The 57,671-nt window shown below is 62.7% G+C and carries 47 protein-coding genes and 3 pseudogenes (1 of these 50 only partly in view); 28 read left to right on the top strand and 22 right to left on the bottom strand.

Annotated elements, in window-relative coordinates; translation table 11 throughout:
- On the bottom strand, positions 1–665 hold the 5' end (the start) of the coding sequence (locus NCR37_RS17630) for an autotransporter domain-containing protein (RefSeq protein WP_250474134.1). Its footprint begins 2,830 nt before the window's first position; 665 of the gene's 3,495 nt are visible here — the first part of the coding sequence; its start codon is at positions 663–665; the stop codon falls past the left edge of the window.
- A 1,206-nt stretch (positions 666–1,871) separates the two neighbouring features.
- Between NCR37_RS17630 and NCR37_RS17625 the strand changes: the two genes are divergently transcribed.
- The 4 genes from NCR37_RS17625 to yjfF all read left to right on the top strand — a co-directional run bounded on the left by NCR37_RS17625 (position 1,872) and on the right by yjfF (position 6,511).
- Positions 1,872–2,807: an ABC transporter substrate-binding protein gene (locus NCR37_RS17625; protein ID WP_250474244.1), complete on the top strand. Its 936-nt coding sequence runs from the start codon at positions 1,872–1,874 to the stop codon at positions 2,805–2,807.
- A gap of 70 nt (positions 2,808–2,877) precedes the next feature.
- Complete coding sequence (locus NCR37_RS17620) at positions 2,878–4,392, top strand: sugar ABC transporter ATP-binding protein (RefSeq protein ID WP_244849500.1); 1,515 nt, start codon at positions 2,878–2,880, stop codon at positions 4,390–4,392.
- Complete coding sequence (locus NCR37_RS17615) at positions 4,389–5,426, top strand: ABC transporter permease (RefSeq protein WP_250474133.1); 1,038 nt, start codon at positions 4,389–4,391, stop codon at positions 5,424–5,426. Before NCR37_RS17620 ends, NCR37_RS17615 begins: the two co-directional genes overlap by 4 nt.
- On the top strand, positions 5,423–6,511 hold the full coding sequence (yjfF, locus tag NCR37_RS17610) for a galactofuranose ABC transporter, permease protein YjfF (RefSeq protein ID WP_250474132.1): 1,089 nt from the start codon (positions 5,423–5,425) through the stop codon (positions 6,509–6,511). Before NCR37_RS17615 ends, yjfF begins: the two co-directional genes overlap by 4 nt.
- A gap of 102 nt (positions 6,512–6,613) precedes the next feature.
- Here yjfF and andR read toward each other — a convergent pair whose 3' ends face one another.
- The gene (gene andR, locus NCR37_RS17605) at positions 6,614–7,591 is read right to left on the bottom strand and encodes an anthranilate 1,2-dioxygenase regulatory protein AndR (RefSeq protein ID WP_250474131.1); all 978 of its coding nucleotides are present in this window, start codon (positions 7,589–7,591) and stop codon (positions 6,614–6,616) included.
- 190 nt (positions 7,592–7,781) lie between these two features.
- Between andR and andAc the strand changes: the two genes are divergently transcribed.
- The 7 genes from andAc to catA are packed head-to-tail and all read left to right on the top strand — an operon-like array spanning position 7,782 to position 13,522.
- Entirely contained in the window at positions 7,782–9,053 is a 1,272-nt protein-coding gene (gene andAc, locus NCR37_RS17600; protein ID WP_250474130.1) for an anthranilate 1,2-dioxygenase large subunit AndAc, read from the top strand.
- A gap of 15 nt (positions 9,054–9,068) precedes the next feature.
- The gene (andAd, locus tag NCR37_RS17595; RefSeq protein ID WP_250474129.1) at positions 9,069–9,542 is read left to right on the top strand and encodes an anthranilate 1,2-dioxygenase small subunit AndAd; all 474 of its coding nucleotides are present in this window, start codon (positions 9,069–9,071) and stop codon (positions 9,540–9,542) included.
- A 10-nt stretch (positions 9,543–9,552) separates the two neighbouring features.
- The gene (gene andAb / locus NCR37_RS17590) at positions 9,553–9,876 is read left to right on the top strand and encodes an anthranilate 1,2-dioxygenase ferredoxin subunit AndAb (protein WP_250474128.1); all 324 of its coding nucleotides are present in this window, start codon (positions 9,553–9,555) and stop codon (positions 9,874–9,876) included.
- Positions 9,866–11,089, top strand: coding sequence for an anthranilate 1,2-dioxygenase system ferredoxin--NAD(+) reductase (gene andAa / locus NCR37_RS17585; RefSeq protein ID WP_250474127.1), 1,224 nt, complete (start codon positions 9,866–9,868; stop codon positions 11,087–11,089). The genes andAb and andAa overlap by 11 nt, the downstream gene beginning before the upstream one ends.
- Positions 11,090–11,103: 14 nt before the next feature.
- Positions 11,104–12,243 carry a muconate/chloromuconate family cycloisomerase gene (locus NCR37_RS17580; protein ID WP_284506923.1) on the top strand — a complete coding sequence of 380 codons (1,140 nt, stop codon included), beginning with the start codon at positions 11,104–11,106 and terminating at the stop codon, positions 12,241–12,243.
- 13 nt (positions 12,244–12,256) lie between these two features.
- Positions 12,257–12,547: a muconolactone Delta-isomerase gene (gene catC, locus NCR37_RS17575; RefSeq protein WP_250474126.1), complete on the top strand. Its 291-nt coding sequence runs from the start codon at positions 12,257–12,259 to the stop codon at positions 12,545–12,547.
- Positions 12,548–12,586: 39 nt separating this feature from the next.
- Entirely contained in the window at positions 12,587–13,522 is a 936-nt protein-coding gene (gene catA / locus NCR37_RS17570) for a catechol 1,2-dioxygenase (protein ID WP_250474125.1), read from the top strand.
- 39 nt (positions 13,523–13,561) lie between these two features.
- Here the strand turns inward: catA and NCR37_RS17565 are convergent, their stop codons facing one another.
- Positions 13,562–14,599 carry a LacI family DNA-binding transcriptional regulator gene (locus NCR37_RS17565; protein ID WP_250474124.1) on the bottom strand — a complete coding sequence of 346 codons (1,038 nt, stop codon included), beginning with the start codon at positions 14,597–14,599 and terminating at the stop codon, positions 13,562–13,564.
- Between the two features lie 299 nt (positions 14,600–14,898).
- Here NCR37_RS17565 and NCR37_RS17560 point away from each other — a divergent pair.
- Positions 14,899–16,202, top strand: a pseudogene (locus NCR37_RS17560) (MFS transporter).
- Between the two features lie 97 nt (positions 16,203–16,299).
- The gene (gene gudD, locus NCR37_RS17555; RefSeq protein ID WP_250474123.1) at positions 16,300–17,649 is read left to right on the top strand and encodes a glucarate dehydratase; all 1,350 of its coding nucleotides are present in this window, start codon (positions 16,300–16,302) and stop codon (positions 17,647–17,649) included.
- A 188-nt stretch (positions 17,650–17,837) separates the two neighbouring features.
- Here gudD and NCR37_RS17550 read toward each other — a convergent pair.
- The 3 genes and pseudogenes from NCR37_RS17550 to NCR37_RS17540 form a co-directional block, all read right to left on the bottom strand.
- A pseudogene (locus NCR37_RS17550) lies at positions 17,838–18,088 on the bottom strand (globin family protein); the annotation flags it as partial.
- Between the two features lie 120 nt (positions 18,089–18,208).
- Positions 18,209–20,095 (bottom strand): putative bifunctional diguanylate cyclase/phosphodiesterase, encoded by a 1,887-nt coding sequence (locus tag NCR37_RS17545; protein WP_250474122.1) that lies wholly within the window; start codon positions 20,093–20,095, stop codon positions 18,209–18,211.
- Positions 20,096–20,150: 55 nt separating this feature from the next.
- A pseudogene (locus tag NCR37_RS17540) lies at positions 20,151–21,728 on the bottom strand (methyl-accepting chemotaxis protein); the annotation flags it as partial.
- A 318-nt stretch (positions 21,729–22,046) separates the two neighbouring features.
- Between NCR37_RS17540 and NCR37_RS17535 the strand changes: the two are divergent.
- The gene (locus NCR37_RS17535; RefSeq protein WP_250474121.1) at positions 22,047–23,156 is read left to right on the top strand and encodes a GAF domain-containing protein; all 1,110 of its coding nucleotides are present in this window, start codon (positions 22,047–22,049) and stop codon (positions 23,154–23,156) included.
- Between the two features lie 12 nt (positions 23,157–23,168).
- Here the strand turns inward: NCR37_RS17535 and NCR37_RS17530 are convergent, their stop codons facing one another.
- Complete coding sequence (locus NCR37_RS17530; protein ID WP_250474120.1) at positions 23,169–23,807, bottom strand: LysE family translocator; 639 nt, start codon at positions 23,805–23,807, stop codon at positions 23,169–23,171.
- 289 nt (positions 23,808–24,096) lie between these two features.
- Between NCR37_RS17530 and NCR37_RS17525 the strand changes: the two genes are divergently transcribed.
- The 5 genes from NCR37_RS17525 to NCR37_RS17505 all read left to right on the top strand — a co-directional run bounded on the left by NCR37_RS17525 (position 24,097) and on the right by NCR37_RS17505 (position 31,233).
- Entirely contained in the window at positions 24,097–25,131 is a 1,035-nt protein-coding gene (locus NCR37_RS17525; RefSeq protein ID WP_250474119.1) for a methyltransferase, read from the top strand.
- Between the two features lie 277 nt (positions 25,132–25,408).
- Positions 25,409–27,577 carry a hybrid sensor histidine kinase/response regulator family protein gene (locus tag NCR37_RS17520; RefSeq protein ID WP_250474118.1) on the top strand — a complete coding sequence of 723 codons (2,169 nt, stop codon included), beginning with the start codon at positions 25,409–25,411 and terminating at the stop codon, positions 27,575–27,577.
- Positions 27,578–27,741: 164 nt separating this feature from the next.
- Positions 27,742–28,437: a phosphatase PAP2 family protein gene (locus NCR37_RS17515; RefSeq protein WP_250474117.1), complete on the top strand. Its 696-nt coding sequence runs from the start codon at positions 27,742–27,744 to the stop codon at positions 28,435–28,437.
- 582 nt (positions 28,438–29,019) lie between these two features.
- Positions 29,020–30,111 carry a lipopolysaccharide biosynthesis protein gene (locus tag NCR37_RS17510; RefSeq protein ID WP_250474116.1) on the top strand — a complete coding sequence of 364 codons (1,092 nt, stop codon included), beginning with the start codon at positions 29,020–29,022 and terminating at the stop codon, positions 30,109–30,111.
- Positions 30,112–30,321: 210 nt separating this feature from the next.
- Positions 30,322–31,233 carry a LysR family transcriptional regulator gene (locus NCR37_RS17505; protein WP_250474115.1) on the top strand — a complete coding sequence of 304 codons (912 nt, stop codon included), beginning with the start codon at positions 30,322–30,324 and terminating at the stop codon, positions 31,231–31,233.
- Between the two features lie 9 nt (positions 31,234–31,242).
- On the opposite strand, the gene NCR37_RS17500 is transcribed toward NCR37_RS17505, so the two are convergent.
- The 5 genes from NCR37_RS17500 to NCR37_RS17480 form a co-directional block, all read right to left on the bottom strand.
- Positions 31,243–32,547, bottom strand: a complete 1,305-nt coding sequence (locus NCR37_RS17500) for an MFS transporter (RefSeq protein ID WP_250474114.1) — start codon at positions 32,545–32,547, stop codon at positions 31,243–31,245.
- Positions 32,548–32,636: 89 nt separating this feature from the next.
- Entirely contained in the window at positions 32,637–33,446 is an 810-nt protein-coding gene (locus tag NCR37_RS17495; protein ID WP_250474113.1) for a class II aldolase/adducin family protein, read from the bottom strand.
- A 115-nt stretch (positions 33,447–33,561) separates the two neighbouring features.
- Entirely contained in the window at positions 33,562–33,897 is a 336-nt protein-coding gene (locus NCR37_RS17490) for a DUF4148 domain-containing protein (RefSeq protein ID WP_250474112.1), read from the bottom strand.
- A 28-nt stretch (positions 33,898–33,925) separates the two neighbouring features.
- Complete coding sequence (locus NCR37_RS17485) at positions 33,926–34,546, bottom strand: DUF4142 domain-containing protein (protein ID WP_250474111.1); 621 nt, start codon at positions 34,544–34,546, stop codon at positions 33,926–33,928.
- A 102-nt stretch (positions 34,547–34,648) separates the two neighbouring features.
- Positions 34,649–35,848 (bottom strand): GGDEF domain-containing protein, encoded by a 1,200-nt coding sequence (locus NCR37_RS17480; RefSeq protein ID WP_250474110.1) that lies wholly within the window; start codon positions 35,846–35,848, stop codon positions 34,649–34,651.
- 421 nt (positions 35,849–36,269) lie between these two features.
- Between NCR37_RS17480 and NCR37_RS17475 the strand changes: the two genes are divergently transcribed.
- Genes NCR37_RS17475 through NCR37_RS17465 form a run of 3 tightly spaced genes read left to right on the top strand, consistent with a single transcriptional unit; the run spans position 36,270 to position 40,390 of the window.
- Complete coding sequence (locus NCR37_RS17475; RefSeq protein WP_250474109.1) at positions 36,270–37,358, top strand: HlyD family secretion protein; 1,089 nt, start codon at positions 36,270–36,272, stop codon at positions 37,356–37,358.
- 10 nt (positions 37,359–37,368) lie between these two features.
- Positions 37,369–38,943, top strand: a complete 1,575-nt coding sequence (locus NCR37_RS17470) for a DHA2 family efflux MFS transporter permease subunit (RefSeq protein WP_250474108.1) — start codon at positions 37,369–37,371, stop codon at positions 38,941–38,943.
- 7 nt (positions 38,944–38,950) lie between these two features.
- Positions 38,951–40,390: an efflux transporter outer membrane subunit gene (locus NCR37_RS17465; protein ID WP_250474107.1), complete on the top strand. Its 1,440-nt coding sequence runs from the start codon at positions 38,951–38,953 to the stop codon at positions 40,388–40,390.
- Positions 40,391–40,504: 114 nt separating this feature from the next.
- Here the strand turns inward: NCR37_RS17465 and NCR37_RS17460 are convergent, their stop codons facing one another.
- Positions 40,505–40,759: a hypothetical protein gene (locus tag NCR37_RS17460; RefSeq protein ID WP_250474106.1), complete on the bottom strand. Its 255-nt coding sequence runs from the start codon at positions 40,757–40,759 to the stop codon at positions 40,505–40,507.
- Between the two features lie 10 nt (positions 40,760–40,769).
- Between NCR37_RS17460 and NCR37_RS17455 the strand changes: the two genes are divergently transcribed.
- Positions 40,770–41,711 (top strand): glycosyl hydrolase, encoded by a 942-nt coding sequence (locus NCR37_RS17455; RefSeq protein ID WP_250474105.1) that lies wholly within the window; start codon positions 40,770–40,772, stop codon positions 41,709–41,711.
- Between the two features lie 28 nt (positions 41,712–41,739).
- Here NCR37_RS17455 and NCR37_RS17450 read toward each other — a convergent pair whose 3' ends face one another.
- Both NCR37_RS17450 and NCR37_RS17445 read right to left on the bottom strand, forming a co-directional pair.
- On the bottom strand, positions 41,740–42,399 hold the full coding sequence (locus NCR37_RS17450; RefSeq protein WP_250474104.1) for a hypothetical protein: 660 nt from the start codon (positions 42,397–42,399) through the stop codon (positions 41,740–41,742).
- A 15-nt stretch (positions 42,400–42,414) separates the two neighbouring features.
- Entirely contained in the window at positions 42,415–45,123 is a 2,709-nt protein-coding gene (locus NCR37_RS17445; RefSeq protein ID WP_250474103.1) for an ATP-dependent Clp protease ATP-binding subunit, read from the bottom strand.
- 254 nt (positions 45,124–45,377) lie between these two features.
- On the opposite strand from NCR37_RS17445, the gene NCR37_RS17440 reads away from it, so the two are divergent.
- Entirely contained in the window at positions 45,378–45,566 is a 189-nt protein-coding gene (locus NCR37_RS17440) for a hypothetical protein (protein WP_250474102.1), read from the top strand.
- 91 nt (positions 45,567–45,657) lie between these two features.
- On the opposite strand, the gene NCR37_RS17435 is transcribed toward NCR37_RS17440, so the two are convergent.
- Complete coding sequence (locus NCR37_RS17435; protein ID WP_250474101.1) at positions 45,658–45,834, bottom strand: hypothetical protein; 177 nt, start codon at positions 45,832–45,834, stop codon at positions 45,658–45,660.
- Between the two features lie 181 nt (positions 45,835–46,015).
- On the opposite strand from NCR37_RS17435, the gene NCR37_RS17430 reads away from it, so the two are divergent.
- A complete protein-coding gene (locus tag NCR37_RS17430) occupies positions 46,016–46,210 on the top strand; it encodes a hypothetical protein (RefSeq protein WP_250474100.1) in 195 nt (64 codons plus the stop codon).
- 94 nt (positions 46,211–46,304) lie between these two features.
- Here the strand turns inward: NCR37_RS17430 and NCR37_RS17425 are convergent, their stop codons facing one another.
- Complete coding sequence (locus NCR37_RS17425) at positions 46,305–46,640, bottom strand: DUF2244 domain-containing protein (RefSeq protein ID WP_250474099.1); 336 nt, start codon at positions 46,638–46,640, stop codon at positions 46,305–46,307.
- A gap of 38 nt (positions 46,641–46,678) precedes the next feature.
- Positions 46,679–47,806 (bottom strand): aminotransferase class V-fold PLP-dependent enzyme, encoded by a 1,128-nt coding sequence (locus NCR37_RS17420; RefSeq protein ID WP_250474098.1) that lies wholly within the window; start codon positions 47,804–47,806, stop codon positions 46,679–46,681.
- 400 nt (positions 47,807–48,206) lie between these two features.
- On the opposite strand from NCR37_RS17420, the gene NCR37_RS17415 reads away from it, so the two are divergent.
- Positions 48,207–49,061 carry an oxidoreductase gene (locus NCR37_RS17415; RefSeq protein WP_250474097.1) on the top strand — a complete coding sequence of 285 codons (855 nt, stop codon included), beginning with the start codon at positions 48,207–48,209 and terminating at the stop codon, positions 49,059–49,061.
- A gap of 15 nt (positions 49,062–49,076) precedes the next feature.
- Here the strand turns inward: NCR37_RS17415 and NCR37_RS17410 are convergent, their stop codons facing one another.
- Together NCR37_RS17410 and NCR37_RS17405 are read right to left on the bottom strand one after the other, a co-directional pair.
- Complete coding sequence (locus NCR37_RS17410; protein WP_250474096.1) at positions 49,077–50,684, bottom strand: hybrid sensor histidine kinase/response regulator; 1,608 nt, start codon at positions 50,682–50,684, stop codon at positions 49,077–49,079.
- Positions 50,674–51,354, bottom strand: a complete 681-nt coding sequence (locus NCR37_RS17405; protein WP_250474095.1) for an MEDS domain-containing protein — start codon at positions 51,352–51,354, stop codon at positions 50,674–50,676. The genes NCR37_RS17410 and NCR37_RS17405 overlap by 11 nt, the downstream gene beginning before the upstream one ends.
- A gap of 298 nt (positions 51,355–51,652) precedes the next feature.
- Here NCR37_RS17405 and NCR37_RS17400 point away from each other — a divergent pair, with 298 nt between their 5' ends.
- Positions 51,653–53,005 carry an MFS transporter gene (locus tag NCR37_RS17400; RefSeq protein WP_250474094.1) on the top strand — a complete coding sequence of 451 codons (1,353 nt, stop codon included), beginning with the start codon at positions 51,653–51,655 and terminating at the stop codon, positions 53,003–53,005.
- Positions 53,006–53,052: 47 nt separating this feature from the next.
- Here NCR37_RS17400 and NCR37_RS17395 read toward each other — a convergent pair whose 3' ends face one another.
- Entirely contained in the window at positions 53,053–54,117 is a 1,065-nt protein-coding gene (locus NCR37_RS17395; protein ID WP_250474093.1) for an Ldh family oxidoreductase, read from the bottom strand.
- A gap of 137 nt (positions 54,118–54,254) precedes the next feature.
- Here NCR37_RS17395 and NCR37_RS17390 point away from each other — a divergent pair, with 137 nt between their 5' ends.
- Positions 54,255–55,205 (top strand): LysR family transcriptional regulator, encoded by a 951-nt coding sequence (locus tag NCR37_RS17390; RefSeq protein ID WP_250474092.1) that lies wholly within the window; start codon positions 54,255–54,257, stop codon positions 55,203–55,205.
- A 9-nt stretch (positions 55,206–55,214) separates the two neighbouring features.
- Here the strand turns inward: NCR37_RS17390 and NCR37_RS17385 are convergent, their stop codons facing one another.
- Positions 55,215–57,428, bottom strand: coding sequence for a family 1 glycosylhydrolase (locus NCR37_RS17385; protein ID WP_250474091.1), 2,214 nt, complete (start codon positions 57,426–57,428; stop codon positions 55,215–55,217).
- Positions 57,429–57,671: the final 243 nt, after the last annotated feature.

Here is a 57,671-nt window from a genome sequence, read left to right as displayed (position 1 = left end):
ACGATGGCCGCCTGCGTCCCGACGACGATTCCGCCGTTGATGAACGTGGCAATGGTGCCGGTGCTTTTCACGCCGATGGCGCCGCTGATGAGTCCCGCGTTGGCGTCGACGTTGTTCAGCGTGCCGATGGTGCCGCTATTGTCGATCGCTATGCTGTTCGCCGAACCGATGTCGCCGTTGTTCGAGAGCGTCGGCACGAAGCCCTGATTCACGACCGACGCGATGCTGCCGCGAACGAGCGACAACGAGGAGCTGCCGTACGCTTCCACGCTGCTGTTCGTGATGCTGAGGTTCCCTGCGTTCGACACAGTTCCGATAGCTTGGCCCTTGTTCGTCAGCGTGCCCGGCGTGTCGGTGCTTTGCGCGCTCGCCACCGTGAGCTTGTTGCCGTCCCACGTCCAGCCGAGCCCCGAGGCGGGCGTGCCCACGGTGAGGTTCGTCGTCGTCGTGGTCGGCAGATTGAGCGTCGTCGTCAGAGCCATCGCGTGAGCGTGCGACGCGGCGGCGAGCCCGGCGGCGCCTGCGGCCGCCTGCAGCGCCGTCGTCAGCGGGCGTCGCGCGCGCTTACGGGAGCGCCCGGTCGAGCTGTCGGCGCGCGTGAGCTCCGAAGCGACCTGAAAAGCGCCGAGACTCGCGCTCCAGACGATGCGATAGACGTGATTCATCGATTCCCCGTGTCGTGCTTGACTGCTTTGTTGTTGGTAGTTCTTCGGTCGGATCCGCTCTGTGGCGGCACGCCGATGCGTCGAAGGATGTCCGCCACGTCGCGCGCGACACCGTAAGTTGACGGTGTAGCGTGATGAGCGTGATGGGAGTACGGGGACGGTCCGAAGGAGTGTGCGATGGCGCCACGAGAGAGACCGAGCCGCCGTCCGGTGACGGACGGACATGCCGTATTGGCGCGCATGGGCGGCACGGCGCCAGAGAGTTTAACGGCGGTTGATGGTGGTACTTAAGACATTTCTCCGCCGACGCAGCGGAATTTCGCGTCATTTGTCTGATTCACGCGACACGGTGAACCAGAGAAACGCGCGCAAACGTTGGCGCGCCATGGGCGGGTTTCTTTCGCGTCGACCCTGCATTCAGCGGTGCGTTACTGCCTTGTCGCGAAGCATCGCTCGCGAGCCGATTCTTGTGCCCCCGCGCCGCCTTTTACCGTGTCCATTCGTCGCCTAGAGTTATTAGGCCAGGACTGTTCATGCGCAGATACCAACCTCTGAGTCGGAGCCCTAATGATACGAGTCAAAGTCGTATTCGTTCCGCTCGGCCTTCTCCTCGCGGCAAGCACAAACTCGGTGGCTGCCTCGATACAGATCGAATCAGGCTCGTATAACGGAACCTGTGGCGCCCAAGCTTGGGACTCGACTCCTGACCTCGCTTCGCGTTGCAATTCGACGGACACCTGCCAGTATCCTGTTGCATCGCCCGCGCCCCTTTTAGCTGAACGAGATTGCAAAAGCGATTTTGTCGCCAGATGGTCGTGCGGCAACGGAGAGACTCACGAGGCATCGGTCAGCGCCGTCGAAGAGAGCGGCGGCGTCCTCGTGCTGACATGTATTCCCTCCACTGGCGCAGGAAAATAGCGGATTCCAAAAGGTGGGATAAAGCTCGCGCCGTTGCACGGACGAAGCCGGCATTTACTTAGAACCTTCGCAGTGAATTAGCAATCCGCAAAGCCCATTAGCCGTGTTTTCCCTGATATCAGTCTTGGTATCCTCGACGCCGAATAAGTGATTGGACCCGCATGCGTCGTCAGACTAATCTTGCGCAGGACTCAATCCTGAGTCCAGGACCCCGGACTTAGAGCCGCGGCAAAAACGATCCATCAGGAGACGATAATGAAACAGACCCGACGCACGGTGCTGAGCGCAATGCTTGGTTCGGTCCTGTTGTTTGCCGCGGGCATGAGCGCACACGCCGAGGACAAGCAGATTACGCTGGGTTTCGCGCAGGTCGGCGCGGAAAGCGCGTGGCGGACCGCCAATACCGTCTCCGTGAAATCGGCCGCCAAGGACGCGGGCATCAACCTCAAATTCTCCGACGCCCAGCAGAAGCAGGAAAATCAGATCAAGGCGATCCGCTCGTATATCGCACAGAAAGTGGATGTCATCGCCTTCTCTCCGGTCGTCGAATCCGGATGGGAGCCCATTCTCGTCGAAGCGAAGAACGCCAAGATTCCGGTCATTCTCACCGACCGAAATATCGACGTGAAAGACAAGTCGCTCTACGTGACGATGATCGGCTCGGACTTCCTCGAAGAAGGTCGTCGTGGCGGCAAGTGGCTGGAAGATCACTATAAGAACGAGAAAGGGCCGATCAATATCGTGGAATTGCAGGGCACGGTCGGCTCGGCCCCGGCCAATGACCGGCGCGCGGGTCTGCTGGAAGTGATCAAGAACGACCCGAAGTTCAAGGTGATCGCCTCGCAAAGCGGCGACTTCACGCTCGCGGGCGGCAAGCAGGTCATGGAAGCGTTCGTGAAGACCTACGGCAAGCAGATCAACGTCGTCTACGCGCATAACGACGACATGGCGCTCGGCGCAATTCAGGCGATGGAAGAGGCCGGCATGAAGCCAGGCAAGGACGTGACCGTCGTCTCGTTCGATGCCACCAAGGGCGGCTTCGAGGCGATGATCGCCGGCAAGATCAATGTGGACGTCGAATGCAGTCCGCTGCTCGGGCCGCAATTGATGACCGCCGTGAAAGATATCGTCGCGGGCAAGCAATTGCCCAAGCGCATCGTGACGGAAGAAACCATCTTCCCGATGAGCGTGGCCGCACAGACCCTGCCGCAGCGCAAGTACTGAAGCGTGCGCGTCCATCGCGCAGGCGTGCGGCCGCGCGATGGACGATCCTTCCCTCTAGCCGGCGCTCTCCATGACCGACGCTCCCGTGCTCGAAACGATCGGCCTGTCGAAGTCTTTTCCCGGCGTCCGGGCGTTGCATGACGTCCGCTTTCGTTTGTTTCCCGGCGAGGTTCACACGCTAATGGGGCAGAACGGGGCCGGCAAATCGACACTCATCAACGTGCTCACCGGCGTGCACGAGCCCGACGCTGGCGAGATCCGGCTCGCCGGCCAACCCGTGCACTTCACCGCGCCGCTCGAAGCGGAAGCGGCCGGCATTCAGACGCTGTACCAGGAAGTGAATCTGTGCCCGAACTTGTCGGTGGCCGAGAACATGTTCGCGGGGCGACAACCGAAGCGGCGCGGCGCAATCGACTGGCGAACGATTCACGCGCGCGCACAAGCGGCGCTCGCCGAACTCAACGTCACGGTGGACGTCACCAAGTCGCTCGATACGTATCCCATCGCCGTGCAGCAGATGGTGGCGATCGCGCGGGCGCTGTCGGTCGATGCGCGCGTGCTCATCCTCGACGAACCCACATCCAGCCTCGACGACGGCGAAGTCACGCGGCTCTTCGACGTGCTGCGCAAACTGCGCGATTCCGGTCTCGCCATTCTCTTCGTGACGCACTTTCTGGAACAGACGTACGCGATATCCGACCGCATCACGGTCATGCGCAACGGCGAGCGCGAAGGGGAATATCTCGCCAAAGACCTGCCCGTCGAATTGCTCGTCTCGAAGATGGTCGGCCATGAGCGCATGACCGAGCGGCTGGAACGCGCGGCGACGGAAGCGCCCGCTGAGCAGAGCAGCGTGGCGCCGTTTCTGGAGATGCGCGGCGTGGCCCGGCGCGGCGTGATGAATCCCGTCGATATCGACGTGCAGCCCGGACAGATACTTGGGCTCGCCGGTCTGCTGGGCTCGGGCCGCACTGAAACGGCGCGGCTTCTGTTCGGCGCGGAACGTTCGGATGCGGGCGCGACGCGTATCGGCGGCAAGACGGTGAAGCTGCATTCGCCGCGCGATGCGGTGCGTCACGGCATGGGCTACTGTCCGGAAGACCGCAAGAAGGAAGGCATCGTCGCGGATCTCTCCATACGCGAGAACATCATCCTCGCTGTCCAGGCGCGGCGCGGACTGTGGCGCTGCATCGGTAAGGCGAAGCAGCGCGAGATCGCCAACCGCTATATTCAGCAGTTCGGCATCAAGGCGCGCGACGCGGAGCAGCCCATCGGCCTCTTATCGGGCGGCAATCAGCAGAAGGTGCTGCTTGCGCGCTGGCTTGCGACCGAACCGAAGATGCTGATTCTCGACGAACCGACGCGCGGCATCGACGTGGCCGCGAAGTTCGAGATCATGGACCGCGTGCTCGCGCTGTGCGCAAAGGGCCTGTCCATTCTCTTCATCTCGTCGGAAGTGAGCGAGGTCGTGCGCGTGAGTCACCGGATCGCGGTGTTGCGCGATCGGCGCAAGGTCGCGGAAGTCGCGGGCCATACCGCGTCCGAAGATGACGTGTACCGGCTTATCGCGGGAGGCTCGGAATGAACACGATCAAGGCAATGTCTCAACATCCGCTCGTGTGGCCGTGCCTGACGCTGATCGCGCTGTGCGTGCTCGATCTCTCGCACAACGCGAACTTCCTCTCCATCACGATGCTCGACGGCCATCTGTTCGGCGCGCCCATCGACATTCTGAATCGCGCGGCGCCGCTCGTGCTCGTGTCGCTCGGCATGACGCTCGTGATCGCGACGCGAGGCATCGACATCTCCGTTGGCGCGATCGTCGCCATCGCGGGCGCAACGGCCGCCACGATTCTCGCCGACGATCCGTCGCGCGTGCCGCTCGCCATCGCGGCGGCGCTCGGGGTCGGCGTGCTCGGCGGCATGTGGAACGGCTTGCTGGTGGCGTTCATCGGCATGCAGCCGATCATTGCGACACTCATTCTGATGGTGGCGGGACGCGGCGTCGCGCAGTTGCTGACGGGCGGACAGATCATCCCCATCGGCGCGAAGGGCTATCTCGTCGTCGGTGGCGGCTATCTCGCGAGCGTGCCGTGTTCCGTGTGGGTCGCGTGCGGCGCGCTCGTGCTGACCGCGCTGCTGGTGAACCGCACGGCGCTCGGCTTGTTCATCCGGGCTATCGGCGTCAATCCGGTCGCGACGAGGCTCGTCGGCTTGCGTTCGAGCATGATCGTCTTCGGCGTGTATGCGTTCTCGGGGCTTGCGGCAGCGATGGCAGGCGTGCTCGCCAGTTCGAACGTGCGCAGCGCCGACGGCAACAACGCCGGCCTGCTGCTCGAACTCGATGCGATCCTCGCCGTCACGCTTGGCGGCACCTCGTTGCTCGGCGGGCGCTTCAGTCTCGCTGGCACCGTGCTCGGCGCGCTCATTATCCAGACGCTCACTTACACGACGTATTCCATCGGCGTGCCGCCCGAAGCGACGCTCGTCGTGAAGGCGGCGGTCGTGCTGGTGGTGAGCGTCATTCAATCGGCCACTGCGCGCACTGTGCTGATGCGGCAGTTGAAGCGCGTGTTCCCGGTCGCATCGAAACAGCCGCTCGCGGAGTCATCGAAATGAGAAATGTGTTCGACCGCGTGACGGACCCGCGCGTATTGCCCATCGTCATCACCATCGTGCTGTTCGCCGCGCTCTTCGGCTTCGGTTCGGTGATGTACACCGGCTTCTTCTCGCTGCAAGTCTTGCTCGGCCTCTTGATCGACAACGCGTTCCTGCTGATCGTCGCCATCGGCATGACGTTCGTCATCGTATCGGGCGGCATCGATCTGTCGGTCGGATCGGTCGTCGCGCTGACGACCATTCTGTGCGCCGTCTTCGCCGAGAAGCTGCATTGGCCGGTGTGGGTGATCGTGCCGCTGGTGCTCGCGGCGGGCGCGCTCTACGGCGCCGCCATGGGCGCCCTCATTCACTTCTTCAGATTGCAGCCGTTCATCGTGACACTGGCGGGCATGTTCCTCGCACGCGGCGCCTGCTTTCTGATCACGACGCAATCCATCACGATCAACGATCCCACTTTCCACGCGCTCTCCGGGTTTCATGTGGATGTCGGCGGGGCGTCGGTCACGGCGGGCGCGCTGGTCGCGGTCGCGACGCTGCTGGTGGCGATCTTCGTCGCGCACTTCACGCGCTTCGGCCGCAACGTGTATGCGGTCGGCGGCAACGAACGCTCGGCGTTGCTGATGGGCTTGCCGGTCGCGCGCACCAAGGTCGGCGTGTATGCGCTGAGCGGTTTCTGTTCGGCGCTCGGCGGCGTGGTCTTCACGCTCTATGTGCTCTCTGGATACGGGCTGCAAGGGCAGGGCATGGAACTCGACGCCATCGCCGCGACGGTGATCGGCGGGACGCTGCTCACGGGCGGTGTGGGTTACGTGATCGGCTCGGTGTTCGGCGTCGGAATTCTCGGCACCATCCAGACGCTGATTACGTTCGATGGCACGCTCAGTTCGTGGTGGACGCGCATTGTCATCGGCGCGTTGCTGTGCGCGTTCTGCCTGCTGCAACGCGTGATCGAGCGGCACGCGGCGCGTCGCAAATCGAATGGCACCACGCTCGGCGAAGGACTGAAGCGGAAGAAGGCACCGGAGCCGTTGACGTCCGATGCGCCTGGCGAAGCGAAGCCGCTCGGATTGGTGCCGCGGAGTTGACGCCGCGTTGACGGTAGCGATAGGTTATTCGTTCCCCTAAGCTACGTGGAGAGTCCCGAACCGCTTTCGGCTCTTCTATAGCGTGCTGGCGATGACAGCCCTTCAGCGCGCAGCGCGCTTGCGCAGCGTCTCGGAGGGCGATTCCCCGAAAGCCTCCGCATACGCGATCGAGAAACGGCCCAAATGCAGAAACCCGCACGCGAGCGCGATATCCGCGATACGCGCGCGCGGGCCGGCCGCCAGCAGCGCAGCGCGGGCCTGTTCCATGCGGACCTTGCGCACGAACTGCATCGGGCTCATGCCGCGCGCATTCTGAAATTGCTCGCGCAACGTACGCGGCGATACGCCGGCCGCTCGCGCGATGTCTTCAAGTTGCAAGGGCTCGCCTGCATGCGCGCGGACGAACTCTTCGGCACGCTTCACGAACGCAGGTGCGAGCGCCGCGTGCGTAACCGGAGTAACCGGAGCAACCGGCGCACTCGGCAACGAGCACGTCAGCAGATCGATGAGCAGCGCTTCCATATGTCCGGCGATCTGCCCGTTCGAGCGGGCGCTCTCGAGCAGCGCCGATGACCCCGTGAGCGCGCGCAACTGCTGCATCCATCCCCGCAACGCCGGACTGTCGATGGATAGGCGCGGCGACAACAGCGCGCCGGCATCGTGACTCGCTTTGCGGAACACGTCCGCATCCATGCGAAGCACGAACTGCTCGCAATCGGGCGACAACCACGCGTCGAACGGCTGACCGGGCGCGCACAGCACCGCATTGTGATGATCGACGTCGAGCGTCGCGTTCAGCGTGCGCACCTGCGCATGCCCGCGGAGGCAGAACATCAGAAGATAGTAGCCGTCGACGGATTCGACGTCCACGCGCATGGACGTGCCGAACGAAATAGCGCCGAGACCGAGCCGCCCCAGCCTCACGAAATCCATGTACGCAGGTCCGCGATCCTTTCCCGATGGCACCAGAACATGCGGCTGCATCACGCGCGAGATGAGATCGCGCGTCTCGTCGAGATCGCTCGATTCAAAGAGCCGATAGCTGCGTAAGGCGTCGGGCGTGAAAAGAGTCGGGGTCATGGAATACGGGTAAACGCAGGTCCGCACCGGGCCGTTCTCGTCTTGCGAGACCCGATGAATTAAGCCGCCGTTTTTGGATAGTACGTGAAAGAACGGCGCGTTTGGTGGATAGACCCGCCATTTTGTCTCTCCAAAAATGCAGTGACACCGTGACGTATCGATTACGGCGCCCCTGCACAGGAGAACATCCGTGGAAACGGCTGAACTGGTATTTCGCCCTCAAGGTCCGACCGAATCGGACCATGTTCACTTTCCGCGCGACGACGGCTCGCGCGTGCCCTACAAGGTCTTCAGTTCTAAAGCGGTGTACGACCGCGAGCAGGAACGCATCTTTCGCGGTCCGACCTGGAACTTCGTGGCGCTGGAAGCCGAGATTCCCCATGCAGGCGATTACAAGGGCACGTTCGTGGGCGATACGCCCGTTGTCGTGACGCGGCTCGAAGACGGCGGGCTCGCGGCATGGGTCAACCGCTGCGCGCATCGCGGCGCGTCGGTGTGCCGCAAAGCGCGCGGTAACGCGACATCGCACACTTGCGTCTATCACCAGTGGAGCTTCGACAACAGCGGCAACTTGCTCGGCGTGCCGTTCAGGCGCGGCCAGAAGGGCATGACGGGCATGCCTGCCGACTTCGACCCCAAAAACCACAGCCTGCGCAAACTGCGCGTCGACAGCTACAAGGGCCTCGTGTTCGCGTCGTTCAGCGACGACGTCGCGCCGCTGCCCGACTATCTCGGCGCGGAAATGCGCCCGTGGATCGACCGCATCTTTCACAAGCCGATCGAGTATCTCGGCTGCACGCGGCAGTATTCGAAGTCGAACTGGAAGCTGTACTTCGAGAACGTGAAGGACCCGTATCACGCGAGCATGCTGCATCTGTTTCATACCACGTTCAACATCTTCCGCGTCGGCATGAAGGCGCGTTCGATCCCCGACGCGACACATGGCCTGCATAGCATCATCACCGTGACGAAGACCGGCGAGGACACCTCGTCGGCATACAAGCAGCAGAACATCCGCTCGTTCGACGAAGGCTTCGCGCTCGAAGACGATTCCATTCTCGGCCTCGTCTCCGAGTACGAAGAAGACACGACAAACCACATCCAGCCAATCTTCCCGCAACTTGTCATCCAGCAGATTCACAACACGCTGGTCGCGCGTCAGTTGCTGCCGAAAGGGCCGAACAGCTTCGAGCTGATCTTTCACTTCTTCGGCTATGCGGACGATACGCCCGAGCTGCGCGCGCTGCGTATAAAGCAGGCCAATCTCGTGGGTCCTGCCGGTTATATCTCGATGGAAGACACCGAAGCAACCGAGCTCGTGCAGCGGGGCACGGTGCGCGATGCGGATGCGACGTCGGTCATCGAGATGTCGCGCGGCAATCCCGATCAGCAGGACACGGTCATTACCGAAAGCCTGATCCGCAAGTTCTGGGTCGGTTATCAGAAACTGATGGACTATTGAGCGGCGAGGCGACGCATGGAACAGATGAAGCTGTGGTTTGAACTGCACATGTTGCAGGACCAGTACATCAACGCGCTCGATAACGACAGGCTCGAAGCGTGGCCCACGCTCTTCACGGAGGACTGTCTCTACGAGATCGTGCCGAAAGAGAACGCGGACATGGGCTTGCCCGTGGGCATCATCCATTGCACGAATCAGAGAATGCTGCGAGACCGCGTGGTGTCGCTGCGTCACGCGAATATCTACGAAGAACATAGCTACCGGCACATGACGTCCGGGCTTACCGTCACGCGCGATGAAGACGGCGTGATCGAAACGGAAAGCAACTATGTGGTGATCCAGACGCGCAGCAACGGCGAATCGAATGTCTATCAGGCGGGCCGGTATTTCGACAAGGTCGTGCGCACCGCCGACGGTCTGCGCTATCAGGCCAAGCGCGTGATCTACGACACGTCGCGCGTGCAGACGCTGCTCGCCACGCCGATTTGAGGAGCGGAACATGGAACAACTGACGAATGCATGGCATGCCATCGGCACGCTCGACGACTTCACCGAAGGCGAGCCCGCCGCGGTCGTCGCGAACGACAAGCCGGTGGCCGTCTTCCGTATCGGCGATGAAGTCTTCGCGCTGCACGACCTCTGCACGCATGGTCACGCGCGGCTGTCGGAAGGCTTCGTCGAAGACGGTTGCGTGGAATGTCCGCTGCATCAGGGGCTATTCGATATCCGCAGCGGCGCGCCGCGTTGCGCGCCGGTCACCGAAGCGGTGCGCAGCTATCCGATTCGCATCGTCGATGGACAGGTCGAGATCCATGTCGAGTAAGCCTTATGTGATCGTCGGCGGCGGACATGCCGCGCGCCGTGCGGCAGAAACGCTGCGAACGCGCGATGCGGATGTTCACATCGTGATGATCGGCGATGAGCTTGTATTGCCCTACGACCGCCCGGAACTTTCGAAGGCCGCGCTGCTGTCGGAAGAAGGCGAGCGCCGGATCTTCATTCGTGATGCAGCATGGTACGACGCGCAACGCGTCGATATGCGGCTCGGCATGCGCGTCGAGGCCATCGATCGCGCGACAAAACGCGTCGCTCTGAACGATGGCGCGCGCATCGAATACGAGCGTTTGCTGCTGGCGACGGGATCGCGCGTGCGGCCGTTTCCCGGTCTAGTCGATGAGGGCGTCAAGCTGCACTACGTTCGCACCGTCGATGACGCCCGCGCGTTGCGCGCGGCGCTGCAGCCGGGCACACGCGTGGCGGTGCTCGGTGGCGGCTTCATCGGGCTCGAAGTCGCGGCTTCTGCGATCAAGGCCGAGTGCGCGGTCGCGCTCGTCGAACCTGCGGAGCGCTTGCTGATGCGCTCGATGCCGCGCGAAGTTGCCGACTTCCTGCATGCGCTGCATCGCGCGAAAGGCGTGGATATACGGCTGTGCGCGAAGCCTCTGGCCGTGAGGCGCGGCGCGCACTCTGCGATCGTCGAGACCGATCGCGGCGATATCGATGCGGACATCGTGGTGGTGGGTATCGGAGTGGTGCCGAACGTGGAACTCGCGCAAGCGGCGGGGCTCACGGTGAACAACGGTATCGTCGTGGACGAGCAATGCCGGACCGATGATCCTTCGATTTTCGCAGCGGGCGAGGTCACGATGCACTTCAACCCGCTATTGAAGCGGCACGTGCGCGTCGAATCCTGGCAGGTCGCAGAGAATCAGCCCGCCATCGCGACGGCCAACATGCTCGGCGCAGAAGAGCGCTACGCGGAAATGCCGTGGCTGTGGTCGGATCAGTACGACTGCAACGTGCAAACGCTCGGCATCTTCGATGCGACGCATACGATGATTCTGCGCGGCGATCCGTCGGCGGGTTCGTTCTGCGTGCTTGCGCTGGATGAGGCGGGCGCGCTCGCCGCCGTCGCCGCCGTCAACGCGGGCCGTGACATGGGCGCGTGCAAGCGGCTGCTCGCGGCAGGCACGCCGCTCGACATTCATGCCCTGCGCGACACCGCTATTTCACTGCGTGCGTTGCTCAATGCATGAACAGAGATCACAGAATGATTCGTACGACTAACATAGAACGCATAGAAACGCGCCTCGTCGACCTACCGACGATACGCCCGCACAAGCTCTCCGTTGCCACGATGCACGGCCAGACGCTGATGCTCGTCAAGGTGTTCTGCAGCGATGGCATCGTCGGCATCGGCGAAGGCGCGACCATCGCGGGCATGGCCTATGGACCGGAAAGTCCCGAGTCCATGAAACTGGCAGTCGATGCTTACCTCGCGCCGGCTGCTATCGGCCGGGACGCCACGCCCATACAGGCGTTGATGGCGCATCTCGGCAAGCTCGTGAAACTGAATCACTTCGCCAAGAGCGCGCTCGAAACGGCGTTGCTCGATGCGCACGGCAAGCGCCTCGGCGTGCCGGTGAGCGAACTGCTCGGCGGCCGCCGCCGCGATCGTCTGCCAGTGGCATGGACGCTGGCTTCGGGCGATACGGCGCGCGATATCGCCGAAGCCCACACGATGCTCGAAACGCGACGCCACAACATCTTCAAGCTGAAGATCGGCGCCAAGGCCATCGAGGACGACATCGCGCACGTCGCGGCAATCAAGCGCGAACTGGGCGATGCCGCGGCCGTGCGCGTCGATGTGAACATGGCGTGGAGCGAGACGCAGGCGGCGCGCGCGATTCCCGCGCTCGCGGATGCAGGCTGCGAGCTCGTCGAGCAACCGGTTGCATCGCCGGCCGCGATGGCGCGCCTCACGCGCCGTTTCCCGGTTGCTTTGATGGCCGATGAAATACTTCAAGGCCCGGACAGTGCGTTCGAAGTTGCGAAGACCGATGGCGCTGACGTGTTCGCGATCAAGATCGAGCAGAGCGGCGGTCTCTTCGCGGCGCAGCGCGTGGCCGCTATTGCCGATGCCGCCGGCATCGAACTGTATGGCGGCACGATGCTCGAAGGCGCCTTCAGCACGGTCGCATCGGCGCATGTGTTCTCGACCTTTGCAAACTTGCAGTGGGGCACCGAACTATTCGGCCCCTTGCTCATGACGGAGGAAATCTTGACGAAGCCGCTGGATTACAGCGATTTCGAACTGACCGTACCCAACGGCCCGGGCCTCGGCATAGAACTGGACGAATCCGTGGTCGAGCGCTTCACGCGCGATGGCCTCGTGAAAGTCACCCGTTGAGAGGACAAGAGCGATGCTGTTCCATGTTCGAATGGATGTGCATATTCCGGCTGACATGCCCGCTCATGTCGCCGACGAAATCAAGGCGCGAGAAAAGGCCTATTCGCAGGAGCTTCAGCGCAGCGGCAAGTGGCGTCACATCTGGCGTCTCGTCGGAGAGTACGCCAATTTCAGCATCTTCGATGTCGAAAGCAATGCCGAGCTGCACGAGATTCTTACTGCGTTGCCGCTCTTCTCATACATGAAGATTTCGGTGACGCCGTTGTGTCGCCATCCGTCGTCCGTGAGAGACGACGACGCTTGAGCATCAAAGCCAAAACCCATACGAACGGAGACATGAATCATGAGCGTCACGGTATTTCAGAGCGAGGAAGTGCAAGGCTTGCTGAAGGCGGCGGCGAATCTCGCCGGCGATGGCGGCAATGCGCGTGCGAAGCAGATCACGCACCGCTTGCTGAGTGATTTGTTCAAGGCGATCGACGATCTCGACATGACGCCCGATGAGATCTGGGCCGGCGTCAATTATCTGAACAAGCTCGGTCAGGACGGCGAGGCGGCGCTGCTCGCGGCGGGCCTCGGACTCGAAAAGTACCTCGACATTCGCATGGATGCCGAAGACCGCGAGGCGGAGATGAACGGCGGCACGCCGCGCACCATCGAAGGTCCGCTGTATGTGGCCGGCGCGCCGGTGCGCAATGGTGTGGCGAAGATCGACCTCGACGCGGATGAGCACGCGGGCCCGCTCGTCATTCGCGGCACGGTCACGGGACCGGATGGCAAGCCGCTCGCGAACGCTCTGGTCGAATGCTGGCATGCCAATTCGAAGGGCTTCTATTCGCACTTCGATCCGACTGGCGCACAGAGCGACTTCAATCTGCGTGGCGCGGTAAAGACGGATGGCGAGGGCAAGTACGAATTCCGCACGCTGATGCCGGTGGGTTACGGCTGCCCGCCGCAAGGTTCGACGCAGCATTTGCTCAACGCGCTCGGCCGGCATGGCAACCGCCCCGCGCATGTTCACTTCTTCGTGACTGCGGACAACTGCCGCAAGCTGACGACTCAGATCAATATCGAAGGCGATCCGTTGATCTGGGACGACTTCGCGTATGCCACGCGCGAAGACCTGATTCCGCATGTCGTCGAGAAGACGGGCGGCAAAGAGCTGGGTTTGAAAGCCGACGACTATAAGGAAATCGAGTTCGACTTCAGGCTGACGCCGCTCGTTCACGGCAAGGACAATCAGATCGTGCAGCGAAATCGCGCATCGGTTGAGGCGTGACGCTGGCCGGCTCGCCGATGAGCGCTTGCGGCCTGAGCGTCAGGCGCTCTCGCGGTCGATGATCGTGAACCCCGTGTCGACCTTCAGTGCCGGTTGCGCGGGGTGCCTTCCGTCCAGCCTGTTCACGAGCGCTTCTGCGGCGAGTCTGCCGATCGACGCGCCGTCGATGCGCACCGTCGACAGCGAAGGATGGACATGCGCCGCGGTGCTCAGATCGCCGAAGCCCATCACGGCCACGTCGCGAGGAATGGCGATGCCGCGCTTCGCCGCCTCGGCGAGAATGCCCTGCGCGAGCGTGTCCGTGCTGCACACGATGACCTCGGGCAAGCCTTTGTCCAGCAGGCGAGCGAACCCTTCGCGCCCGGTCTGTAGCGTGGCGGGCGCGGGCAGCACTTCGACCGGTACGTCGCCGGTTCCGTGGCGCTTCAGTTCGTCGATGAGGCTCGTGCTTCGCCGCACGCCGCGCGGGTCGTCGGCCGACAAGACCGCGAACCGCCGATACCCCTTCGCCAGCAAATGGCGTCCGACCTCGCCGCCGACTGCCTCGTGCGAGAAGCCGATCAGCATGTCGATAGGGTCGTCGGTCAGGTCCCAGATCTCGATGATCGGCACCTTCGTCCTGCGCAGCCGTTCGCGCGTGAGCGGCGAATGCTCGGTGCCGGTCAGGACGATGGCGTCGGGCCGTCGCCCGAGCAGCGTTTCGACAAGCTGCTCCTCGCGCTCCGGAAGATAGTCGGTCAGGCCGAGCAACGTTTGATAGCCGGCAGGCGCGAGCGTCGCCATCAGGCTCTGAACCATGTCCGTGAAGATCGACGTGGCGATGGTCGGCAGCAGCAGGGCAATCAGATGGCTCTTGTTGGTCGCGAGCGCGCCCGCCAGCAGATTCGGCACGTAGCCGGTTGCGCGCACGGCATTCATCACGCGCTGGCGCGTCTCCTCGCGAACGAGTTCGGGGCGCTTGAGCGTGCGCGAGACGGTCATTGCGGTGACGCCCGCGAGACGCGCGACGTCTTCCAACGTCACGCTGTCGTTGGCTTCTGACGAACCGAGCTTTGCGGGCGCGTAACTTTCTTCCATTCGAGTCCCCTTGTTTCGCTCGATTGTAGCGTCAGGCACTCGCGTCCGAACGATCGTCGAAATAAGACGTCGTATCTCTACGCGGCGGGAAAACCCCGATTTCTGCGATGTTGGCGCTAACATATGCTTCGTGGACGATGAGACATCGCACAACTTAGCCGGAGACGACGATGGAGCGAGGCATACAACGGACTGCAACTTCGATTGCCGGAGACCAGTTGGGCGAACGAGCGGCCAGCGCGGACGGTCAGGCATCGAGCTACGCGGGACGCAGCAAGGCGCGGTTCCTGATCGTCTTCATGCTCTTTCTCGTCACGACGATCAATTACGCGGATCGCGCGACCATCTCCATCACGGGTTCGTCTATCCAGAAAGCGCTGCACATCTCGCCGGTAGAGATGGGCTATATCTTCTCGTCGTTCGCGTGGGCCTATGTAATCGCGCAGATTCCGAGCGGCTGGCTGCTGGACCGCTTCGGGTCCAAGCGCGTCTACGCATTCAGCATCTTCTTCTGGTCGATGCTCACGGCAGTTCAGGGCTTCGTTGCCGCATTGCCCGTCGGCGTCGCGTTCGCCACGCTTTTCCTGATGCGTTTTCTGGTCGGCGCGGCAGAGGCGCCCGCGTTTCCGGGCAACGCCCGCCTGACGGCGACGTGGTTCCCGACGGCCGAGCGCGGCACGGCATCGGCCATCTTCAATTCGGCTCAGTACTTTGCGACCGTGCTGTTCTCGCCCATCATGGGCTGGATCACGCACGCTTACGGCTGGCCGCATGTCTTCTATGCGATGGGCGCGCTCGGCATGCTCGTCGCCGGCCTGTGGTTGAAGACCATCTACGCGCCGCGTCAGCATCCGCTCGCGAACGAGGCCGAGATTCGCTATATCGCCGACAACGGCGCGATGGTCGATCTCGAAGACAGGCAAGTGGCGAAGGAACGCCGCGCCGCGCAAACCCATACGCACACGCAGAACGGCAGCACGCATGGCCGCCATGCGCTCTCGCAATTGCTGAAGAGCCGCATGATGCTCGGCGTGTTCATCGCGCAGTACTGCATCACCACGCTCACGTATTTCTTCCTGACCTGGTTCCCGATCTATCTCGTGCAGGAACGGCATATGTCGATTCTGAAGGCGGGCGTCGTCGCATCGATCCCGGCCATCGCCGGTTTTCTCGGCGGTCTGCTCGGCGGCGTGGTGTCGGATCGGCTGATGAAGCACGGCTTCTCGACGAGCACCGCGCGCAAGGTGCCGATCGTCGTCGGCCTGCTGCTTTCGACTTGCATGATCGCGTGCAACTACGTCGATAATCAGTGGCTCGTGATCGGCATCATGGCGGCGGCGTTTTCGGCAAGGGCATCGGCGCGCTCGGCTGGGCCGTCGTATCCGACACGGCGCCGAAGCAGGCGAGCGGGCTGTGCGCGGCGCTCTTCAACACCTTCGGCAATACGGCGGGCATCACGACGCCGATCGTTATCGGCTATCTCGTGCAGGGAACCGGCTCGTTCGCGGCGGCGCTCGTCTTCGTGAGCGCGAATGCATTGATTGCGATCGTCTGCTACGTGTTCGTCGTCGGCAAGATCAAACGCTTCGAGTTGGTCGAATGAATGTACTGAATAGACGTAAAGTTAGGAAATCGAAATAAGTTGCCGTCGAATCAGCACGACGCGCGCATTGTTCAAATTAACCGATGGTATTTCGCTCATGTCCATGACCTCGACTCGCGTCCACGCGACGCCCACCGTTACCGAATTGCGCGTGATTCCCGTTGCGGGGCGCGACAGCATGCTGATGAACCTGTCGGGCGCGCATGCGCCGTTCTTCACCCGCAATATCGTGATTCTCACGGACAGCGCAGGCAATACGGGCGTCGGCGAAGTGCCGGGCGGCGAGAACATCCGCAAGACCATCGACGACGCGCGTCCGCTTGTCGTGGGCCAGTCCATCGGCAACATGCAGGCCGTGCTCAATCGCGTGCGCACGCAGTTCGCCGACCGCGATGCGGGCGGTCGCGGCCTGCAAACCTTCGATCTGCGCACGACCATTCACGCCGTCACCGCGCTGGAAGCGGCACTGCTCGATCTGCTCGGCCAGCATCTCGGCGTGCCGGTCGCGGCGCTGCTCGGCGAAGGCCAGCAACGCGACGAAGTGGAGATGCTCGGCTATCTGTTCTATATCGGCGATCGCCATCGCACCGATCTGCCGTACGCGTCCGGCGAGAACGGCAAGGACGACTGGGAGCGCTTGCGCACCGAAGTTGCGCTGACGCCGGAAGCGGTGGTGCGGCTCGCGGAAGCGGCGCAGGCGCGTTACGGTTTCAACGACTTCAAACTGAAAGGCGGCGTGCTCGCCGGCGATGCGGAGATCGAGGCCGTGACGGCGCTCGCCGAACGTTTCCCCGATGCGCGCGTGACGCTCGATCCGAACGGCGCGTGGTCGCTCGCGGAAGCCATTCGCCTGTGCCGCGATCAGCACGATGTGCTGGCGTACGCGGAAGACCCGTGCGGCGCGGAGAACGGCTATTCGGGCCGCGAAGTGATGGCCGAGTTCCGCCGCGCGACGGGCCTGCCGACTGCGACGAACATGATCGCCACCGACTGGCGTCAGATGGGCCACGCCATTCAACTGCAATCGGTGGATATTCCACTCGCCGATCCGCACTTCTGGACGATGCAAGGCTCCGTGCGCGTGGCGCAGATGTGCAACGACTGGGGCCTCACATGGGGCTCGCATTCGAACAATCACTTCGATGTATCGCTCGCGATGTTCACGCACGTCGCGGCCGCCGCGCCCGGCAAGATCACGGCTATCGACACGCACTGGATCTGGCAGGACGGCCAGCGTCTGACGCGCGATCCGCTGCAAATCGTCGGCGGCAAGGTGAAGGTGCCGAGCACGCCGGGTCTCGGCGTCGCACTGGATATGGACGAGATCGACAAGGCGCACGCGCTGTATCAGCAGCACGGCCTCGGCGCGCGCGATGACGGCATCGCCATGCAATATCTCATCCCGAACTGGAAGTTCGACAACAAGCGGCCTTGCCTCGTGCGTTGAAGCGCGTCAATCAAGCGCACGGTGCGCGCACCGTGCGTCACTCCGCAAAAAGATCGGGGCCGAAGACCTCATAGTGGATTCGCGCTTCTTCGATGCCCAACTTGCACGGCGCGTCATGCTGCGAGCGCATGAACGGAATCGGGCCGCAGAAGTAGTAATCGGCTTCGGGAAGCAGGGGCTCGCATGCTTTTATTCGATATGTTGCGAACACGGCCGCGAGGCTTTCGGGATTCTCGATGTTCTCCGCATACGCATAGACGGCGCGCGCCAGCGCCGTCTGCTGCTCGCCCTGCTCCTCGTGCGGCATGTTAAAAACGTTCTTCAGTTCCGGATGCGCTTCGAATAGCCGGATATAGAAGCGTTTGATGGTGAGCGGTCCGTGTTCGGCGAGCACAGGCGCGGTCGCCTTGACGACGCCCTTCGTCTCTTGACTGAGCATCGCGGTACCTCCTGTCGATCGTCCGTCCACGGTCGTGCGAGCAACTGTCGTACCGCAGGAGAGAAGGGAAGACGTCCGGCAGGCTCGGCGTGAAAGTGACGTTGGCGCTCCACCGACCCATCAAACGGCGGTGCAATCGCGCAAATACGCATCCACGCTGGCTGCCGGCATCGGCTTCGAGAAGTAATAGCCCTGAATGGCCGCGCCGCCCAGTTCGCGCACGATCCGCAACTGGTCCGTCGTCTCGACGCCTTCGATGATGCATGTCACGCCGAGGTCGTGACACAACGTGATGAGCGATCGCACGATGTTCCTGCTTCGCGGATTCGCCCCGATATCGCTGATGAAGCTCTTGTCGATCTTCAGCTTGTTGATGGGCAATGCGTGCACATAGCTGAGGCTCGAATAGCCGGTGCCGAAGTCGTCGAGCGAGATGCGCACGCCGACGCCCTGGAGCAGCGCCATGTTCGCGTTCGTCTGCGCGAAGCTGTGCATCAGCGCGGTCTCCGTCAGTTCGATCGCGATGCGTTGCGGCGACACGCGGCTTGCCTGAATGATCTCGATGAGCCGGCGCGTACGCGCTTCGCTCGCAATGTCGTACGGCGAGACGTTGAAGGAAAGGTCCACGTCCTCCGGCCAAAGCTCGGCAGCGGCAAGCGACTTCTGCAACAGAATAGGCGTGAGATCCGCGATGATCCCTGCCTGCTCCGCCACCGAAATGAACGTGCCCGGCGGGACCGCGCCCAGCACGGGACTCTGCCAGCGCGCGAGGCTTTCGAGCGCGAGCGTGCGGTTCGTCGATGCATCGACGATAGGCTGAAACACCGGATAAAACTCGTCGGCAAGGTTCGCGCTGCGCAATGCCTGCTCGACCGCGCCTTGCTCTTTCAACAGTTGCTCGTGTTCCAGCGAGAACATGACCGAGCGCGAACGGCCCGAACGCTTCGCATGGTAGAGCGCGTAGTCCGCGCGTTCGTAAAGCAGATCGGCCGTCGCCGCGGCGCGCGGATACATCGCGAAGCCGATCGAGCATCCGACCGATGTCACGAGGCTGCCGACGGCGATCGGCCTGCTCACCGCCTGAATGATTGCATCGGCGGAGCCCTGCAGGGAGGCTTCGTCCGCATCCACGACGATGAACGCGAACTCGTCGCCGCCCACGCGCGCCAGCAACGCGGCGTCGGTCGTCATGCGTTCGATGCGCCGCGCGATTTCCGCGAGCACGTGGTCGCCGACGCGGTGCCCGTGCGTGTCGTTGACGGGCTTGAAGCCGTCGAGATCCACGACGCCCACCGCCACCGTGCGCTTCGTCGCGGCGGCATTCGCAATGGACGACTGCAACTCCTCGAAAAACTGCCGGCGGTTCGGCAGGCCAGTGAGCATGTCGAGGTTCGCGAGCCGCACGTTCTCCTTGCTCAACGCCGCTGTTTCGGCCTCCGAACGAATCAGGCTGGCAAAGTCGCGCTGATAGCCGAACATGACATAGCTCATCAGCGCGACGGTGATCGCGATGTCGACCGCCGATGCCGTCGCGCCGATATCGCCCATGCTCAGCATGAAGCCGAGGAACGGCAGCATCATCGCGAAGGCGACGAGCGCCGCCGCCGCGCGCAGATGCATCAGGCAGAAGAAACCCGCCATCGTCGACGCCACGATCTGCATCAGGATGAAGTACTTCGCGTGAACGTCGGCGTATTCGAACAGCATCACGTCGACGCCCATTGCGAAGAGGGCGCTCACGATCAGCACGCTCGTCGCGCGGGCGAGATGGCGGCTCGCCTCGGCGTCGGTCACGTCGTCATGGCGATGCACGACCCACCACCAGCCGCGCCAGACGAGCAGCGCGATGAAAATCGACGGCATGCCGAGCGCGAGCCACGCGGGCGCGCGCTGACCGAACACGACCATGACCGACAACATCGTGACGACGAGCGATGCGTAGAACGGCGGAATCTTCGCTGCAAACGACCGGAACTGCGCGGTGGCGACGCCGGGCAACGTCTTCATCTCATGGTGCACGACTTCCTCTCAGTGGCTGTCTTCGCGCGCCGCGCGTACGTCATGCCGCAGCGTGTTCGATGCGGAATTGCGACACCGTCTGCGAAAGATGACGCCCCTGATGGTCGAGCGCCTGCGATGCCGCAGCCGCCTGCTCGACGAGCGCGGCGTTCTGCTGCGTGACGCGGTCCATCTGCGAGATTGCCTGATTGACCTGCTCGATGCCGCGGCTCTGTTCGCCCGTCGCCGCCGCGATCTCGTCCATGATGTCCGACACGCGGCGCACCGCGGTCATCACGTCGCTCATCGTCGTGCCTGCGTCCTGCGCCAGCGCGAAGCCCGCTTCCACCTTCGCCACCGACGCGCCGATCAGTTCCTTGATCTCCTTAGCCGCATGCGACGAGCGTTGCGCAAGCGAGCGCACTTCCGACGCCACCACTGCAAAGCCGCGCCCCTGTTCGCCCGCGCGCGCTGCCTCGACTGCCGCGTTCAACGCCAGTATGTTGGTCTGGAACGCAATGCCTTCGATAATGCCGATGATGTCCGCGATCTTCGTCGAGCTCTCGCTGATCGCCGTCATGGTTTCGACGACGCGCGTCACCACGGCATTGCCTTGTTGCGCCACATGCGACGCATTGCTCGACAGCGTGCTGGCCTGCTGGGCGTTGTCGGCGTTCTGGCGGACCGTCGAAGTCAGCTCTTCCATGCTGGCCGCCGTCTCCTCCAGCGACGACGCCTGCTCTTCCGTGCGCGCCGACAAGTCGGCGTTGCCCGAGGCGATCTGCATGGAGCCGGTCGCGATGCTGTCGGCCGCCGTGCGCACTTCGGCAATCAACGTGACGAGGCTCTTTTGCATCGCGTCCATCGACGAGAGCACGCTGCCCGCCGGCACCGCGCGAGTCATCGCGACGGGGCTGAGATCGCCCGACGCCACGCGCTGCGTGATTTCCTTGAGCGTCGCCGGCTCGGTGCCGAGCGCGCGCGTCAGGCCGCGCGTGATGATGACGCCCGCGGCCACCGCAGCCGCTACCGCCGCGAGGCAAATGGCGATGAGGATGGCCCGCTGCGTCGCGAAGTGTTCGTGAGCTTCGGCCACGAGCGTCTCGGCGCGCTCGTGGGTGTAAGCGGAATAAGCGTCGGTGGCGTTCACGAGCGCGGCCAGCAACGGGCGGCAGTCTTCGTTGATCTTGCGCACGGCTTCCTCTTGACGGTGCTCGGTCGCGAGGTTGACGATCGCCTGGGCGACCGGCGCATACAGCGCTTCGATTCGATTGATCTCGGCGACGAGCGAGCGCGCCTTCTCGGTCGTGTCGGTCGCCGACGCGATCATCGCGTCGAGCTTGGCGAGGCGCGCGGAGACATCGGCTTGCGCCTGCGCTTCGGCGGCCTTCTCGAGATCGAAATCGCCAGGCGTCGCGACCAGCGCCATGTTGCGCGCGGCGATCGCGCGCCGGTCCACCGCCTGACGCACCTGTTCGGCCAACGCCGCGCGGGTGTTGATGCCTTCGACAAAGCCGAAGAAGCGTTGATTCGCGTCGCTGAGCGCAGTGATGGACACCGCTGATACGATCAGGACGACAGCCGTTAGCAGCGAGAATGACAAGGCCAGTTTTGCCTTGACCGACATGGTTTTGAGGTTCATAGCGTGTTTTGTGTGTTCGCCGTGGTCTTCGGCGCCGCAGGCGTTGTGCGCCCGCGTCGTTTATAGAGACTTCCTTTTTTACCAATTGTCGACGTCTTGTCAAAGCCAACGATGCCAGCCATAATTACCATGTTTTGATTGAAGGCGTGGTAATTGCGACCGAAGACCGAAAAAGACAGCGAAATGGCGTATTAAGCGTAGATTTAACCGACAAATCGCGCAAGCGAAAACTTCCATTTCTATCAATTTCGGCGATTGTGCTTTCATCTGAAGGTAGCTATCGTTTGCGCCTCGTTCGCGCTTTACCGTAAGGACCGCATGACAAAGCAAGACGATCCCATTCTCACCACGCGCGACGTCGCGGCTCGGCTCGGCGTTTCGGTGAAGACAGCACAAACGTGGATCGAGCAGGGGCAAATCGAATCGTGGAAAACGCCGGGCGGACACCGGCGCGTGCGCGCGAGCGCGGTCGACGCGTTGCGCGAGCAACTCGGCAACCGGCGGCCGGCCTCGAATCAAGCGGAGAACGCTGTGGCGCTCGTCGTCGCGTCGGGAGCCGCGTTGCCGTCGTACGTGGAAGCGGCCGCGGCAGCGGGGTTGCGCGCCATCGGCCAGAGCGACCCGCTCAACGCGATGCTCGACGCGGGCATCGCCATGCCGGCCGTGATCGCGGTCGAACTGATGCGCGGGGACTGGGAGCGCCTGTCGATGTGCCGGCGGCTGCTGCATTCGCGCGATCTGGCGCACATGCGCATGCTTCTCGTCACCGACATGCCTGCAGCGCAACTCGAAGCGGACCTGGGCGGCCTGTCGCGCATTGCGTTGCTGCCAGCGCCTGCTGACAAGCCCGCATTCGCCGCTGCGCTCGTTGCGTGTCTGTCGCTCGCGCCTTCGCGCGATCAGGACGCGTTGCCGTATCCGGTCGCCGCGAACGAAGCCGCGCGCCTGCGGGCAGTCGAGCGCACGGGACTCGTCGATTCGGCGAGCGATCCGGAGTTCGACGAGGTCGTGCAACTCACAGCGGAGACGCTGCGCGTGCCGATCAGCCTCATCACGCTGCTCACGCCGGACCGCCAATGGTTCAAGGCGCGCTGGGGGCTCAATGCGCATGAGACGCCGCGCTCGTGGGCGTTCTGCAACTTCACGGTCATGCAGAACGATGCGTTCGTGGTGGAGGACGCGACGGCCGATCCACGTTTCGAAGCGAACCCGCTCGTCACGGACGAGCCGCGCATTCGCTTCTACGCCGGCGCACCGTTGCGCGACGCAGAGGGCAACGCGCTCGGCGCGCTATGCGCCATCGACCGGCAGCCGCGCGTCATGGACGCCACGCAGAAGCGGCGCCTCGCCAATCTGGCGGCGCTTGCATCGAACCGCATTGCGCTCGTCACGCGCAAGCGGCTGGATCGCTGGAACAGGGGCGCGTAAGCTCGCGGTCGTTCAGACGCGCGAGGTAAGCAAGCGGATGCCCGCTGCGCCGAATACCAGTGCGAGGCACGCATCGAGGTAGCGCTGCATGCGCGCGTACAGGCGGCGCGGCGCTGGCATCGAGAACAAGACCGCATAGCCGCCAAAGACGCTCATGCCGATGCACAGGCAGCCCGCGACCACAGTCAGCGTGTGCATCGGCGGCGTTGCGGTCGATGAGCCGAGCGCGGCGACCGACATCCACACGAGAATGGCTTTCGGGTTCGTGAGATGCAACAGCGCGCCGCGCGCATAGAGCCGTCGCGCGTGAGGTACCGGGGCATGTGTTGAAGCGGCACGCAGCGGCTTACGCCACGCTGCGCGAGCCGACTTCAACGCGAGCCACAGCAGATACGCCCCGCCGCACATCTTCAGTGCGACCAGGAAGCCGGAATAGGCGGCGAGCGCGGCCGACAGTCCGAGCGCGGCGAGCACCGCCCACGTCAACGAGCCGGACATGACGCCCGCCGCGAACGCCAGGGCTGCGCGCCTGCCGGACGTGCTCGCGATGGACATGATCGCCAGATTGCTCGGCCCGGGGCTGGCCGTTCCTACGAAGTAGGCCGACCAGGCGAGCAACAGGTTGGCGTCGAAGAAGGTCTGTGCGGTCATGGAGAATCTCTCGCGTCGGTTCGCCCGAGTTTTCCGCAGGCGGTACCTGTCTGAACAGAGACAATCCGTTGCGGCCTCTACGGGCCAGTTCGGGCCAGTTCAAGCCAGTTCGGGCCGCAATGCCTGCGCCTCGGCGGATAGCGCAACGGCAGGTCGCAACCTGCGCGCTCTGCGCGGCGGCCCACATACGTCGCTTGATCCGAGACGACACAGCGCCTACAGTGGACGCTGTGCTTTCAGCCGGCCTTAGCACCCCTTACGTTATTCCTCATCGAACGAAGGATGCGATATGAACAAGGCGCCGTCGCCCGTCACCACCGATCAGCCTTCTCCCGAGAGGCTTCTACAAATAGGCATGGGCTTCTGGGCGTCGAAGACGCTGCTGTCTGCGGTCGAACTCGGTGTCTTCACGCAACTGGCGTCCGGTCCGCGGGAAGGGGCGGAACTGGCCGAAGCCCTCGGGCTGCATCCACGCGCAGCGAGCGACTTCCTCGATGCTCTCGTCGCGCTCGGCTTGCTCGACCGCGAAGGGACCGTCTACAGCAACAAGGCCGACACCGATCTCTTTCTCGACAGGTCCAAGCCTTGTTATGTCGGCGGATTGCTGGAGATGGCCAACGCGCGACTCTATCCGTTCTGGGGAGCGCTGACCGAAGCGCTCGTGACCGGTCTGCCGCAGAACGAGGCGAAGCGCGGCGGCAATCCGTTCGACGCGATCTATCGCGATCAGGCGTCGTTGCGCGGCTTCCTTCAGGGCATGACGGGCGTGAGCCTCGGTACGGCTCGCGCCATCGCCCAGAAGTTCTCCTGGGGCGATTACAGCACGTTCATCGATATCGGCGCGGCGCAGGGCGCGCTGCCCGTGCAAGTGGCAATGGCGCATCCGCATCTGACGGGGGGCGGCTTCGACTTGCCGGCCGTCGGCCCGGTCTTCGAGGAATACATCGCCGCGCAGGGCCTGAGCGACCGACTGCGCTTCTATCCGGGCGACTTCTTCAAGGACGATTGCCCGTCGGCGGATGTCCTCGTCATGGGGCACATCCTGCACGACTGGGCGCTGCCGCAAAAGCTCGAACTTCTCGGCAAATGCCATGCGGCGCTGCCGCCGGGCGGCGCGCTTATCGTCTACGACGCGGTCATCGACGACGAGCGCCGCAAGAATGCGTTCGGCTTGCTCATGAGTCTGAACATGCTGATCGAGACGCCGGGCGGCTTCGATTACACCGGCGCGCAATGCCGCGAATGGATGGAGCAGACCGGCTTTTGCAACATACGCGTCGAGCATCTCGTCGGGCCCGATTCCATGGTTATCGGCTATAAATGACGCGATGCGGCGGTCAGGCGGTCGGTCGGCAAGAAGAACGGCCGCGGCTCGCATCGCGTCTTCCCTTTCAAAGCCTTCACCGCGTAACATGCGTTTCCCGCGCAATTCAACACTCGCTGGGCGGCCAGCGTCCGCTGCTGCATGACTCTTGCTCGCAGATAAGGTCCGACTGCTGAAATCGCTATATAGTCGGATCATCGAGGCGTTCTCTCTCGACGGTATCCCGTGATGCGTGTGACCCGAACTCACGCGCGTCTGTGCAAGGACGGATTGCACAATGGACGAAGAAGACGAAGTCTCTCTGGAGCTACCGCCTCCGCATCGGAACTTTGCGGCGACGCGCGCGATCATCGTCCTTCTCGCGGTCATGTCGGTACTCGGCCCTCTTGTTTGCGTGAGCGGGTACGCCTGGTTCGACTACCATCGCAGGCTATCCGAAGCATTCGACCAAGTGGACCGCCTGACGCGAGTTGCCGAAGAGCAGGCCGCGACCGTGCAAGGTCTCAACGCAGAAGTGCTCGACCGTATCGCCGAACTCGTGGGCGAGCAGAGACCGGACTGGATCGCCCGTGAAGAAAAGACCGTTCATGAATCGCTCAACGCGATAGTCGGCCGCTTTCCACAGATTGCAAGCGCCGCGGTCTACAGCGCACCGGGACAGTTGCTTGCGAGTAGCCGCTTCTACCCGGTTCCCAATGTGTCGATCAGTGGAAGCGAAACGCTACAGGCGGCATCGCATGCGCGAGGGGAACCTCATATCGCGCTGGCGCAACCCGGCTTCCTTACCGGCAGCAACGTGTTCACGGTAAGCACTTCATGGGTCGATAAGGAGGGCAGGTCGCTCGGCGTATTGTCAATTGCGCTTCGACAACAGTACTTTCTCGACTTCTATCGCGAACTGACTGGTGATGAGCCTTTCGTTCTCATCGGCCTGTATCGCGCCGATGGCGGAATATTGGCGCGCTTCCCTAATTCGCGGCCTCAAGCGACGTCGGCGGCGGATTCCGGAATCAAGCATGCGATGGAAGAAAACGCGCGGTTCGGGCATCTGCTTTCGGTATCTCCTGTCGACGGGCGCGAACGAGTGCTCGCTTACCGGCGCGTGGGCGCCTATCCGATGTATGTCCTGGCAGGCATCGAGACCGCTTCCATTGCCGCGAAGTGGCGCGCCAATCTGCTCGCCATCACGACCATATTGCTCGTTCCTTGTGTCGTCGTATGGGTGCTGCTCTGGATGTCGTTGCGAAGGCTCGGCGAAGAGGAAATAGCGTGGCACAAGTGGCATGCCGAAGTCAGCCGACGCGTGTCGGCCGAAGAGTCGAACCGGCAACTGCGCCGCATGGGCGCGCTCGGTAATCTCGTCGCCAATGTCGCACATGACTTCAACAATCTCTTGATGGTCGTGAACGCCAACGTGGAGCTTGCGCGACGCAAGCACTACACGAATCTCGAGAAAGAAGTGTTGGCTGTTCAGCATGCGGCGAAAGGCGCGCAAGGACTCGCGCGTCGCCTGATGAGCGTCGCGCGCAAGCAGCCGGTGAAGCTCGAGTGCCTGAATGTGTGCGAATGGCTCGAGACCATGCGTGATCTCATCGAGACATCGCTAGGTGAACAGGTGGAGCTGGACCTCCAGTTGACGAGTCGTAGAGACAGCGTGATGGTCGATCCCGTGGAGCTCGAAGCGGCCGTGATCAATCTCTGCGTCAACGCGAAAGACGCCATGCCCGACGGCGGAAAATTCACTGTGCGATGCGAATCCATTAGGCTATCGGAGCGGACATTCGACTTGCCGCCCGGCGACTATGTTCTGCTTCGCTTCACCGATACCGGCAAAGGCATGACCGATGCAGTGCTGCGACGCGCATTCGAGCCGCTCTTCACCACGAAGGCAAAGGGAGCCGGCACCGGGCTGGGACTCGCGCAAGTCATGGCGACATGCGAACAGTCGGGCGGCACCGCGCGCATAGAGAGCGCGCCTGACCGCGGGACGACGATCAGCATCTACCTGCCGCGTATCGAGGGCGAAGAGGGTTGCGCGGAGCCCGCTGCCGAGCCGGTTCAAGAGGAGGCGGCTGACGTGCTGGCTTCCGGCGTGAGCGTGCTTTTAGTCGAAGACAACCAGAGCGTCGCCGATGGCATTGCCGCGGTGCTGGACGTCTTCGGCTGCAATGTGCGGCATGAGTTGACGGCCGACAGTGCGATCGCCTTGCTGGAAAGCGGATACCACGCTGACCTCGTGCTCTCCGATGTTCAGATGCCCGGCAAGCTGGATGGACTCGATCTCGCCGAGTACGTGCGGGACCGTTGGCCGGATCAGATGATCGCGCTCATGACCGGCTATGCGCAGGAATTGAGGCGCGCATCCGAAGCCGATGTTGTTATCCTTGCCAAACCATTCGACATCAACGAACTGCGATCGGTCGTGAAGAACTGCGTGCGTAGTTGATTCAAGCCATGCGCCATGGCGGAACGCGGGGTAAATGAACGCATAAGAATCAAGGTCTCTGCCGTCTACGCATGACGGCGTTGAGCGCTTCATAAGGTCCAGCGTCGAAGTATGCGTTGCCGGTAGTGTCGAATAACTATTAAAACGTACGGAGACGAAACTGCGTGAACGCTCTTGACTCAACGATTCAAATTTGGCTGCTGCATGCTCTTCCTTCGTCGGGCCTGTTCGTTCACGCGGCTGGCGTCGTGGCGGAATTCTATTTGTTCAAGGGGCTCATTCCGCTCGCCATCCTGTGGGCGATCTGGTTCAAGCAGGGTAGTACGTTGAGTTACCGTCGAGAGATGGTGGTCGCGATTGTGTTGTCTGCGCTGCTTGCCTTCGCCGTCGGACGCCTCCTCGCGCTCGTCCTGCCGTTCCGGCTACGGCCGATGTATACGCCGAGTTTTGCTTCCAGCTTTCCGGACGCGAGCCACGCGAGCAACCATCTGCGACTATGGAGCTCATTCCCGAGCGACCACGCAGCGCTATGGATGTCGGTCGCAGTGGGCATCTTCCTCGTCTGGCGATGGATCGGTGTGCTGGCCGTTCTTCAATGCGTGCTGTTGATCTGCTTGCCTCGCGTGTATGTCGGGCTTCACTATCCCTCCGATGTGGTTGCAGGCGCGCTGATCGGCACGGCTGTCGTCATCTTCATGACCCCTGATCCGGTCAGGACGCGATTTGCCCCGCGTATCGTGAACTGGATGCAGCGACGACCGGGCACGGCGGCTATGTTCGCTTTCCTCTTCTTCTTCGAACTCGCCACGATGTTCGATGAGCCGCGATTGCTTGCGATCGCCTTGCACAAGATGCTTTAGCGCATTGGCGAACCGTCTCAAGCGTTCAATCGAGACATTAGGTCTGCTACGGCCTCATGCTTCTCTACATACGAATACTCAATAACCCTAATAGTCAGCGTGAGCGCGGTCGGATTAGGCACCTACGAACGCCGCTAATGCGGCAAACGTGTGTCGCGCTGGCAACAATATCCGTTTCGGAAGTTTCTTCCTGCTGAATAATTTCAGACGAATTTTTTTCTGAAATGTGTGTTTACAGCCATCTCATTAGACGATAACCTTGCTTCCGTGCTGACCGATTCGGAAAAGGATGCCTTAAACGAAGCGGTTCACAGCATGAGTCGGTAAGTAATACCCTTGAACCAGTTTTGCATCGGTGACCATCCGCAGCGCGGTCATTGGCCTTCCTCGGCAGGCAATCGTTTGCTGGCGTCCACGCCAGCGCGATAGGAACCAGGCATAGCTCGACGGCCGGTTCAAAGCAGTGCGACCGAACCGGTTCCCCAGTTAAGCGAAATACGTTCTTGGTCGTCGGCATGACATGTCGGCAACCTACATCAACTCTGCGAGCGAATGCTCGCTCCTTAGTACTGCCAAGTGATCATGAACAACAATCAAGCGACGCAATCCCTGAACTTCCTCGCCAAATCCAAAGCTGCAACGTTCGCAGCCGCAGTGGTCCTGAGCGCGATGCTCGCGGCCTGCGGCGGCGGTGGTGAAGCTGCTGTCGATGCCGCAACCAACAAGTCCGCCGATCTGCCGCAGGCAACGGACAAGGCAGCGACCACCGGCTCGATCTTCTATGGCGTGAACGGCCACATCACGAACGGCGGCGCGTATGACAGCACCGCGTACGCAACGCAGCTCGCCCAGCTCCAAAGCCTCGGTGTGAAGATCTATCGCAACGACGTCTACAGCCAGGCTTCGGCAAAGGTTGTCGCTACGGTTGCGAAGACGTTCGCCGCAGGCGGCGTGCAGGTTTATCCGGTGATCATGCTTGGCCTGAACTACAACAGCGAGCAAGCGGCCTACAACGCCGGCTACACGCTCGGCCAGCAGACGGCGCAAACGTACAACTACACGTACTACGAAGTGGGCAATGAGATGGAAGCCCACACGCTCGCCGGCAACTACGACGGCAATGTCTGGAACCAGTACAGCAATCAGCCGTTCACCATCGCGCGCGGCGCGATCCGCGGCATGATCGCCGGCGTGAAGTCGGTCAACAGCTCGGCGAAGATCATCGTCGACGGAACGTGGAAGCACACCGCGTTCTTCCAGATGCTCGCAGACGGCTCGCAGCCGGACGGCACGCATGGTCACCCGACCGTCAACTGGGACATCACGGCGTGGCACTGGTACTCCGACCAGGGTGACATGACCCACGCCTGCGGCAACACGGGTTGCCACGACGTCCTCGGCGTACTTCAGTCGATGGGTAAGCCGATCTGGATCAACGAATACGGCGTTCGTCCCACCTATGGCACGTACTCGTCCATTGCGTCGTACATGACCGGCAGCCTGATGATGCAGCAGTTCTACAACAACGCAGCCAAGTACAACATTCAGTCGATTCAGGCTTTCGAGATGTATGACGACAGTGAAGGCGCGTACGGCTTGATGCAGAGCGACGGCAAGACCCAGAAGCCGGCTTTCACGGCAGTCAAGAGCTTCATCGCAACTCACCCGAAGTAAGCAGTCGAAAAAGGGCCTCCGGGCCCTTTTTTCATGTTGTCTCGAGCAGACGTGGTGAAGAAGGGTAGTGTCGCACCGTCGTTAGCATGACAAATGAGTCGGCGCCGCCTGTCCGAACCGATTGCATCACTCGTGCAAGTCCCGGTATCTCAAGTGCCTGCCGATGGTTATGATGCTGGCTTCCCATCCCGCTCAGACTCGCATCGCCACATGAAGGACGAACGCCTCGTCGAAATGAGGATATTCAGGGCCGTCGCGGAGACCGGTGGCTTCACAGCAGCGGCGCTCATGCTGGACCTGCAACAGCCGTATGTCAGTCGCGCCGTCTCGACGCTGGAAAAGCGCCTCGGCGTCGCGTTGCTCAGGCGCTCGACACGCCGTCTGCAAGTCACGCAGGAAGGGCATCAGTATCTGGCGCTCTGCAAGCGCATTCTCGATGAGATCGATGTCGCCGAAGCGCAGCTGTCGCGCGCCGGACAGCACATGACGGGCGGTATCCGCGTGACAGTGGCGACTTCGTTCGGCATGGACCAGATCGTGCCGCTCATTCCCGGCTTTCTGGAACGCTATCCGGGGTTGCGCGTCCGGCTATCGCTCTCGGATACGCTCGCGGATGTCATCGGCGAAGGCTTCGATGTCGCGATCCGCATGGGCAGTCTCCAGGATTCCAATCTGGTGAGCCGCAAGCTGTGTCATCTGCAACGCGTGGTGACGGCGTCGCCTTCTTATATCGCGCGTCACGGCGTGCCGTTGACGCCGGCAGATCTCGCGCACCACAACTGTCTGATGTGGGAGCCGCCGATGGACCATCTGAATCATTGGCCGTTCGTGATCGACGGCGAGCGCACCACTATCCTCATCAACGGAAACTTTCAGACAAGCAGCGGCGTGAGTTCGGTGTATATGTGTCTTGCGGGCGTCGGCATCACGCGCATGGCGGAACATATGGTGCTTCCGTCCATTCGCAGCAACATGCTCGTGCCGCTTCTCACGGACTTTCAGCCTAGCGACGAAACCGCGATCTACGCACTCTATCCGCGTGATTCGTCGCTTCATCCGCGAGTCCGCGCCTTCATCGACTACATCGGCGAGAAGCTCGAGCGGCCGCCGTGGGCCGCCTGAGCAATCCCGTTACTTGTCGTCCAGCGTCTTCGGCAGTCGCATCGTCATGGCTGCGCCGAGCACGAGGAACGCAGAGATCACATACATGCCGACTTCCGACTTGCCCACGGTCACGTTCAGCATGCCGACGAGGTAAGGCGACACGAACCCGGCAATATTGCCGACCGAGTTGATGAACGCGAGCGCCGCAGCCACCGATGCGCCGACGAACAGACTCGTCGGCAACGCCCAGAAGAGCGCGACGCACGAATACACGCCGGCCGCAGCAATCGAAAGACAGACAGTAGTCACGACAGGCCCGGCCGACAACCACATACTGGTGGCGAGCCCCACCGCGCCGATCAACATGAAGAGCGCAAAGTGCGCGCGCCGGCCGCCGGTGCGATCGGCGCTGCGATTGGAGACGTAAAGCGCAATCGCCGCGACGATGTTCGGAATCGCAGAATAGAGGCCGATGGCAAACGGATCGATCACGCCGCTGCGCTTGATGAGCGATGGCATCCAGAAACCGAGTGCGTAGAGGCCCATGATGAGGCAGAAGAAGATCGCGCAGAACTGCCACAACTTCCGGTTGGCAAGGAACGCGCCGGCGCTCGAATGATCGATCTTGCCTGCGTTTTCCGCGCGGATCTCCGCGAGCACGTCTTTGCGCTCTTCTTCGCTAATCCAGCGCGAGCGGGCCGGATCGTCGTCGAGAAACGCCAGGACAACGAAGGCGAGCACGACAGCCGGAACCGCTTCGATCAGAAAGAGCCATTGCCACGCGGCCAGATGCGCGTTGCCGGAGAATGCGTGCAGGATATAGCCGGAAATCGGGCCCCCGACGACGAAGGCGAGCGGCGCGCCCATCACGTAGATGGACATGGCGCGGCCGCGATAGCGTGCCGGGAACCACAAGGTGAGCAGATACATGATGGCCGGCGCGAAACCGGCTTCGGCGGCACCGAGCAGAAAGCGCGCGATGTAGAACATTGTCGGCGTCTTCACGAAGATCATCGCTGCCGAAATCACGCCCCACGTCAGCATGATCCGTGCGATCCACTTGCGCGCGCCGACTTTTCGCATTACGAGGTTGCTGGGCACTTCGAAGAAGAAATAGCCTGCGAAGAAGATGCCCGAGCCGAGGCCGTAGATGGCGTCGTCGAAATGCAATGCATCTAGCATCTGCAATTTGGCGAAGCCCACATTCACGCGATCCAGATACGCGACCAGATAGCAGATCAACAAAAGCGGCAACAGCCGCCAGTAAGCCCGGTAATAGGTGCGGCTCGTGTCGGCCGGCGTGACGGCCTCTTCGCCATATAGCGCTTCCATGCTTGTCTCCGGTATAGTTTTTTGCGCTGCTCGCGGCATGCGCCTTCGAACGTGCGCGCATGCCGGCCCTGCGGGAACATCTCGTTGATTTAGTCGAGGTAATCGGGCTCCTGTTCCGCGATCTCGTAGAGCATGGTCTGGAAGTGCAGCCAGCTGATGAAAGAGTTACCGAGATGCTCATGCGAGTATTCGGCGAACTTCGGATCGATGGGAATAGGGCGCGACTCTGTTGCGTCCATGAGCAACTGCATCTTGCAGCAATGATCCAGAGCGATGAATGTCCATACGGCGTCGTCGATGCTGTGCCGGCTCGCCGTGAGCAGCCCGTGGTTCTGGTGAATGATCGCCTTGTGCTCGTTGAAGGCGCGCGCAATCGGGTTGCCCGACTCGTTCGCCACCGGCACCTTGCCGGCGCCGTCGCGCACGACGGTATGGCTGCCGTAGAACATGCACGCGTCCTGCGTCACGTAATCGAGGGGCTTGCCCATGGCGGCCCACGCGTCTCCGTTCACGGTATGCGCATGGCATGAGCCGATGATGTCGGGATTCTCGGCATGAATGGCCGAATGCAGCACATAGCCCGCGCGATTCACCGCGTATTTTCCTTCGATTACCGTGCCCGAATGATCCACGAGCACCAGTTGCGACGTCTTGGTGCGCGACCACGGCACGCACATCGGATTGGTCCAGAAAAGCTCCGGATGCTCGGGATCGCGCACCGTCAAATGTCCGCCGAAACCGAAGCTGAAACCGTGGCGGGCGAAGATACGGCACGCTGCCGCGAGATGCTCCTTGCGATACCTTCTCTCCTCGGCGGAACTCGCAAACGTCGGCTCTTGCGGAAAGATGAGGCCTTCCTGCGTCGGGCTATAAATCGATTCCTTGGCGTCCATTAACATGCAAGCGTCTCCTCGTTGATGTTCGAGGCGCCAGTATAGAAGCGGATTCCTGGACGATTCAGGGGCCGTCAGGAATAGGTTCTATGCATGTGCGAGGTCAAATGCATGCCGCCGGCTATTTCGATGGCTTGCCCGGGCGCGGCGCCGGTTTCGAGGCGGCGTCGGGCTTCGAGCAGCCGGGGTCCTGCAATCGCGCCCGCGCCGCATCGATATCGTTGGGGTACGTGATCTCGTCGGCGACCGGGTTGTACCCGGCGCATCGATAACGGGCGAGATCAGAGCGAACTTGCTCGCGGGTGGAATCAGTGGGATCGGCTTGTGCCTTCAAAGGCAATATCAGTCCGAGCGACAAAGCGAAGACGACAGCGAGGCCAGCCGGCGTGCGTTTCCCATTGCGGCGCCGGTCGGGTAGCAAGCGTGCCCGGCATAGAGGCGTTTCGTTGCGAGCCATTCGAGTTCTCCGTGCCGTTACGCACCGACTACTGCGCCGATGATATCGGCAAGTCTTGCAGAAGCTGAGAAGCATGCTGTAGATGATTTTCTCCGATCGGCACCCCTCGCGCCGCAAACGCTTTGACCTGCGCGTCTTCGCCATGCTGCGCCTCGCTGGCATAGAGCGCATTGCCCATTTGATGGATATGCACCTGAGCGATCGCGTATTCGTGGTCGAACGCGGCCCCCGTCATGGTTCCGAGCTCGTCGTATAGCGTGCGGTTCGCCGGATCCATCGCCTGTAACAAGCGGACGTGCTTCTCATCGGCAATCTGGGACAACTCGCCGTTGATGCGCGTATGCTCGGCTACCATTTTCTGCCCGAACTCGCGGACTGCCGGTGAACCGCCGCGTTCGGACGCGAGCTTGCCAAGATCGATCTCGGCCTTGCCGACGCTCGCCGCGGTGAGCATGAATTGCTGATCGGTGGGGCTGACTTGAGCGCCGGACTGCATCAGACGGCAACCTGCGGACGAAAATGCAGCCGCGCAAACAAGGGACGCGAGAACCGCTCGACTGTGTAGCCGCGAAAGCATCGAAGCCGCCACCTTCGCATTCATATCGCGCATAAAAACCGGGTGCGCCGGCCCCTTCAGATACTGACACATCGCGCTCTCCGTTCAGGTTAGCGTTGGTGACAGCATTCGCAGCAAAGCGCGGTCCACGGGCGCGCTTTGGCCTATGCCGTGTTCGTTGCGGCGACGTGGAGGCTAGAGTTTCAGTGCCGCATCGGGCATGCGTGAGCCGGTGCCCGGGAGAATCTCCCGCGCCAGTTCCACGCGATTCCGGCCATTGTCCTTGGCACGATACAGCGCCTCGTCCGCTTGCTTCAGCAACTGCTCGATGCTTGCGTCGGCCGCGCCAAGATAAGCGACCCCGATGCTGCACGTATAAGAAGGCAGGGACGAATCGCTCATGCTCGCAATGCGTGTCTGCAATGCGCGTCCGAGCCGCAATGGCTCGTGGATACTGTCGCACGGAAACAGCACGGCGAACTCCTCTCCGCCCCAGCGTGCGAACTGCGCTTCCGCGGGAAGCGCGAGACTCGCACGTTGCGCGAAATCCACGAGAATGTCGTCGCCCATCGAGTGACCGTACGTGTCGTTGATCTTCTTGAAGTGATCCAGATCGATCAGCAATAACGACAGGTAGCGCCTCGCCTTGCGAGGCGTCTCTCGCGACATCGTGTGAGCGCCAAGAAGAGCGCGGCGATTGAGTAGTCCAGTGAGAGGATCGATACGCGACAGTCCCTCGAGATGGACCCTGAGCCGGTTGACTGCGGTGAGCATAAAGCCGACCGTTATGCTCAACGACATGAATGCGCCACTGCTCAAGTAGACCATTTGCATCCGGTCGTGCGCGTACAAGCCTTCGTGCGACGCGCCCGGTTGCATGGATGTCAGGACTCTCGCCGATGCGATGACCGTCTCGAACGCGAACAGAGTGCCGACGACCTTCGCCCCGCTATCGTCCCGGCCGAATCGCAACAACTCATATGCGAGACGCGCGAAAAGCAGTGCGAGAATCACATTCGTGCACAGCGCGCGCCCGTGAGGTGTGAATTGCACCCACGTCATCCAGCTGAGACTGACTGCGTCTACGATAGCCAACGCTGCAATGAGTCGAATGAATGGTGGGCGACCCAGATAGCGTTGACTACCGATAAGCCAGAGCCCGATGCTGCCGACGATACACGCATTGCCGACGACGACCGATAACCAGTCGGGCAGCGCACCGCGCAGCGCCATCACGAAAGCGGCGGCAGAAAAGAGCAGCGAGCCCTGCGCCCATTGCGCGACACCGAGAATCGTTCTCGGGAATGTCCTGCCGATGGAGAACATGACCAGAGCCATCAGCCCAGGCATCACGGATGCCATCAGCAGGACGGTACGCAAGTCGAACGTGGGCATGATGGGCTTGTCGGTGCGCGATTAACGTAGTTTTCTAGGCGTAGTGCTGCCGCTCTGAAGCCTTGCGGCTTGCAAGCGCAGACAAGCGTGGGCAAAGCGAGCGTCCTGGACTGCAACAGGCGGTGGACTTTTTGCGCGCATTACTGATGCGTCGGTCAACGTCAGTTATCGGCGCTGGAAGGGAAAACTTTAGATAAGCGCGAGCCCATGAAAGCAGCGTTGGTAGATGAGAACCATTCTGCTAGCGAATTGTGAACCGCACCTTGAGAGTTGCCAACGCACGATTATTGTCGGCAAGACATTTGTCTCGTGCCGCCAGAGAGCTTGACGCCGTGCATATGCACAGATACGCTCTCAGGCTATTGAAGTAGCGACAGCTGCCTTTTCGTACGATTAAAAGTGCATATGCACTAAAAGCTAAATGACGACGCCCTCCACGCAACTCCCATCGACGACCGCTCCGGCGCTCAGCCGGCCCGCCCGTCGCATTCCCTGGATGCTCCTCGCGCTCGGCCTGGTCGCGGCCGTGCTGGTCGCGGCGCTCACTTACTGGGCACTCGTTCTGCGATTCGTGCAAACGACCGACGACGCCTACGTCGGCGGCAATGTCACCGTGCTGGCGCCGAAGGTCAACGGCTTCGTGACCGACGTTCTCGTTCAGGACAACCAGCGCGTGACCGCGGGCCAAGTGCTTGTCCGTCTCGATGCGCGCGATTACGACGCACGTCTCGCTCAGGCGAACGCGGAGGTATCGAGTGCTCGCGCAGCCGTCGAGGAACTGCGCGCAAAAGATGCCTTGCAGGCCGCGTTGATCAGTCAGGCACAGGCGGAAGTGCGCGCGTCCTCGGCCGAACTCACGCGTAGCGGACAGGACCGCGTGCGTTATCGCGAACTCGTGAAGGACGACGCGGTGTCGAACCAGCTCGTCGAACGCGCCGATGCCGACTACAGCAAGGCGCAGGCGTCGCTGGACAAGAGCGGGGCATCGCTCGTCGCGGCGAAGCGCCAGTTATCCGTAATCGACGCGCAGATCGCCGATGCACAGGCCCGCGTGGCGACCGCCGAAGCCGCGCGGCGCGTGGCGCAACTTAACGTCGAATATACGACCATCCGCTCGCCTGTGGACGGCTATGTCGGCAATCGCACGGCGCGCGTCGGCGTGCTGGCGAACGTCGGCACATCGCTGCTCACCATCGTGCCTGCGACCGGCCTCTGGGTCGATGCCAACTTCAAGGAAGACCAGCTGAAGAAGATGCGTGCGGGTGACGACGCCGATGTCGAACTGGACGCATCGAACATTCCGTTCACAGGCCACGTCGAAAGTCTCGCGCCCGCGACCGGGGCAACGTTCAGCGTGCTGCCCGCCGAGAATGCGACCGGCAACTTTACGAAGATCGTCCAGCGCGTGCCCGTGCGCATTCGGCTCGACGTGCCGAAGGGCGCCGAGTCGGTGCTGCGTCCCGGCTTGTCCGCGACGGTGAAAGTCCACCTTCGCAAGCAGAACGGCTGAGGCGCGCATCATGAATCGAACTGTGCTCGACAATCCGGCCGAAGCGCCCGTGAGGGAGCGCGTCTTTGCCTTCGCGCTCATGTGCCTCGGCTTTTTCATGGCGACGCTGGATATCCAGATCGTCGCGTCATCGCTCAAAGATATTGGCGGCGGACTGTCCGCTAGCCAGGACGAGCTGTCGTGGGTCCAGACGTCGTATCTGATCGCGGAAATCCTCGTTATTCCCATGTCCGGCTGGCTCTCGAAGGTCTTCTCGACGCGGTGGCTCTTTGCGGCGTCGGCCATCGGCTTCACCGTGACCAGCATGCTGTGCGGTCTCGCATGGGACATCGACTCGATGATCCTCTTTCGCGGCCTGCAAGGCGCGCTCGGCGCAGCGATGATCCCCACCGTGTTCACCACCGCGTTCGTTCTCTTTCCCGGCAAGCAGCGGATCATTGCCTCGACGACGATCGGCGCGCTGGCTTCTTTGGCACCGGCCATCGGCCCGGTCATCGGCGGATGGATTACCGACCAGTGGTCGTGGCACTGGCTCTTCTACCTGAATCTCGTGCCGGGTCTGGTCGTCGCCGTGCTCGTGCCGAAATACGTCCATATCGACAAGCCCGATCTATCGCTGCTCAAGAAAGGCGACTATTTAGGCATCCTGCTGATGTCAGGTTTCCTCGGATGTCTGGAATACGTGCTGGAAGAGGGCCCGCGCAAGAACTGGTTCGGCGACAGCGCCATCATCGCGTGCGCGTGGATTTCGGGCGTCTGCGGTTTCCTGTTCATCGTGCATGCATTGACGGCGAAGGATGCGATCGTCGACTTGCGGGCGTTGTCCGTGCGCAACTTCGGTATCGGCAGTCTGCTTTCGTTCGTGACCGGAATCGGCATCTTCACCTCGGTCTTTCTGACGCCCGTATTTCTCGGCCGTGTGCGCGGCTTCGATTCGTTGCAGATCGGCATTGCCTTGTTGTCGGTCGGATGCTTCCAGCTGGCATCGATCGGCGTGTACGGCTACGCGTCGCGCCTCATCGACATGCGTGTCCTGCTCGTATTCGGCCTGATTTGTTTCGGGCTGGGCTGCTACTTTTACACGCCGCTGACTAACGAATGGGGCTGGCAGCAACTCCTCCTGCCTCAGGCGTTGCGAGGCATCGGCCAGCAGTTCGCGGTGCCGCCCATCGTGACGATGGCGCTCGGTTCGCTGCCGCCATCGCGTCTCAAGTCGGCTAGCGGGCTGTTCAATCTGATGCGCAATCTCGGCGGCGCGATAGGTATTGCGGTGAGCGCGACCATGCTCAATGACCGGCTGAATCTGCATTACCTGCGACTGGCCGAGAACGTGACCGTCGGACGTCCCGCCATCGAAGATATGCTCGCGCGGAGTTCCGCGCATCTCGCGGCCGTCGCAGGCGATGCTCTCGACGCGACGCAGGCCGGTCTCTCATCGCTCAACGCGATGGTGTTGCGCGAGGCGCTCGTGCTGACGTTCGCCGACTGCTTCTATGTGCTGGCGCTGTGCTTTGTCGTGGGAATCGTCAGCGTATTGTTTGCGCGGCCTATCGGCAGCGCGCCGCCATCGTCGGAAGCGCATTGAGGCAATCATGAGAAAGACGTATTTAGGCATACTAATGACATTCGCGCTCGCTGCCTGCGCGGTGCAGCCTGCCACCCACGCGGACTTGCCCGCCACGGTGCGAACCACCGCGCCGGCCGACTGGAGCGTGAACGTGCCGAAGGCCGACACGGATGCCGCGACGTGGTGGAATCAGTTCAACGATCCCGTCATGCACGAACTCGTCGCTTCCGTGCTCGACAGCAATCTGGATCTGCAAGCCGCGGTCGAGCGCGTGAAGCAGGCGCAAGCGTTGACGACGCAGCGCCGGGCCGCGCTCTTGCCGCAACTCGATGCCAACGCAGGCGCTTCGTATGCGCGGCAGAACACGCCGCCGCCATTGGGCTACGTTCGTCAGGCGGGGTTCGGTCTCGCACTGAGCTGGACGCCCGATGTATTCGGCGGCGAGCGGCTCGAACTGCTTGCGTCGCAGGCGCAACTCGTCGGGCGCGAGCATGCGGCCGATCAGATCAGGCTCGCGCTTGCGGCGGATACGGCATCCGCGTACGTGGATCTTAGGTGGGCGCAAGCGGAACTCAAGATCCTTCAGGATAACCTGGTCATCCGCGAACGCGCGTTGAAACTCACGCAGCGGCGCTTGCAATACGGTCTTTCGACGCAACTCGATGTCGCACGCGCGCAGAATCAGTTGAGCGACCTGCAAGCGCGTATTCCGCGCACGAACGCGACCATTCAACATCAGTTGAGCTTGATCGCGGTGTATGCGGGCCGCACGCCGGAATCCGTCGATACGTTGCTGCTCGCCGATGCGGGAACCACGCCCGTCATACCGGTGCCTGCGCAAGGCGCGCCGCAGATGGTGCCGTCGGACGCGCTGTTGCATCGCCCCGATGTGCTCATCGCTTATGCGCAGGTTCAGCAGCGCGCCGCCGAAGTGGGCGTCGCGCGCGCGGAGCGTTATCCGAAGTTCTCGCTGCGACTGACGGACGGCTTGCTCGCTTCGTCGTATCTCGGCTTGCCGACGCTCACCGACAACCTGTTCTCGGCCGCGCTGAACGCAACCAGCCCGATTTTCAACGCGGGCCGCATTACTGCGGAAATCGAGCAAAACGAAAGCCGGATGCGCGAGTCGGAACTTATGCTGCGTCAGACGCTGCTTCAGGCGTTGAAGGACGTCGAAGACACGCGCAGCGACCTTGTCAGCAGCACCGATCAAACTGCGCGTTTGAGCGATGCACTCGCTGCGTCCGGAAAATCGCTGACCCTTTCCACGCAGCTTTACAAAGGCGGCGCGGCGAGTTTTCTCGACGTCCTCGACGCGCAGCAGGCGTATTTGCGTGATGCGGACGCGCTCAATCAGTCGCGCCGCGAACACGCGCTGGCGGCCGTGGCGATGTATCGCTCGCTGGGCGGTGGGTGGAGCGTCACCAACGACGATGGTCTGATCGAGACCGCGATGCGTCGGTAAAACCGCCGCGCGTCGTCGAAATCTTTGGGCACAAAGCGCGAAAGACGGCTAAAGAGGGCACCGGGCCTCGCCGTAAACGCGGGCATCAACGCCCACTTTTACGGCCATGCCCGCTCACGACGACGCTACCCGCTCCGCGCCCTTCGAGCTTTCGAAGGCTTCCGCTCGTACTCTCAATCGCCGCTCGTTTCTCGGGATGATGCTGGCTTCGGCCGGCGGCGCCGTGCTTGCGGGCTGCGGCGGCGGGGGCGGAGGTGGCGCGGCCAGCAATGCACCGGTCGCCGGCACCGCGAGCGCGGCGACGAATCCGGCCACGCCGACATCGACCGGCGGTGCTTCTGCCGCGGACTCGACCAGCACAGCGGCCACGCGGTCCGCTATGTCCGCCGCGAACGGACTTTTCTATGGCATCAACGGCCATATGGCCTGGGGCAGCGGCATCTATCGGACGATGTCGCCGGCTGCGCAACTCGCCATTCTGCAAGACCTCGGCGTGACGAACTATCGCTGCGACGTTGCGGACGGCGGCATGGCGAACATTGTCGCCGAAGCGTTGCAGGGGCCGTTTGCGAATAGCGGCGTGTCGATACTGCCGGTGTTGAATACGCTCTCCGCGCAATGGGACACGCACAGCACGGAAGCGGCTGCCTATTCGCTCGGCTATGACATGGCCGTGCGTTGCACGAAGCCGCTGAAGGGTCTCGTCAAGTACATCGAATGCGGCAACGAGCTCGACGTGCCGTTGAAGATCGGCGGCGATGGCAGCTCCTCGGCGGATTGGGACCCGGCGTGCTGGCCTTCGTTTCGCGGCGTGCTGCGCGGCATGGTCGACGGCGTGCGCTCGGTGGACCCGGCCATTCAGTGCGGCGTGAACGTCGGCATTCCGATGGCCTACCGCGCGCTGCAAATGCTGTGGAACGGCATCTCGCCCGATGGCTCGGCGCAGGGGGTGAGTGGCGCGGCTTCGCTGCGATGGGACTTCACGACCTATCACTGGTACGAAAGCTCCGGCGACATTCAATGCGGCGGCCGCTATCACGCGTGCGTCGACGTGCTGCAAGTGCTGAAAGACTCGTTCAATGTGCCTATCTGGCTCACGGAGTGGGGCTGGGCCGGTGCGAAGGACACGCCCCAGCAAGCCGCCGCCTATACCGGCCGTGCACTGGCGCAATATCGTTCGATCAAGGACAAGTACAACATACAGTCCATCATGATGTACGCAGTGATCGATTCGGACTTCGGTCTCATTCAGGACGACGGCGTGACGAGGAATCCGGCGTACTCGGTGTTCAAGGACTTCGTCGCGACCAACCCCGTGTGACGCTTCGCGTTTCGCATTGGATTCCTAACTAGTGCTGCCAGGCCGAACCGGAACAGAGATGCCGACCCAGCCCGACGGTGAACACCAGACAGCCATACAACGCATGTTCGAAGCAAGCGAGTGCGAGCGAACGGCGGTCTTGGTACGTGGCGGCGAATAGCGCGCCGCCGATAGCCACGGCGGACGCCGCGATATAGCCTCGATTCGCGCCGAATAGCAGCGTATAGCGGCGCAGCAGGAAGCTGCGGAAGATCAGCTCCTGCGGCCACACAGATAACACGGGGTAGGGCAGTATCACGAGGAGCCACATACCGGGATGCTCTCGCGGCAAAGACAGTAATGCATGTGGCGTGAAGTGCCATACGGCGAACACGACGAGACACGAAAGGACGGCGAAGCGCAGCGCCACGGCCCGTAATCCGGCCCGAAAGCCACGCCAGTTCCAGTCGTTTTCATAGACCGACGGCCTTCGACGTCGCTCGAAGCAGTAAATGAAAACAGGAGCGAGCCAGATCATGGCGAGAAGCACGGCGGTTCGTCGCGTGATCAGGACAAAGATGGGCAAGCCCGCATAGAGCGCCACGAATTCGGCCGAAAAGCAAGCGGCCCTGAAGCGGGTTTCGTATCGTCGGCGTGGCGATGCCTGGGTGAGCGAGAGTCCGCTATAGGCGAAGACTACCGCGCTCACCCACATTGATCTTACTCACGGCGTAGGCGGTGTGCCGAGATCGGCGGCGCTCTTGCGCTCGGCATCGAAAACGATACGCCGCGCTTCCCGATCGTACGCGCAGCGCACGCGCGCGCCTTCGACGATATCGCCCTTGAGCATCTCTTTCGCCAGTTCGTTTTCGATCAGCTGACGAATCTGCCGGCGCAATTCTCGCGCGCCGAATTCCGGTCGGTATCCGGCTTCGCCAAGGTATTCGACCACCGATTCATCGAACTCCAGGTCGATGTCCTGACTGTGCGCCATGCGCTTGACGTGCTCCAGTTGCAATTGCACGATCTGCCGGATCTCCTCGCGTCCGAGCGACTTGAACAAGATGATGTCGTCGATGCGGTTCAGGAACTCGGGCCGGAAGTGTTGACGCAGTACGTTCATCACGCCGCTTCTCACGGAGTTGTCCGCGTCGCTGTCCGAGCTCGTGAAGCCGAGTGTCGCGCGCCTTTGTCCCGCGATCACGTCCGACGCGAGGTTACTGGTCGCGATGATCAGCGTGTTGCTGAAATCGACCACCCGGCCTTTTCCGTCGGTGAGGCGTCCGTCGTCGAAGACTTGCAGCAGCACGTTATACACATCGGCGTGCGCCTTCTCTATCTCGTCGAGAAGAATCACGCTATACGGACGCCGGCGCACGCGCTCGGTCAGTTGCCCGCCCTCTTCATAGCCCACGTAGCCGGGCGGCGAGCCGATCAGCCGCGACACGGCGTGACGCTCCATGTACTCGCTCATGTCGACACGCAGCATGGCGTCTTCATCGCCGAATACGACCTCGGCCAATGCCTTCGCGAGTTCTGTCTTGCCCACGCCGGTCGAGCCTAGAAAGAGGAAGACCGCGATGGGCCGGTTGCGTCCCTGAAGGCCGGTTCGCGCACGGCGGACCGCATCGCTTACCGCGCGCACGGCCTCTTCCTGGCCGATCACGCGCTCGTGCAGGCGCGCCTCCATGTTCAGCAGCCGTTCACGCTCCTGCTCGGTCAATTGAGTGACCGGAATGCCCGTGAGCGTCGCGACGATCTCGGCAATCTGCGTCACCGTCACATTCGACGTATTCGTGCCGATGCGCTTCTTCCATTCGTCCGTCGCATCGTTGAAGGCCTTCTGCTTTCCGGCGATCTCGGCATCGAGCGCGTGCGCCCGGTCGTACTGCTTGCGCGACGCCGCGTAGTCCTGTTCGCGGCGCAGTTGCGCGAGTTCGGACTCGAGTTCGAAAATGGCCGCGGGCCGCGACGTGGCCGAGAGATTGACGCGCGCCGCCGCCTGATCGACGAGATCGATTGCCTTGTCCGGCAGAAAGCGCCCGCTGATATAGCGATCCGACAACTCGGCTGCGGCGACAATCGCGTCGTCCTGAATCGTCACCTTGTGATGCGCTTCGAGGCGGTCGCGCAAGCCGCGAAGAATGTTGATGGTTTGCGCGACGCTCGGCTCGGGAATCAGCACGGGTTGAAAGCGTCGTTCGAGCGCCGCGTCTTTCTCGATGTGCTTCTGGTACTCGGCGAGCGTCGTCGCGCCGATCAGGTTCAGTTCGCCGCGCGCCATGGCGGGCTTGAACACGTTGGCGATATCGAGTCCGCCTTCGCCGCCGCCCTGTCCCGCGCCGACGATCGTATGCACCTCGTCGACGAACAGCAGCAGGGTCTCGCGGTTGGCCGTGATTTCGTCGATGACCTGCTTCACGCGCTCTTCGAACTCGCCGCGGTACTTGGCGCCCGCGACCATCGAGTTCACATTCAGCTCGATGAGTCGCTTGTCGCGCACCGACTCGGGCACGTCGCCGCCAATCATGCGTTGCGCAAGACCTTCGACGACCGCAGTCTTGCCGACGCCCGGCTCGCCGATCAGCACCGGGTTGTTCTTGCGCCGGCGGGCGAGTACTTCCACCATGGTTTCGATCTCGCTCGCCCTGCCGATCACGGGATCGAGATGACCTTCGCGTGCGAGCGCGGTCAGGTCGCGGCTGAACTTGTCGAGATTCGGCGTGCGCGAAGGCGGGCCATCTCTGTTCGGCGGCCCGCCCGCGCCGACCGTTTGCGTGGTCAGCCGCCGCAGCGCCTGCGCGTCGACGCTCATCTTGCCGAGCAATTGCCCGGCGAAGCTATCCGGCACTTCGGACAGGCCGATCAACAAGTGTTCAGGTCCGATGTAACTGTGCCGCAGCTGGCGCGAGGCCACGAATGCGCGGTCCAACGCGCTCTTCAAGCGGGGCGACACGCCGATGGCGCCGCCTGCGGGCGGCGGCACGCCTTCACGGCGTTGCACGTTGGCGTCGATGAATCGGCGTACTTCGTTGGCGTCGATGCCGATGTTTTTCAGCATCGATTGCACGACGGCGTTATCGGCAAGCTCGTACAGAAGGTGCTCGGTATCGACTTCGGGACGTCCGAATTGCACGGCGCGCTCGGCGGCCCGCATGAGCATCTCTTTCGCGCTGTCGCTGAGATAGCGCTCCAGGCCGACGCCTTCGGCACTCGTCTCGCGCTCGCTCGACAGGCGCTGCGCCGCCGTCTCGGGTTGGCCGGGCGCGTGGCTCGTGAAGAGCGCTTCGAAAGGAGATAGTGCGCGTTGATGTCGCGTCAACTGCGCATAGTGAAAGTCGCACACATTCAGAACGTGCCGGCGGCCATCGCGCAGGACCGCCAAACGAACGGTCGCCGGTCGGGCGCCGCATACATCGCACATATGAGGCATGGTTCGTTTCCCTGTCTCTGAACAAGTGAAGGACGCGCATGCGCGCAGGCATCGAGGGCGCGCAACGTTCGTACCCGCTGACATCGCAGTGATAGAGGCGACGCGAACGCGGTCCGTCGATTGCTCCACGAAGCATTTCATGCAGGAGCAGTTCCATGAAGCGTTTCAATGCTCGTTTTCTAGGGTTGGCTGGCGGCTTGTCGATTGCAGTGTCCATGACCGCATTTGCGCAGACGTCGACCCAACAAGTACCCATGACTCGCGCGCGGGCGCAGTGCGAGCTTCGGGAACTGGAGAGCGTCGGCTATCAGCCGTGGCAGGAAGACTTTTACTACCCGCGAAACTTGCAACTCGCGCAGGCCCGGCTTGCAGCGAAGAAGCGCGCGCAAGGGCTGGAAGGCGTAGACACTTGCGCAGGTAGCGACGCTGCGAAGACGCAGTAAGAGACGCGTTTCATCCACTCTCTCCCGTATCCGCCGAGTTGCGCGAGAACGTGCGAGCGACCTATCGTTCGTCTCGCGCCGCTGCGACTGACTATGCTTGTCCCTGCTTATTGCCCTGGCTATTGCTGCTGCCATCGCCAAGCGTGTTGCCGCTTCCACTTCTATCCGACGCGCCGTCCACTTCGGTCTGTTGTCGATCTTCGCGAGCTCGTTCGCGCTCCGTCTCGCTTGGCTCCTTGTTTTGCTTTCCAGAAGTTTGCTCGTTCATAGTCACGCTCCGTTGATTGAGAATGACAGCGCCGCATGCGTCATGCCCGTCGAAGCCGTGATCGCCAGAAGCTGGGCATAGGCATTGCAAGCATTGCGGTAGCCTGGGCGATACCACTTGAATAAGGAAGGAGGGCGCTTTGCCAGGCGGCCGCCCTGCCATCAACCAAACGGAGTCAGTCATGGCCAGACACGCGAACAGCCCGTCGGGACCCGGCAACCCGAGAGCCGTCGAGACGTCGAATATCACGGAGGAAGAAGGGCTCGTCGAATTGTCCAGCAAGGAAGACACGATAGGCGGCACCGAAGGTGCCGGCGTGCAGCGTCGGGAAGGCGGCAGCAACGAAGACGGCGCGGCGTCCGTGAAAGGCGAATGACGTGACGTCGTAAGGCGTGTGGCCGCTCTTTCAGGTGGCTACACGCACGCGCAGTGCGCGTTGTCGAGCACGAGGCATTGCCTCCGCAGTCTGATTATGGATGCGCACCGCGCTCGCATCGCGCAATGCGTTGAATTTCCGAGGCGAATTGCAAGCGATGCCCCCGCGTCGCGAAGCGCCCGAGTTCCACCGTTTCGCACGCGCTGCGAACGAACAGTCGTACGCCTGCGCCGTTCTGCGCGATAAGCAGCGTGACCCATTGCGTGTTGAATTGATACGTGCGCTTGCGCCTGCCACATATCGACTCGACGACAAGGACATCGTCCTGCAAGGTCACGCGTTCGCCATCCACGGCATCCCGCGCATAGACGAAAAAGGCAGCACCAGATCGCGCAAGGCGCGCAGTCGAAGGCGCAAGCGGCGAACTCATGAAGCTCGTGAGTTCGCCGCACTGACGTCAGGGGTACATCAGACGATCCGCTCCAATGCGCGGGCCACTCGGGCCACGGCAGCATCAACGTCGTGCAGCTTGTCGAGTCCGAATAGCCCGATGCGGAAGGTCTTGAAATCGTCGGGCTCGTCGCACATGAGCGGAACGCCCGCGGCCACTTGCAAGCCGGCGTCGGCGAACTTCTGGCCGGAGCGGATGCCGTCATCGTCCGTGTAGCTGACGACGACCCCGGGAGCCTCGAAACCTTCCGGTGCCACGCTCTTGAAGCCCTTCTCGGCCAATAGCGCGCGCACGCGCTGGCCCAGTTCGAGTTGCTCCGCCCGTACCTTGTCGAAGCCGTACGACTCCGCTTCCTTCATCGCGTCGCGCAGGGTTTCGAGACTGTCCGTCGGCATCGTGGCGTGATAGGCGAAGCCACCTTTTTCGTAGGCTTCCATGATCTGCAGCCACTTGCGCAGGTCGCAGGCGAAGCTGGTGCTCGTCGTCGCTTCGATCCTCTCGCGGGCGAGGGGACTGAGCATCACGAGCGCGCAGCACGGCGACGCGCTCCATCCTTTTTGCGGCGCGCTGAGAAGGACGTCGATGCCGCTTGCCTGCATATCGACCCACACCGTGCCGGAGGCGACGCAATCCAGCACGAACATGCCTCCGACCGCATGCACCGCGTTCGACACGGCGCGCAAGTAGCTGTCGGGCAGCATTACGCCCGATGCCGTCTCGACATGCGGGGCGAAGACCAGATCGGGCTTGTGCTCTGCGATCGCCGCGACGACTTCGTCCACCGGAGGCGGCGCATACGGGACCTGCCTGCCTTGCTGCGCCGGACGCGCCTTCAGCACCACGGACTCAGACGGAATGCTGCCCATGTCGAATATCTGCGTCCAGCGGTAACTGAACCAGCCGTTGCGAATCACGAGACACTTTCTGTTCGTCGCGAATTGACGCGCGACGGCTTCCATGCCGAACGTCCCGCTACCGGGAACCACGACGGCCGAATGCGCGTGATAGACCTGTTTGAGCAAGGCCGAGATGTCGCGCATGACGCCCTGAAAGCGCTGCGACATGTGATTCAGTGACCGGTCGGTGAAAACGACTGAATATTCGAGGAGTCCCTCGGGGTCAACATCGGGGAGTAAACCTGACACGCTCGCCTCCTGCAATGGCAGAAATAGGGGATTCGATTCATTCTAACGAAAGCCGCGTGCAGCATGCACGGTCGGCTTGTGGCGTTGCTCGCGGGCATGATCGCAAGACCGATGCCTCAATTGGAAGCCGTAACTGCAACCTGTCGAGAATACATCCATCGACGACTTTGTTCCGGTTCCACGCCCGCAGTCGATCGACGGCATCATGATAGACGTCCTAACGATTTGCGCGAGAGACAGCAGTTTCCGCCCGGCACGATCCGTGCGACAAACGGCGACCGCAGCTAGAATGAATTCGGCTCTTACCCGACATGCGCGGCCATATTCCGTCGCATGCTCGACTCTTCTGCTGTCGCCACGAACGCTTCCATCGAACTTTCCATCTGAAAGGAGTCTGGACATGATGAACCGGGACAATCCCGTCTGGCTGATTACCGGCTGTTCAACGGGCTTCGGCCGCGAATTGGCGAACGCGGTGCTCGAACGCGGCTGGCGCGCGGTCGTGACGGCCCGCGATCCGTCGAAAGTGCAGGACATCGTCAAGGGACACGAAGATCGCGCCATCGTCCTGCCGCTCGACGTACAGAACCGCGAACAGATCAAGAGCGCCGTCGAGCAGACGATGCAACGCTTCGGCCGCATCGACGCTCTAGTCAATAACGCAGGTTACGGCTATCTTGCGGCGATCGAAGAGGGCGAAGACGACGTGGTGCGCGACATGTTCGAAACCAACGTGTTCGGTCTCGTCGATATGACGAAGGCGGTTCTGCCCGTTATGCGGGCCCAGAAGAGCGGCATCGTCATCAACGTTTCGTCCATCGGCGGGCTTGCCAGCTTTGCCGCGACAGGCTACTACCACGGCACGAAGTACGCGGTGGAAGGCATATCCGAATCGCTTGCGACGGAACTGAAGCCGCTCGGCATCGACGTGATGATCGTCGAGCCGGGTCCGTTCCGAACCAACTGGGCGGGACCGTCGATCAAGTCCTCGGCGACCGAAATCGCCGACTATGCGGCGACCGCGGGCGAGCGTCGCAAGCAGACAGCGGCTCGCAGCGGCAATCAGGCGGGCGATCCGGTGCGCGCGGCGCACGCCATCATCGAAGCCGCGACTGCCGACGCGCCGCCGCTGCGCCTGCTGCTCGGCAAGACCGCGCTCGAACTGGCGCGCAAGAAGCTCGACACGCTCAAGCGCGACTTCGACACGTGGGAAAAGACGACGGTGGGCGCGGATTTCCCCGAAAACGAAGCGTAACGGGCCGCGAGTGCGTCACTCGATGACGCGCAGCGCCTCAGCGAGATCCATGAGCGGCACCGGCTTCACGAAGTGACGCTCGAAGCCGGCGTCCGCCGAGCGCTTGCGGTCTTCGGCCTGGCCATAGCCGGTCAACGCGAAGAGCCGGGGCGCGTCAGCCCCATATTGACGTTGCAGCGCCCTGGCGAGCTCGTAGCCGTCCATGCCCGGCAAGCCGATATCGAGCACGGCGAACGCCGGGCGAAACTCCGCCGCGACTCGGAGTGCCGCCTCCGGCAGGCTCGCCGTCGCCACGTCGAATCCGAGCTCGGTGAGAAACGCTTCCATCGCGAGGAGACCGTCCTCGTTGTCGTCGACGAGCAGCACGCGCACGCCGTTGCCGTCGGGAAGCGAATGCCCGTACGGCAACGCATCCACCGGCGCGAGCGCATGCGGTGCGGTCGGCAGCGTCACGACGAAAGTGGAACCCTTGGCCGGCCCTTCGCTCGTCGCGGTCACGGTGCCGCCGTGCAGTTCGACGAGATTCTTCACGAGCGCGAGGCCGATGCCCAGTCCGCCTTTCGCGCGGTCGATGGTGGTTCGCCCTTGCTCGAAGATGGTGAAGAGGCGGGGCATCAGTTCGTCGCTGATGCCGGCGCCGTTATCGGACACGGACACGACGATCTCCGTCGCGCGCGTCACGGCTTCGACGCGGATGGCGCCGCCCGCATCCGTGTATTTCGCCGCGTTGTTGAGCAGATTGCCGAAGACCTGCGTGAGCCGCGTGAGGTCCGCGGAGATCAATGCGCCGTCGTCCGTCACGGAGAGCGACAACGTTTGGCCGCGCTGCTCGATCAGCGGACTCGCGGCCTCGATCGCCCGCGTCAGCACCGACCCGATTCGCACGGGTTCCAGATGCAGTTCGATCGACCCGCGCGTGATGCGGCTCACGTCCAGCAGATCTTCGACGAGCCGCGACAGATGCGATACCTGCCGCTCGATGATGTCGTGGTACTTGTCCGGCGTTCCCCCGCGATGTTTGCGGATGAGGCCGAGCGCGGTCGTGATCGGCGCGAGCGGATTGCGCAGCTCGTGACCGAGCATGGCGAGGAATTCGTCTTTTGCGCGGCTTGCCGTCTCGCGTTCATGAGCGGCCCGCGCCGCCTGCAAACCCGTGGCCGCGAGCGAGGTCGCCGCGCGGAGAAACGCGAGGTCCGTCACGGAGGGAAACGACGGATCCGCCGAGCCGAACCAGACGCTGCCCTGCGCGGCCGTGTAGCCCATGCTCATGCGCACGAGCCGTTGCGCGCCCGCCGGCGTCGCCTGAAGCACGGCTCGCGGGCTGATGGGCATGCGCCGCCACCCTTCGATCGCGCTTTCCCAGGCAAGACGCGTATCGGCGGTCGCGTCGGCTTCCGACAGACGCAGGCTTTCGAAGGGAGGAGCGTCGGGAAGCAACGGCACGTGCGCGTAGCAAATGTCCAGACGCACGATTCGCTCGACGGCCTCCGTCATCAGCTCGATGACCGTGCGGCCGTCGCGCCCGGCCCATAGCGCGGGCAGCGCCAGCAGGCCCATGAGATCGCGCAGGCTGCGCTCCGCGGCTTCCCGCGACAGCGCCTCGATCGCCGCGTCAGCGAACATGCTCTTCCAGAGAGGCGCCGGGGCTGCCGGCCGGCTCGTCGCCCGGCACGGATTCGATGAACCGACGCCGTTTGAGTTCGAGAATCATCTGCGAAGGCGGCGTGAAGAAGGGATTCTCCTGCACCACACCGTTGATGAGCGTCATCGGGTGCGTGCGCAGCAGGTCCATCAGCATGGCGCCCGAGAGCTTCGCCATGTCGTACACGCAGATGGCCGGCTGGCGATTGCGCGCGAGCACCTCGTTGACCTCGGCTTCGTATTCGATCAGCTTCGGCGCAACGTCGATATCCGAGAATATCCAGTCCATGTTGCCCATGATCCGCAGACGCCGGAAGCCCGCATCGCGCCCGGTTCCGGTCAGATGCTCGACGGCGGCCAGCATCTTGTCTTTGTCGAACACGCCTTCGTCATTCAGATACGCATCGCCCCAGGGCACGAGTTCGAGCTGGCCGCAAGCCTCGCAGTGCGCCGCATCGATGCCGGACGCCGTGAGCCGCGCACGATGGTCGGCGAACAAAGCGGGATCGATGATATGCATGACCTTTTCGCCATTCTCGACCGCCTCCTTGAAGAAGGGATTGAGCGTTGCGTACTCATCGTCGCGGCTGTCGAAGAACGCGCAGACGTGATACGCGTCGAGCGGCGTACCGGCCAATGTTGGCGGATGCATGGAGTCCTTCTTGGTGGAAATGGCAGGGGCGCGGCAATGATACGCTAGACACGCGACGCCGGTCCGGCGATTCGTCGTGCGCGCGCGACCGTTGTAAGGGCGCAAACGCCGGCAAAGACGCTTGCCATGCGCGGGTTTGCCCCTAGCGCGCGATAAACAAATGGAATCGGTTCCCGAGGAATAGTGATTGGATTTCTGACGGACGCCGACTTATCGTGCCTCAGTCCAATGCCGCCTTGCGCGCGTCGGAATCGACACACGGCCTCGCCGACAAAACGAATATCCAGGAGACATACCCATGGAGCAATCCTCCACCGCGCCGCGCGTGCCGGAAACGGACGCGAGCGGCGCCCAGTTCGTCGCGTCCGACGACCGCGCTTCGCCGAGAGTCCGGCGAATCCAGCGCACTGCGCTTGCTTTGCTCCTCTTGAGCGGCGTCATCAACTACATCGACCGCGCCACGCTGTCCATCGCGAATCCGCTGATCCGCCACGACCTCGGGCTGTCGGTCGCCGAAATGGGGCTGCTGCTTTCGGCGTTCCTGTGGGCGTATGCGTTCGCGCAACTGCCGGCCGGCGCGCTCGTCGATCGCTTCGGCGCGCGCATCATGCTGGCCGTCAGTCTCGCGACGTGGTCGGTGGCGCAAGCGTTCGGCGGCGTGGTGACGAGCTTCGGCCAGTTCTTCGCCGCGCGCATGGTGCTGGGCATCGGCGAGGCGCCGCAGTTTCCGACGAGCGCGAAGGTCGTGCGCGACTGGTTCGGCAAGAAGGAGCGGGGCGCCGCAACCGGCATCTGGAACAGTTCGTCCACGCTCGGCACCGCGATATCGGCACCCTTGCTGACGGTCGTGATGTTGGCCGTCGGATGGCGCTGGATGTTCGGCATCATGGGCATCGCAGGCCTTGTCGTGGCGCTGTGCTTCTTCGCCGTGCATCGCGATCCGCGTCAGGTCGAGCTCACGCAACGCGAGCGCGCCTACCTCACGGATGTCGATGGCGAAGTGCAGAGCCGTCCGACGTGGCGCGAATGGCGTCGTCTGTTCGAATTCGGCACGACGTGGGGCATGCTGCTCGGCTTCTTCGGCACGATCTACGTCTTGTGGCTCTACAACGCGTGGTTGCCGACGTATCTGCAGATGGAGTTCCATCTGACCATTTCGAAGTCCGGATGGGTGGCGGCGGTGCCGTATCTCTTCGGCGTGATCGGCTCGCTCTCGGGCGGCAAGATCTGCGACGTGCTCGCCCGGCGCGGCGTATCGGCGGTCAATAGCCGCAAATACCCGATGGCGGCTTCGCTCTTCGGTGTCGCCGTGTTCACGGTGCTGACCGGCCTCACGCACAGCGCGACGCTGGCGGTCGTGTTCATCTCCATCTCGATGCTGCTGCTGTACGTGTCGAGCAGCGCGGCCTGGGCGACGGCTTCCGTGGCCGCGCCTGCCAACTGCACGGCGTCGATCGGCGCGATGCAGAACTTCGGCGGCTACTTCGGCGGCGCGCTGGCGCCGGTGGTGACGGGCTTTATCGTGCAGAAGTCGCACTCGTTCCAGCCCGCGCTTTTCGTCGGGGCTGGCGTGGCGGCCGTCGCGGTGACCGGCTATTGGGTGCTGGTGCGCGGCCCGATTCCGCCGGCCGCGCTCGACGAGCGCACATAACAGCAAACCGACAGCACACCGCCGCGACGCCCGCTCTCGTTGATTCGTCAGCCGGCGAGCGCGGCGGGAAACGCAATCTCATAGCGCTCGGCGCAGGCTTCCAGCGCCGGCGCGATGGTCGGATGCAGCGCCACGCCGTCGCGCAACTGGTCGCGCTTCAAGCTCAGTCCGCGATCGCCCGGCATCCGCACGCTCGACGTTCCAGGGCGCGGCGGATTCTCTCGGCAGGCGTCGCCGATCCAGTCCATTTGCCGCTCGAACGCGGCGGGACCGCCGAAGGCCGCGGGATCATATAGCGACAGAAATACCGTCGCGCCCCAGCCATCCGGCGGATCGGCCCGGCCGTGACCGGCGAGACCGCCCGTCAGCGCCTCGATCAAGAGCGCGAGCCCGAAGCCCTTATGTCCCCACGTCATGCCGCCGACCGGCAGGATGGACCCCGGCGGCTCGGCTGAGAGCACGGCGGGATCGCGGCTCGGGTGTCCTTGCGCATCGAGAAAGCAGGCTTCGTCGAACAGTTCGCCCGCTTTATGGCGGCGCGCGGTCATGCCGTTCGTCACCGTGGATGCCGAGATGTCGATGAGAAACGGCGTGCCCGACGTGGGAATGCCCGCTGCAATCGGGTTCGGCGTGAAGACCGAGCGCGTGCCGCCGTGAGGCGCGACGCTCTGCACCGCCGGATCGGAACTCGCGAGCACGATCATGAATCCGTCCGCCGTGGCCTTCTCCAGATAGCTCGCAAGACAAGCGATGTGGTGGCTGCGCCGGATCACGAGCGTCGCGCTGCCATATTTCTTCGCTCTGGGCGCGAGCGTTTCGATGCCGCTCAGAACCAGCCACGGGCCGGGAAGACGCCGGCCATCCCACAACACGCTGGCGCCGCGGTCCGACACGACCTCCGGTTCGCCGGCGCATGTCATCGCGCCGTTCTCGATTTCGCGGATATAGCCGGGCAGCAACGCGAGGCCGTGGGTATCGTGTCCCATCAAGTCGCCGTCGACGAGCGTGCGCGCCACGGCTTGGGCTTTCACGTCTTCCATGCCGGCTTTCGTGAAGAGACGCCGGGCGAAGGCTTGCAGTTCATCGGCGGAGTATCGGACTGGTGTGTTCATCGTGAGGGGTTCGGTCAGGGTAAGAGTTCGTGGACTGCGAGAAGCCTCAAATTTTCCGATGCGCTTTCGATAAGCGTCCAATCGCGAATTGAGTAGAATCAATTCCATTCGGTTATGAGTCGGCGCACGTTTACCCTATGTCGCAAGATTCCACGCTCTCCGCTGCCCAGGTGCTCACGAAGCTGCGCTTCCGGCATCTCCAGTTGCTCGAACTGCTGGGCCGCACGCGCAACCTGCGCATCGCGGCCGAACAGATGCACATCACGCAGCCGGCCGCGACGAAGATCCTGAGCGACCTGGAAGCGATGTTCGATGCGCCGCTCTTCGAACGCCTGCCGCGCGAAATGCGGCCGACCGATCTCGGCACGCTCTCCGTGCGCTACGCCAGCACGACGCTTTCGAACCTCGGCAAGTTTTCGAGCGAGTTCGCGACGTTGAAGAACGGCGGCTACGGCCATCTCACGGTCGGGTTCATTCCCGCTTCGGCCGCGCAACTCGTCACCGCGGCGATCAAGGAGATACAGCGCCGACGCCCGCGGCTCATCATCAAGCTGGTCGAGCAGAGCAGCGATCAGCTTGCGGCATGGCTCGAAGAAAGGCGCATCGATGTCATGGTCGGACGCCCGACCGAGGCGCGGCACGAAGCACTGTTTTATGTGGTCGAGCTATCGGCGGAACCGGTGCGCGCGGTCGTCGGGCAGCATCATCCGTTGTTGGAAGAGCGCCGCGTGGAGATGACGAGCCTCGGCCAATGGCCGTGGATTCTGTATCCGCAAGGCACCGCGATGCGGCAGCTATTCGAAGAGACGTTCGCGGCCGCCGGCATGGTCGCGCCGGTCGGCATCGTGGAAACGCCTTCCATTTTTTCGACGCTGGAGTTGCTGCAAGCCACCGACATGATCTCGCTTCAGCCGCAGGCCGCGATGGACAAGTACGTGAAGCACGGCCTGCTCGGTTATCTCAATGTGCCGATACGGCGCACCATGTCGAACTACAGCGTCATCACGCGAAAAGACGAGACGACTTCGCAAGCAATGGACGAGTTCGTCGGCATCTTGCGGGCAATCGCGGCGCAGCACTCGCGTTGACATGCCACGTTATGCGTCGCTTCTCGTCTGCATCGCGAGTCCCGGCTCGCGCTCGCACACCTGCGCGCGCCAATGCTCGATGCAGCGTCGAAGCGCATCCTGGAGCGTCGGCAGCACGGCCGCCCTTCGGCTCGCAAGCGCGCGATAAAGAGGCTGCGGCGCGGGCGGACGCATCGACTCGACGTTGCGCGCCTCGATGAGGCTCGTGTCGAAACCGGCCAGGCTGGCCGCCTGAACCGCGAATTCGAAGCACGTAAGAGCGCCGCGACTGCTCAGATGCACGATGCCCGACTCGCGGTCGATCAACAGATCGAGGCACGCGTGCACGAGGTCGGGCGCATAGGTCGGCGATATCGTCACATCCTTCGCTGCGACGAACGCGCGGTCCTGAGCGAGGGCGTTCAAAACCCGGTCGAGCAACTCCGCGCTGTCCCACAGGCCGAAGATGGGACCGGTGCGGACGACGAGCGCCTCCGGAAAACGCTCTAACACAGTGCGTTCGGTCTCGGCCATGCAGCGGCCGAGGCGATCGAGCGGACTCACGTCGTCCGTTTCCACATACGGGTGTGTCGCGCGACCGTCGAACACGCAATCGGACGAGAAGCCGAGATATTCGATCCCCGCTGCGGCGCAAGCCTCGGCCAGCGCGACGGCTGTCGTCGTGATCGTTCGAAGGCGATCGCCCGGACTGCGCTCGGCTTCGTCGGAATGCAGATGTTCCATTGCATTGACGACGGCCCACGGCTCGAACGCGCCGATCGCATCGTTGTCGAGCACGTCGTCCGCCGACACGGCGGCGTATCGCAAGTCGCGTTGCGCGCAGGTGGTTGCGAAAAGTTGCGCCAGCGCGCCGTCGCCGACAATGAGAATAGGAGCAGGCGAGTGCGCCACGTTACTCTGACGCGCCGGTGCCGTGACTGAGCCGGAAGCGTCCAGCACCACCGGCTCGCACAGAAAGCGCCCGGGACGGCGCCACCATCCGGTGCCATGCAGCACGGGATGATCGTGAGGACGGCCCGCCGCGAGATCGCGCATCAGCGCCGCAACGGCGGTTTCGCGCGGCTCGTGTCCGCGCACGTCGAATGCGCCCGATTCGTAGTAGCCGCGCTCTTCCGTGACGAGGCAGTTCCAGTCGTACGAGCCGAGCAGCGCCCACACCGTCACGGCGCGCACGTCAGCGCCTTCTTCGCGTGCTTCGCTCGCGGCGGTCCATATCTCATGAAGCCAGCGCAACTGGTCCTGACGCGTCGAGTCGATATGCGCTTCTGTCACCGCGAGCGGCAAGCGATACCGCTGCCACGCTTCGTCGATCACGGTCCGTATGCCCTGCGGCGGATGCGCGAGGGCGCGCGCCGCTTCGATGTCGGCGAGTCGATGACCGTACCATTCGCACCGATAACCCTGCGGATACTGATGCGTCCGGTGATCGAGCCAGCGCTCGCTCGTGATGTAGTAGTTGATGCCGACGATATCCGGCGGGCACGGATTGTCGACGAACCACAGCACGTCTTGTTCCGCGACGCCTGCATCCATGATGTATCGCCACAACGCATGTTCCGGCGTCACCTTGCCGCAAAGCAGGTCCCACGAAAGCCAGCGCCGTTCGTTGTAAAAGTTGACGAGCCCGGCCATGGCCGGCGTGCCTTGCGTCTTGCCGAGATCGTCGGTCTGAACGAGCTTCGCTTGCGGGTTGACCTTCCGCACTTCGCGCATCGCATGCACCGTCGCCTTGCACTGATTGATCAGCGCTTCGAGATACGTCCGGTCATTCGTGCCGTGCGGATGCCACACGCCATAAAGCCCGCTGAATCGCGCAGTGGTGTTCGGCTCGTTGACCGGCGTGTAGTACGAAAGCCACGGATAGCGCTCAGCGACCGCTCGTGCGAATTCCGCGAGCCTGCTCGCGAAGTGCGGGTCGAGCAGTCCGCCGGGCAGCGGCCCGCTTCCGTGATGCAAGAGGCCCGCTATCGGCTCGACGCCCAATGCGCGAAGCGTCGGCAAGCGCGCATCGAGCCATGACCAGTCGGCTTCGTCGATACTCGACGGCGCCGTTCTTTCCCACAGCACCGGATAGCGCAGCGCCCGTATGCCCAGGGACGCGAAGCGCTGAAGATCGTCTTCTCGCGTCGCATGTCCGTTACGGTCCAACTGGCTGAAGAACGTATCCCGTACCCGGTTGACCGTGCATTCCAGTCCTCCCCACAGCACCAGCCGATCATCCATATCCAGCATCCTGAAAATTAGTACGACGTGAGAGCGTTCCACGACGCAGTCAAGCACTCGGTATGCCGTCGCCCTGCGCGATCAGTGTTTGCCCCGAGCACGCTCGCGCTGGAACAAGGATTGCCGCTTATGTCGCAGATTTGTCAGCAAGCGCGACGACACGCGCACGAGGGCCTTGCCGGACTCTGCGTGCGGGCGGCCGCGTGCGCGATGCGTAGCGTCACCCGGCTTCAACGCGAGGCG

It is taken from the genome of Caballeronia sp. GAFFF1 (assembly GCF_023630705.1).
GTDB lineage: Bacteria > Pseudomonadota > Gammaproteobacteria > Burkholderiales > Burkholderiaceae > Caballeronia.
Note: the sequence above shows the minus strand (reverse complement) of the source record. Positions and strands in the feature narration are given on the sequence as shown.

Excerpts from the sequence above, each read along its gene's own strand:
- NCR37_RS17400 (WP_250474094.1), top strand. The coding sequence starts at position 51,653 with ATGGAGCAATCCTCCACCGCGCCGCGCGTGCCGGAAACGGACGCGAGC.
- NCR37_RS17440 (WP_250474102.1), top strand. The coding sequence starts at position 45,378 with ATGACTCGCGCGCGGGCGCAGTGCGAGCTTCGGGAACTGGAGAGCGTC.
- NCR37_RS17485 (WP_250474111.1), bottom strand. The coding sequence starts at position 34,546 with ATGTGTCAGTATCTGAAGGGGCCGGCGCACCCGGTTTTTATGCGCGAT.
- andAa (WP_250474127.1), top strand. The coding sequence starts at position 9,866 with ATGTCGAGTAAGCCTTATGTGATCGTCGGCGGCGGACATGCCGCGCGC.
- NCR37_RS17445 (WP_250474103.1), bottom strand. The coding sequence starts at position 45,123 with ATGCCTCATATGTGCGATGTATGCGGCGCCCGACCGGCGACCGTTCGT.
- NCR37_RS17405 (WP_250474095.1), bottom strand. The coding sequence starts at position 51,354 with ATGCATCCGCCAACATTGGCCGGTACGCCGCTCGACGCGTATCACGTC.
- NCR37_RS17565 (WP_250474124.1), bottom strand. The coding sequence starts at position 14,599 with ATGGAAGAAAGTTACGCGCCCGCAAAGCTCGGTTCGTCAGAAGCCAAC.
- NCR37_RS17390 (WP_250474092.1), top strand. The coding sequence starts at position 54,255 with ATGTCGCAAGATTCCACGCTCTCCGCTGCCCAGGTGCTCACGAAGCTG.
- NCR37_RS17470 (WP_250474108.1), top strand. The coding sequence starts at position 37,369 with ATGAATCGAACTGTGCTCGACAATCCGGCCGAAGCGCCCGTGAGGGAG.
- NCR37_RS17465 (WP_250474107.1), top strand. The coding sequence starts at position 38,951 with ATGAGAAAGACGTATTTAGGCATACTAATGACATTCGCGCTCGCTGCC.
- NCR37_RS17625 (WP_250474244.1), top strand. The coding sequence starts at position 1,872 with ATGCTTGGTTCGGTCCTGTTGTTTGCCGCGGGCATGAGCGCACACGCC.
- NCR37_RS17410 (WP_250474096.1), bottom strand. The coding sequence starts at position 50,684 with ATGTTCGCTGACGCGGCGATCGAGGCGCTGTCGCGGGAAGCCGCGGAG.
- NCR37_RS17490 (WP_250474112.1), bottom strand. The coding sequence starts at position 33,897 with ATGGCTCGCAACGAAACGCCTCTATGCCGGGCACGCTTGCTACCCGAC.
- NCR37_RS17505 (WP_250474115.1), top strand. The coding sequence starts at position 30,322 with ATGAAGGACGAACGCCTCGTCGAAATGAGGATATTCAGGGCCGTCGCG.
- NCR37_RS17455 (WP_250474105.1), top strand. The coding sequence starts at position 40,770 with ATGTCCGCCGCGAACGGACTTTTCTATGGCATCAACGGCCATATGGCC.
- NCR37_RS17500 (WP_250474114.1), bottom strand. The coding sequence starts at position 32,547 with ATGGAAGCGCTATATGGCGAAGAGGCCGTCACGCCGGCCGACACGAGC.
- andAd (WP_250474129.1), top strand. The coding sequence starts at position 9,069 with ATGGAACAGATGAAGCTGTGGTTTGAACTGCACATGTTGCAGGACCAG.
- catC (WP_250474126.1), top strand. The coding sequence starts at position 12,257 with ATGCTGTTCCATGTTCGAATGGATGTGCATATTCCGGCTGACATGCCC.
- NCR37_RS17535 (WP_250474121.1), top strand. The coding sequence starts at position 22,047 with ATGACAAAGCAAGACGATCCCATTCTCACCACGCGCGACGTCGCGGCT.
- NCR37_RS17530 (WP_250474120.1), bottom strand. The coding sequence starts at position 23,807 with ATGACCGCACAGACCTTCTTCGACGCCAACCTGTTGCTCGCCTGGTCG.
- NCR37_RS17430 (WP_250474100.1), top strand. The coding sequence starts at position 46,016 with ATGGCCAGACACGCGAACAGCCCGTCGGGACCCGGCAACCCGAGAGCC.
- yjfF (WP_250474132.1), top strand. The coding sequence starts at position 5,423 with ATGAGAAATGTGTTCGACCGCGTGACGGACCCGCGCGTATTGCCCATC.
- NCR37_RS17545 (WP_250474122.1), bottom strand. The coding sequence starts at position 20,095 with ATGAAGACGTTGCCCGGCGTCGCCACCGCGCAGTTCCGGTCGTTTGCA.
- NCR37_RS17495 (WP_250474113.1), bottom strand. The coding sequence starts at position 33,446 with ATGTTAATGGACGCCAAGGAATCGATTTATAGCCCGACGCAGGAAGGC.
- catA (WP_250474125.1), top strand. The coding sequence starts at position 12,587 with ATGAGCGTCACGGTATTTCAGAGCGAGGAAGTGCAAGGCTTGCTGAAG.
- NCR37_RS17475 (WP_250474109.1), top strand. The coding sequence starts at position 36,270 with ATGACGACGCCCTCCACGCAACTCCCATCGACGACCGCTCCGGCGCTC.
- NCR37_RS17415 (WP_250474097.1), top strand. The coding sequence starts at position 48,207 with ATGATGAACCGGGACAATCCCGTCTGGCTGATTACCGGCTGTTCAACG.
- NCR37_RS17425 (WP_250474099.1), bottom strand. The coding sequence starts at position 46,640 with ATGAGTTCGCCGCTTGCGCCTTCGACTGCGCGCCTTGCGCGATCTGGT.
- NCR37_RS17520 (WP_250474118.1), top strand. The coding sequence starts at position 25,409 with ATGGACGAAGAAGACGAAGTCTCTCTGGAGCTACCGCCTCCGCATCGG.
- gudD (WP_250474123.1), top strand. The coding sequence starts at position 16,300 with ATGTCCATGACCTCGACTCGCGTCCACGCGACGCCCACCGTTACCGAA.
- NCR37_RS17480 (WP_250474110.1), bottom strand. The coding sequence starts at position 35,848 with ATGCCCACGTTCGACTTGCGTACCGTCCTGCTGATGGCATCCGTGATG.
- NCR37_RS17580 (WP_284506923.1), top strand. The coding sequence starts at position 11,104 with ATGATTCGTACGACTAACATAGAACGCATAGAAACGCGCCTCGTCGAC.
- NCR37_RS17385 (WP_250474091.1), bottom strand. The coding sequence starts at position 57,428 with ATGGATGATCGGCTGGTGCTGTGGGGAGGACTGGAATGCACGGTCAAC.
- NCR37_RS17620 (WP_244849500.1), top strand. The coding sequence starts at position 2,878 with ATGACCGACGCTCCCGTGCTCGAAACGATCGGCCTGTCGAAGTCTTTT.
- andAb (WP_250474128.1), top strand. The coding sequence starts at position 9,553 with ATGGAACAACTGACGAATGCATGGCATGCCATCGGCACGCTCGACGAC.
- NCR37_RS17435 (WP_250474101.1), bottom strand. The coding sequence starts at position 45,834 with ATGAACGAGCAAACTTCTGGAAAGCAAAACAAGGAGCCAAGCGAGACG.
- NCR37_RS17395 (WP_250474093.1), bottom strand. The coding sequence starts at position 54,117 with ATGAACACACCAGTCCGATACTCCGCCGATGAACTGCAAGCCTTCGCC.
- andR (WP_250474131.1), bottom strand. The coding sequence starts at position 7,591 with ATGACCCCGACTCTTTTCACGCCCGACGCCTTACGCAGCTATCGGCTC.
- NCR37_RS17615 (WP_250474133.1), top strand. The coding sequence starts at position 4,389 with ATGAACACGATCAAGGCAATGTCTCAACATCCGCTCGTGTGGCCGTGC.
- NCR37_RS17525 (WP_250474119.1), top strand. The coding sequence starts at position 24,097 with ATGAACAAGGCGCCGTCGCCCGTCACCACCGATCAGCCTTCTCCCGAG.
- NCR37_RS17510 (WP_250474116.1), top strand. The coding sequence starts at position 29,020 with ATGAACAACAATCAAGCGACGCAATCCCTGAACTTCCTCGCCAAATCC.